The sequence below is a fragment of the Bradyrhizobium sp. AUGA SZCCT0177 genome, from assembly GCF_018130125.1.
GTDB lineage: Bacteria > Pseudomonadota > Alphaproteobacteria > Rhizobiales > Xanthobacteraceae > Bradyrhizobium.
The window spans coordinates 57,672-114,339 of sequence record NZ_JAFCMA010000026.1 but is presented as its reverse complement, the minus strand read 5'-3'; the positions used below and the strand labels follow the sequence as shown (position 1 = coordinate 114,339).

Below are 56,668 nucleotides of genomic sequence, written 5' to 3'. Positions count from 1 at the left end.
CGACGAGCCCGATCTCGAGGCTCTGGTGCTGCAGAAATTCCGTCGTCAGATCCGCGACGGCATCGTAGCCTTTGTGTTCGCCCATGACGGGATCGAAGCGTTGGCCTCGATCGAGCAGAACCCGCATGTCGACATGGTGGTATCCGACATCAACATGCCGCGCATGGACGGGCTGTCGCTGCTCGCCAGGCTGCAGGAGGCCGAAGACAAGAAATCCACCATCATCGTGTCCGCCTATGGCGACATGAGCAACATCCGCACCGCGATGAACCGCGGCGCGTTCGATTTCCTGACCAAGCCGATCGATTTCGGCGATCTGGAAATGACGATCGACAAGACCATCCGCCATGTCGAGATGATGCGCGAGGCGCGCCGCCGCCAGGCCGAGGCCGAGCGCGCGCACGCCTCACTGTCGCGCTATTTCTCGCCGCAGATTGCGAGCCGTCTTGCCGCCATCGGCGACAGCGACGGCATGGAGGTGCATTGGCGTGAGGTCGCGGCGATCTTCACCGACATCACCGGTTTCACCTCGCTGGTGGAAACCGCCGCACCCGACGTGCTGGGTACGCTGCTCGGCGACTATGTGGGCGGCATGACCGACGTGGTGTTCGCGCATGAGGGGACGGTCGCCAAGATCATCGGCGATGCGATCCACGTTCTGTTCAACGCGCCGGGGGATCAGCCTGATTACGCCAGGCGCGCGATCGCCTGCGCTCACGATCTCGATAGCTGGGCGCAGGAGTTTCGCCTGCGCTGGAAGGAAAAGGGCGTGAATTTCGGGGCCACGCGCGTCGGCGTCCACGCCGGTCCCGCGCTGGTCGGTAATTTCGGCGGCAGCCGGTTTTTCGATTACACCGCCTATGGCGACACCATCAACACGGCGGCGCGGCTGGAGGCCGCCAACAAGTTCCTGGGCACGCGGATTTGCGTCAGCGCCGTGGTCGCTGATGGCGCCGGGGATTTCCGCGGCCGGCCGGTCGGCGACCTCGTGCTGCGCGGACGCAGCGAGCCGCTGCGCGCCTATGAGCCGTTGACCGCGGCAGCGTTTGAGAGCCCCGCGACGGCGCAATATTCCGAAGCCTTCGCCAAGCTCGAGGCCGGCGACCCCGCGGCGATGCCGGCCTTTGCAGCGCTGGTCGGCGCCCATGCCGACGATGCGCTCGCCGGCTTTCATTTGAAGCGGCTGCTCAACGGCGCCAAGGGCGTGCGGATGCAACTGGAATAACGGGAAACGGAGAGTGGATATGACGACCGACTTTGTGGCAGGCAATTACCGGTTCATCCCGGCGGTGTTTCAGTATTCGGCTGGCGCAGCAGCCAACCCCGGTTTCGAGATCGAGCGGGTGCGGTTCGACAAACCGGTGGCGCTGGCGGAAGGCTTTGCCCAGATCGCGAAATATATCCAGGCCGCCGGCAGGCCGCTGACCTCGTTCTGCGCCTGCGAGCTGCGCTCGCCGGCCGCCTTCACCGACGAGGGTTTCCGGAACTTCAACCTGCACTACGTCAAGACGCTCGCCGCATGGGACATCTATGACGGCACCACCAACCCGGTGGCGCGCAGCAATGTCTGTCCCGAGATCGACCCGCCGGCCGAGCCGTCGTTCTATGCCTTCTCGTTCACGCGCCCGAGCGGGAATACGACGCCGAGCTTCGTGATCGCGGGCAGCGGCGAATCGCTGGAAGGCGGTGCGACCTATGCCGAGCGCACCGTGCGGTACCGCGACCTCAGCCCCGACGGCTTGAAGGAGAAAGTGAGCTACGTGGTCGGCGCCATGGAAAAGCGCATGGGCGAATTCGGCTTCGGCTGGAAGGATGCGACGGCGGCGCAGACCTACACGATCCACGACTTCCATCCGGTGTTTGCCGAAGAGCTGGTCCGCCGCGGCGCCGCGCGTTCGGGCCTGACCTGGCATTTTGCAAGGCCGCCGGTGATCGACCTCGAATACGAGATGGATTGCCGGCGGGTGTTGCGGGAGATCGTGATTTAAGGAAACCGGTAGCGCTTCTCCCTCGCCCCGCTCTTCGCGGGGAGAGGGGCGGGGTGAGGGGCACTTCTATCCGCGAGCGTTGAATTCGAGGTTGGACCGGTACCCCCTCACCCGGATCGCAAGTGCGATCCGACCTCTCCCCGCAAGCGGGGCGAGGTGAAGCAAGCGCCTACCGCTCCCTTGGATCGAGCGCGTCACGCAGGCCGTCACCGACCAGGTTGAACGACAGCACCACGAGGAAGATCGCCAGTCCCGGCCAGACCGCCATCCAGGGCGCGTTGGTCAGGAAACGCTGCGCGGCGTTGAGCATGCTGCCCCAGGACGGCGAGGGCGGCTGCTGGCCGAGGCCGAGGAACGACAATGCGGCCTCGGCAATGATGGCGGCCGCAATCGACAGCGTGGCCTGCACCAAAAGCGCCGGCATGATGTTCGGCAGGATATGGAACAGCGCGATGCGCCAGCGCGGATTGCCCATCGCGCGTGCCGCCTCGACATAATCCTCGACCTTGACGCTCATCACCTGGCCGCGAGTCAGCCGCACGAAGATCGGCGTCGCCGAGATGCCGATCGCGATCATGGCGTTGCCGAGGCTCGGGCCGAGAAACGCCGCCAGCGCAATGGCGAGGATCAGGAACGGGCAGGCCAGCATCGCATCGGTGATGCGGCTGATCAGGCCGTCGATGAAGCCGCCGCGATAGCCCGACAGCAAGCCGAGCGGCACGCCGATGCCGAGCGCAATCCCGACCGAGATCGCGCCGGCCATCAGCGAGGCCCGCGCGCCATAGACCACGCGGGCCAGGATATCGCGGCCGAGATCGTCGGTGCCGAACCAGTGCTGCCACGTCGGCGGCTTGCGCACCAGCGACCAGCTGGTTGCGATCGGATCATAGGGCACGATCAGCGGCGCGAACAGCGAGAGCACCACGAACAGCGCGATCACGACGAGGCCGACCACGGCGCCCTTGCGCTTGAACAGCCGCCGCAGCGCGCGCCGGGTCGGGCTCTCCAGTTCATCGGAGGCGACTTTTGGAAGGGTGCCGAGAGCGACGTCGGTCATGGGTTATGCCCTCAGCCGCGGGTTGACGAGGACATAGGCGATATCGGCGACAAGATTCAGCGTGATGTAGATCGTCGCCGTTGTCAGCACGACGCCTTGCACGACCGCGTAGTCACGGTTGAACACGGCGTCGACGATCAATTTTCCAAAACCCGGAATCGAAAAAATCTGCTCGGTCAGCACCGCGCCCGACAGCAGCGTGCCGAGTTCGAGCGCGCCGAGCGTGATCACCGGCGTCAGCGCGTTGCGCATCGCATGCTTGAGGATCACCGAGCGTTCGGAAAGGCCTTTTGCGCGCGCTGTCCGCACGTAATCGCTCTCCAGCACCTGCAGCATGGCGCTGCGGGTGTGCCGCATCAGGATCGCGGCGATGGCGTTGCCGAGCACGAAGGCGGGCATGATGGTGGAGGCGAGGCTGGCGCGCCAGTTTTCCGACAGCGGCACATAGCCGGAGGCCGGAAGCCAGCCGAGCTCGATCGAGAACAGGAAGATCAGCATGATGCCGAGCCAGAAATTCGGCGTCGAGATGCCCCACAGCGCGAACAGGTTGGCGCCGTAGTCCCACGCCGTGCCTTTCTTGACGGCCGATACGATGCCGGCGGGAATTCCGATCAGGAAGGCGATCACGATCGCCATCGAGCCGAGCTGGATCGTCACCGGCAGTTTCTGCGCGATCAGGCTCAGCACCGGCACCTTGATGCGCAGCGACTCGCCGAAATCCCCCGACAGCACGCCCTTGACCCAATAGACGTACTGGATCGGGATCGGCTGATCGAGCCGGTATTGCGCGCGGATTTGCGCGATCACTTCGGGATCGCGCTCCTCGCCGGCCATGACAAGCGCGGGATCGCCGGGCAACAGATGCTGCAGCGAAAAGATCAGGACCGACACGAAGAACAGCGTCGGGATCAGCTGCAGGATACGCTGGCCGAGGAAGTTCAGCATGGTTTTCCCCGTGTCCCGGGCGCGGCGCAACATGCAATGTTGCGCTGCTGAACCGGGACCCAGTCTGGCCGCACGGTAGATCCCGGCTCTGCGGAGCAGCGTAATAACGCTGCACCGCGTCCGGGACACGTGAGCATGGGTCGGCCTCTCACTTCAGCGTCAACCCGGTCACGCGCACCAGGCCGTCCGGCATCTGCTTGTAGCCTTCGAGTTTTGTACTATGCGCAATCAGGATCTTGCGGTGATAGATGTAGAGCAGCGGCTTTTCCTCCAGCACGAGCTTGGCCAGCTTCTCATAGATGGCCTTGCGCTGCGCCTGATCCGTCACAAGACGCCCGTCGTCGAGCGCCTTGTCGGCTTCGGGATTGGACCAGGCGCTGTAGTTCTGTGGCGCGTTGGATTTCTGGAACACGTAGGAATTGCCGTCGGGATCGATTCGTCCGCTCCAGGCCAGCATGAACGCCTGGTATTCGCCTGACTCGGCCAGTTTCAGCGAGGTTGCGAATTCGGTGACCCTGATCTTCATGTCGAAGCCGGCTTCGGAGGCCATCGACTGGATCACCTGCGCCACCGCTTCGGTTTCCGCGCCCTTCGGCACCATGAAATCGACGCTGACGGGCGCCGTGACGGCGGCTTCCTTCAACAGCGCCTTGGCCTTGGCGATATCACGGCCGCGGACCGGAAATGCCTTCTGGTAATAGGGATGGTCGGGATTGACCCATTGGTTGCCGGGCTTGAACTCGCCGTTGAACACCACCTGGTTGATGGCCTCGCGATCGAGCGACAGATCGAGCGCCTGGCGGACCTTTGCGGATTGGCTGAGCGGTCCCTTGGTCTTGTCCTTGCCGACGTTCAGCGTCACGCCCTGATAGCCGAGCTCGATGGCGCTGGATAATTTCAGCTTCGGGTCGCTCTGCACCGCCTTGATGTCGGTGGCGAGCAGGCGTTCGATCAGATCGAGACCGCCGGATTTCAGATTGGCGAGGCGCACGGTGGCATCGACCAGCGGCAGATAAACGATGCGGTCGATCTTGACCGCGTCCTTGTTCCAGTAATCGGCGAATTTCTCGAACACGATACGGTCCTGCTGCACGCGCTCGACGAACTTGTATGGCCCTGCACACACCGGCTTCAAGCCGAACTTGTCGCCTTCGGCCTTCGCGGCCTTTGGCGAAACCATCATGCCGGCGCGGTCGGTGAGCTGGGCGATCAGGGGCGAGAACGGCGTCTTCAACACCAGTTTGATGGTGAGGGGATCGACCACGTCGACACGGTCGAGCTGCGCCAGTTCCGGTTTGCGGAACGAGGTCGGCATGGTCAGATGGCGGTCGAGCGAGAATTTCGCGGCCTCGGCGTCCAGCGGCTCGCCGTCGTGGAATTTCACGCCCGGCCGCAGCTTGATGATGACCTCCTTGCCGTCGGCCGAGGTCTCATGCGACAGCGCGAGCTGCGGCACGATGTTGATCTTTTCGTCGATGTCGAACAGCTTGTCGCACAATGATGCGAACACGATGCGGCCGACATAGGTACGCCCGAGCGTCGGATCGAGAATGTCCGGGTCCTCGGCCAGGCCGATGCGCAGCGTGGTCTGGGCCTGAACACTCGCCTCGAACGACAGCAACAGAGCTGCCGCAGTTACCGCCAAACGCAAGATTTTCATCGCAACAATCCCCTTGATTACACTGCTGCCGGTCGTGTTCCTGATATATCAACCCCGTTACGGCCCGCACCTTCCGCCCGCCCAAAGGCGGCGACCAGTTTTTCCAGCACCGGTGAAAAGCCGCCATCACTGGGAACGATGCTATCAGGCGCCGGCAGTTCCGCCATCCGATGGCAAGCGGTGGCGTGCCCCGTGCTGTCGGCCAAGAGTTGCGGCACGTCGGTGCGGCAGCGCTCGACCACGTAAGGGCAGCGGGTATGAAAGCGGCAGCCGGACGGCGGATCGAGCGCGCTCGGCATCTCGCCCTGCAGCACGATGCGGCTGCGTTTGGCTTGTGGCCTGGGTACGGGAATAGCTGACAACAAAGCCCGGCTATAGGGATGGCGCGGGGCGGCGAACAGCGCCTGCGCATCCGCGGTCTCGACGATGACGCCGAGATTCATCACCGCGACGCGGTCGGCGATGTGTTTTACGACGGCAAGGTCGTGCGAAACAAAAATGTACGCAAGACCCAGCCGGTTCTGCAAATCACGCAGCAGGTTCAGGATTTGCGAGCGGATCGAGACGTCGAGCGCCGATACCGGCTCGTCGCAGATGATCAGTTTCGGTTCCACCGCCAGCGCCCGTGCGATGGCGATGCGCTGGCGCTGGCCGCCGGAAAATTCATGCGGATAGCGCCGCGCAAAGCGCGGCTCCAGCCCGACCAGCCGCAGCAATTCCTCGACCCGCTCGCGGCGGCGCGGCGCGGGCACCAGGTCGTGCAGCGCCAGCGGCTCGGTCAGGATCTGGCTGACGGTCATGCGCGGGTTGAGCGAAGCGTAAGGATCCTGGAAGATGATCTGCGCGTCACGGCGGAAGTTGCGCAATGCATTGGCATCGAGCGCCAGCAGATCGCGGCCCTCGAAGCGAACGCTGCCGGCGTCCGGTTCGATCAGCCGCAGCACCAGCCGGCTCACGGTGGATTTGCCGCAGCCGGATTCACCGACCAGCGCCAGCGTCTTGCCGGCCTCGACGCGGAAACTGACGCCGTCGACGGCCTTGACGAAGGCGGTGGCGCGGCCGAACACCGAACGTCCCGCGACGAAATGCTTTACGAGTCCTTCAACTTCGAGCAGCGCGGTCATGACACCAGCCGCTCCAGCGGCGCCCTGATGCAGCGCGAGGCGTGGCCGGGGCTGAGGGTCGCCAGCGGCGGCGGCGCCGCGACGCAGATGTCAGCGACAAAGGGACACCGCGCCGAGAAACGGCAGCCGGGCGGCGGATTGGCCATGTTCGGCACCATGCCCTCGATGGTCGCCAGATGCGACGCGCGGCGACCGAGCCGCGGGATCGAGCCGAGCAACCCGACCGTGTAGGGGTGCTGCGGATTGGCGAACAGCTCATCGACCGGGGCGCGCTCGACGATCTCGCCGGCATACATCACGGCGACCTCGTCGCAGACCTCGGCGACGACGCCGAGATCGTGCGTGATCAGGATGATCGCGGCGCCACTGGCGGCCTTCAGCTCGCGCATCAGATCGAGGATCTGCGCCTGCAGGGTGACGTCGAGCGCGGTGGTCGGCTCGTCCGCGATCAGCAAACGGGGATCGCAGGCCAGCGCCATCGCGATCATCACGCGCTGGCGCATGCCGCCGGAGAGCTTGTGCGGATATTCGTCGATGCGCTTGTCGGGCGAGGGGATGTGGACGCGGCGCAACAGCTCGATCGCGCGCTCGCGCGCCTGGCGCTTCGAGCCGCCGCGATGGCGCAGGATGGTCTCGATGATCTGGTCGCCGATGGTAAAACTCGGATTGAGCGAGGTCATCGGCTCCTGAAAAATCATCGCCAGCCGATTGCCGCGCAGGTCGCGCAGGGTCTCGTCGGGCACGTCGAGCAGATCAAAACCGTCGAAGCGGATCGAGCCTGACACTTCGGCCGAATGTTTCGACAAAAGTCCCATGATGGCGAGTGACGTCACGCTCTTGCCGCAACCGGATTCGCCGACCAGCCCCAGCGTCGCGCCGTTGGCGACACTGAGATCGACGGCATCGACGGCGTGCGTCGTGCGGCCGTCGTCGCCATGGAACACGACGCGAAGGCCCTCGATCTCGATCAGCGGACTGGATTCTGGATTTGACGCGTTTTCTTGACGCGAACCGGTTTCCACTTCGCTGGAAAACGCTCTTGAGGTCATGCCTTGCCTGCGGTCGCCGCTTTGATGCTGGCCTCGATGCCGGCGTCGATGGTCGCGCGATCGGTGATTCCGGCCGGGTTTTTGCGCGTCGGCATGAATGCGCGGAAATGCACCCAGCGCTCGCGGCTCACTTCTTCCAGCCGCTCGAGCTCGCGCAGCGGATCGGTATGGTCGTCGACACGCAAATTGAGCTCGGACCATTCCTCCTCGCCATGGATCAGCAGCGCCGCGGACTGCTTGCCACGCTTGTCGCCGCCCGCCGCTTCGCCCGCATGCATCGCGGCGATCAGCCGGCGGGGAAAGGGCAGGCCAGCATTGGCGACATAGGCTTTTGCGGTGTCGTCGAGCACGGCGGCGCCGGCCAGCATGTTGCCCGCGATCGAGAAGCCGTCGCCCTGAATGTGTCCGCACCAGTCGACGCAATCGCGGCCGGTATGCGCGGCGATGCGGCCTTTCGCGTCCATGATGTGCAATTGCCGGCTTTCGCGGCCGTCGTCGGTGGCAACAAGGGTCTTGAGGATGTCGTCCGGTTCACGTCCCTGGCTCAACAGTTTCACGCCGTCGATGCCGTAATAGGGATTAACCAGCGCCTGGGTCGCGATGCCGCCGATGCCGGCCACGACATGCGGTACGCGCGCGCCGACTGCGAAGAATTTGGTCGCGACCGCGATGCCGAACTGGCCGGTTGCGGGATCGCGCGCGATGATCGACCAAGTCATCTCAAACCTTACAAGTCATCTGAAGCTCTTATCGTCCGGCCGCGTAGCCTTGCATGCCCCGGGGATTGGCGGCCGCACGGCGGCGGCGGCCGACCTTGGAGGCGGCGGTGAGGCGGCCTTCCGACCAGTCGGGGCCGACCTCGACGACATGGCCGCGGCTCTTCAAGGTATCGATAGTCGCCTTCGGCACGCGGTTTTCAACGACCAGCACGCCGGGCCGGGCGGTGCGCGGCCAGAACGAGATCGGGAAATGTTCGGAGTGCCATGCCGGCGCGTCGATCGCTTCCTGCAGGTTCAGATTGGCGTGGACATGGCGCAGGAAGAATTGCGTGGTCCATTGATCCTGCTGGTCGCCGCCGGGCGAACCCCAGGCCATGTACGGCTCGCCGTCGCGTAGCGCCATGGTCGGCGAGAGCGTGGTGCGCGGGCGCTTGCCCGGCGCCAGTGCCGCGGGATGGTCTTCCTCGAGCCAGAACATCTGGGCGCGGCTGCCGAGGCAGAAGCCGAGTTCGGGAATCACCGGCGAGGATTGCAGCCAGCCGCCGGACGGCGTCGCCGAGATCATGTTGCCGGCCTGGTCGATGATGTCGAAATGCACGGTGTCGCCGCGCACCTCGCCGAAGCGGCCGACGGTCGGCTCGCCGGCGCCCATGGCGCCAACCGCCTCGCGATGGCCTTCGGCGCGGCGCAGTTTAACGACCGACCCGAAACCTTCCACGGAGCCGGGGAGGAAATCGAGCGAGGCCTTGTCCCTCGAGATCAGCTTGCGGCGCTCGTCGTTATAGGCGTCCGACAGCAAGGTCGCGATCGGGATGTCGGTAAACTTTGGATCGCCGTAGAATTTCTCGCGGTCGGCGAAAGCGAGCTTGGCGCATTCGGTCTGCAGATGGATGAATTCGGGCCCGGCGGGATCGAGCCCGTCGAGTTCGAAGCCCTTCAACAGCGCGAGTTGCTGCAGCATGACAGGGCCCTGGCTCCAGACACCAGGCTTGCACACGGTGTAGCGGCCGTAATCATAGGTCAGCGGCGCCTCGACGGTCGGCTGCCAGCGCGCCATGTCGTCGGCACGGAGCACGCCGCGATGCGGCGAGCCGCTGACGTCCATGATGTCCTGCGTGCGGCAGAACTTGTCGATCGCCTCCGCGACGAAGCCGTGCGACCAGGCTTTTCGCGCGGCTTCGATCTGCGCGACGCGATCGCCGCCGGCGCTCTCGGCTTCTTTCAGGATGCGGGCGTAGGTTTCCGAGAGCTGCTTGTTTGTGAAGAGCGTGCCGGGTTTTGGCACTTCATTGTTCGGCAGATAGACCGCAGCCGATGTCTTCCAGTGATTACGGAACAGTTTTTCGACGATCTGAATCGTCGCCGCCGCGCGCTCCACCAGGGGATAGCCGTCGCGGGCATAGGCGATCGCAGGTTCCAGCACGTCGCGCAGCCGCATCGTGCCGTAATCGCGCAAGAGCAACATCCAGGATTCGAACGTGCCGGGCACGCAGGCCGCGAGCAACCCGGTGCCGGGCACCATCTCCAGCCCCTCGCTGCGGTAATGCGCGATGGTGGCGCCCGCCGGCGCCGGGCCCTGGCCGCAGATCACTTCGGTGCGGCCGCGCTTGGTGTCATGCACGATGATGGGCACATCGCCGCCCGGGCCGTTCAGATGCGGCTCGACGATTTGCAGCGTGAAGGCGGTGGCAACGCCCGCATCGAACGCATTGCCGCCCTTTTCCAGGATGCCCATCCCGACTGCGGTGGCGATCCAGTGGGTCGAGGTCACGACGCCGAACGTGCCTTCGATTTCCGGCCTGGTCGTGAACGGATCGGGATTGATGTTGCTCATGGGAATCCGATGCTGCGCTGGTATTTGGTGCGCCACTTGACCACAGGCGAGGCCTGCTGCCAACCGTTTGGTTGACCCATCCCTGTGATCAGGCAGGCACGGCCTCGGCCGGCGAATTGACGGCGTGGCAGGCGACGCCGTTGATCAGTGCGGGCGCCTGCTGGCGGCAGAGATCGTAGACCAGCGGGCAGCGCGGGTTGAAGGCGCAGCCGGGCGGTGGGTTGATCGGATTGGGGATCTCGCCCTTGACCGGAATCCGCTGGCGGCCGGACATCGCGAGATCGGGAACCGCACCCAGCAGCATCTTGGTGTAGGGCATCCGTGGATTGCTGAAGAGTTCGCGCCCTTCCGCGATTTCGACGATGCGGCCGAGATACATCACGCCGATGCGGCTCGCCATATGCCGCACCACGGCAAGGTTATGGCTGATGAAGAGATAAGTCAGGCCGAACTTGTCCTGCAGGTCGCGCATCAGATTGAGGATCTGCGCCTGCACGGAGACATCAAGCGCCGAGGTCGGCTCGTCGCAGACGATGAATTCGGCTTCCGAGGCCAGCGCGCGGGCGATCGCGATGCGCTGGCGCTGCCCGCCGGAAAACTCATGCGGAAATTTCAGGCCGTCGTCGGCATGCAGGCCGACGAGACTCAGCAATTCACCGACGCGTGCGGCGATGTCGCGCTCGCCCGCGATCAGGTCGAAGGCGCGGATCGGCTCGGAGACGATGGCATCGACCCGGAAACGTGGATTGAGGCTCGCATAGGGATCCTGGAAAATCATCTGGATGCGGCGGCGCAGCTTCTGCCGTACCTGCGCCTGCCTTGCATCGGTCATCGAGACGCCGTCGATGACGACTTCGCCGGAGCTCGGCGGCAGCAATCCGACCACCATCCGTGCCACGGTGGTCTTGCCCGAACCGGATTCGCCGACGAGGGCAAAAGTCTCGCCCTTCTTGATGCCGAAGGTCACGCCGTCGACCGCCTTGAGGAATTCCAGGTGCCCGCCTTCAAGCACGCGGTTGAGCCACGGCTTTGAGACGTCGAACTCGCGGCGCAAATTCCTGACGTCGATGAAGGGTACCGCGCTCATGCCGCGGTCTCCTTGATCGCCGTCTTGGGCGCGGCATCATAGAGATGACAGGCCACGGCCTGCGTACCGTGCGCGATCGGCTCCGGACGCTCGACGCGGCAGCGGTCGAAGACGAAGCCGCAGCGCGGGTTGAACGAGCAGCCTTTCGGGATCGCCGACAGCCGCGGCATCGAACCGGGTATCTGCACCAGCCGCTTGTCTTCGCCCGCCAGCGTCGGGATCGCGCCCATCAAGCCCTTGGCGTAGGGATGCAGCGGGTTCTGCACGACGTCCTGAACCGGGCCGATCTCGGCAATCCTACCCGAATACATCACCGCGACGCGGTCGGAGGTTTCGGCGATCACGCCCATGTCGTGCGTCACCAGCATCACGGCGGTGCCATGGTCGCGGCCAAGGCGTTTGATCAGCGAGATGATCTGCGCCTGCACGGAGACGTCGAGGGCCGTGGTCGGCTCGTCGGCGATGATCAGATCCGGTTCGGCGCAGATCGCAAGCGCGATCACGACGCGCTGGCGCATGCCGCCGGAGAATTCATGCGGATAGGCATCGATGCGTTTTTCCGGCGCGGGAATTCCGACCTCCGCCAAAAGGTCGATGGCGCGCTTGCGCGCCGCGGTTTCCGAGAGATTGAGATGGGTCTGGATGGTTTCGACGATCTGGTCACCGATCTTGTAGAGCGGATTGAGGCTGGTCAGCGGATCCTGGAAGATCATCCCGATGCGTTTGCCGCGGATGCGGCGGATTTCTTCCGGCGGCAGATGATCGATCCGCATCCCCGACAGATAGATCTCGCCGCCCGAGATGCGTCCGGGCGGATCGATCAGGCCGATCACGGCAAGCCCCGTCACGGATTTTCCCGCGCCGGATTCGCCGACCACGCCGAGCACCTCGCCCTTGGCGATGTCGAAGGAGATACCGTTGATGGCGTGCAAGACGCTGCGGCGGGTGTGGAACTCCACCTCGAGGTTACGCACGGAAAGGACAGGGTTGGTCATCGGAGCTTCGGGTTGAGCGCGTCGCGCAGCCAGTCGCCGAGCAGATTGATGGACAGGATCAGTCCGGCCAGCGCAAAGCCGGGGAAGGCCACGATCCACCATTCGCCCGCAAACAGATAATTGTTGCCGATCCGGATCAACGTGCCCAGCGACGGCATGGTATCGGGCATCCCGGCGCCGAGGAATGACAGCGTGGCTTCCGTAATGACGGCGAGCGCCAGGTTGATGGTGGCGATCACCAGGATCGGACCCATCGTGTTCGGCAGCACGTGACGCAGCATGATGATGGGGGCGGGGAGCCCGATCAATTGGGCGGCGGCGACATAATCCTTGTTCTTCTCGACCATGACGGAGCCGCGCACGGTGCGGGCATACTGCACCCAGAAACTCAGTCCGATCGCGATCACCAGCACCACCAGCGTACTCATGGCGTCCAGCCGGTTGCCGAACACCGACTTGGCGACGCCGTTGACCAGGAGCGCGATCAGGATGGCCGGGAAGGTGAGCTGCACGTCGGCGATGCGCATGATCAGGCCATCGACCGCGCCGCCGACATAGCCAGCGATCAGCCCAAGCGTAATTCCGAGCGTGCCGGCGAAGACGACGCCGAGCACGCCGACGACGAGCGAGATCCGAAGCCCGTAGAGAATGGCCGAGAACACGTCGCGGCCCTGTTCGTCGGTACCGAGCAGGAACGGGCTTTGGCCGTCGGCGGTCCACAACGGCGAAATGCGCGAATTCATCAGCTGAAGCTGCGCCGGATCGAACGGGTTCTGAACCGAAAGGACCGAAGCGAAGATCGCCAGCAGGAAAAACAGGAGGGTAACGGTTGCCGCCACCATCGTCAGCTTGGAACGGCGGAACGAATAGAAGATGTCGCTGTCGAGCGCGCGTCTGAACCAGCCCGTGCCGGCGCGCGCAGGCGCTGCGCTCGGCTCGGCTCGGTGGGGAACGACGGCGTCGGACATTGATAATCCTTCTTTCAAGCCGGACGGCGGATGGTCGAGCGCAGCCGCGGATCGACGACGGTATAGAGGATGTCGACCACCAGGTTGATGGTGACGAAGATCAGCGACACCATCAAAAGGTAGGCCGCCATGATCGGGATATCGACGTTTTGCACTGCCTGCACGAACAGCAACCCCATGCCCGGCCACTGGAATACGGTCTCGGTGATGATGGCAAATGCAATAACCGAGCCAAATTGCAACCCGGCCACCGTGATGACGGGAACCAGCGTGTTCTTGAGCGCGTGGCCGAAATGGATCGCCCGCGTGGTCAGGCCGCGGGCACGCGCGAAGCGGATGTAATCGGTGCGCAGGACTTCCAGCATTTCAGCACGCACCAGCCGCATGATCAGGGTCAGCTGGAACAGGCCTAGCGTGATGGACGGCAGGATCAGCGCCTTGAGGCCGGAAAGAGTCAGGAGGCCCGTGGTCCACCAGCCCACCCGCACGACATCGCCGCGGCCGAACGAGGGCAGCCAGCCCAGCGTCACCGAGAACAGATAGATCAGCAAAATACCGATCAGGAAGGTCGGTAGCGAAATTCCGATCAGCGATACGGCCTGGAATATTTTGGCAAGCGCGCTGTCGCGTTTGAGCGCCGAATAAACCCCCATCAGGATGCCGAACACCATCGCGAAGATGGTGGCGCAGATCGCGAGTTCCAGCGTCGCCGGCATGCGCTCGGCGAGCAGGCTCGAGACCGGCTGCCGGAATTGATAGGACACGCCGAATTTGAACTGGGCGGCATTGCCGAAATAACGCGCGAACTGCATCACCACGGGATCGTCGAGACCGAGCGACTTGCGCACCGCTTCGCGTTCGGCCGCAGACGTATCCAGTGAGACGATCTGGTTGACGGGGTCGCCGGCGAACCGGAACATCGAAAACGAGATGATCCCGACCGCAAGCATGACGCCGATGGCCTGGATCGCCCGGCGAAGAGTGAAAGCGAGCATGTGATCCTTTCACTTCTCTCTTTACGCTGTGGCGGACGCCACTGTCCGCCGGAAACGAAAAGTCCCGGGGCGTGAAGCCACCGGGACCTGGGTCGTTGGGCCTGCCTACGGTTCTTTGACCATCCAGTAGGGCAGGACCTGGTTGTCGGCGCGCTGCACCACTTTGAGTTTTTTCGACACGCCCCAGGCCAGGGCCTGCTGATGCAGCGGGATGTAGGCGTAATCCTTCGCCGCGATCTCGAACGCTTCCTTGATCAGCTGATCGCGCTTGGCAGGATCAGGTTCGACCAGCACCTTGTCGGTGATCTCGTCCATCTTCTTGTTGCAGTAGCCGGAAACGTTGGCTTCGCCGCGTGAGGATTTCGGGTCGTCGCGGCAGCCCATGATGTCATAGAGCACATTGTGCGAGTCCGACGTGCCGGGCGTCCAGCCGAGCAGATAGAACGATGACTGGTAGCCGCCGGGTTTCAGGATCTTGGCGAAATACTGCGCCTTGGGCTGCGCCAGCAGATCGACCTTGACGCCAATGCGCGCCAGCATGCCGACCACCGCCTGGCAGATCGCGGCGTCGTTGACATAGCGGTCGTTGGGGCAATCCATCGTGACCTGGAAACCGTCGGGATAGCCCGCTTCCGTCAAGAGCTTCTTGGCGCCGTCGGGATCGAATTTCGGGCGGGTAAAGTCCTTGGAAAGCGGAAACAGTTGCGGCGCAATCATCAGGGCCGAGGGCGTCGAGAGCCCACGCATCACGCGGGTCTTGATCAGTTCGATATCGATCGCCTTGAAGAAGGCTTCGCGGACCTTGATGTCCTTGAATGGATTCTTGCCCTTGATGTTCGAATACAGCAATTCGTCGCGGGCCTGGTCCATGCCGAGGAAGATGGTGCGCAGCTCAGGCCCCTTCATCACCTGGGTGGTCGGGGTGGAATCGACGCGGCCGATGTCCTGGGTCGGAACCGGCTCCATGATGTCGACTTCGCCCGACAGCAGGGCAGCGACGCGCGTGGCGTCGGACCCGATCGGCGTGAAGACGATTTCCTTGAGATTGTGCTCGGGCTTGCGCCACCAGTTCGGGTTCGCCTTGAACACGGTCTTGACGCCGGGTTGATGGCTCTCGACGGTGAAGGCGCCGGTGCCGTTGGCATTGAGCGAGGCGAAGCTCGGCGTCGTCGCTGCGGCCGGCGTCGGCGCCGTGGCGTTGTTCGCCTCGGCCCACTTCTTGTCCATGATGTACCAGGTATCCCACTGGTAGTGCAGAATGGGATTGGGCGAGGTCAGGATGAAATCGACGGTGTTGTCGTCAACCTTGACGACCTTTACGTCGGCGGCCACGCGGGCCTGTACGTTCGAACCCTTGGCGCGAGCGCGGTCGGCCGAGAACACCACGTCGTCGGCGGTGAAGGGGTCGCCGTTCTGGAACTTGACACCCTTGCGCAAATGAAAGCGCCAGCGGGTCGGCTCCGGGGTTTCCCAGCGTTCGGCCAGCCCCGGAATGATCTTGAGGTCCTTGTCGCGCGCAATCAAGCCTTCATAGACCTGCCCTAGATGCGCATGCGTGGTGCTTTCGTTCAGCGTATACGGATCCAGCGATTTGAGGTCGCCCTGGTTGGCGTAGCGCAGGGTCTGGGCCGATGCCGGCGCAACCGCAAAGCCGAGCATTGTAACCGTAGCCGCTGCAAGCAAACTCTGACGTAACGACATTTGTTCGATTTCCCCGCTTTGATCAGCCCAATTCCGCAATAACGGCGGATATTGCCGATCCATGTTGCCAAAGTCCAGCCGCCGCGCAAGCGCGATCTCGTTCAGCGAACCGGTTTGCGCCGCGATGCGGCAACGACTAGCTTCACCTTAAGCTGAGCGCGAGACCGCGTTACATTAAACTTTCGGAGTGCCGGGTGGCGGAACTGAAGGCTGACGTTCTTGTGTTGGGGGCGGGCATGGTCGGCGTCGGCGCTGCCCTGCACCTGCAGAAAAAGGGCCGCGATACGGTCCTGATCGACCGGCACGAACTTGCCGGCGAGGAGACCAGCTATGGCAATGGCGGACTGATCGAATGCGCGTCGGTCTTTCCCTACATGTTTCCCCGCGATCTGCGCCAGATCCTGCAATATGCGACCAACCGTACGCCGCAGTTGCGTTATCATTTCGCCGATCTGCCGTCCTTCCTGCCCTGGCTGATGCGTTACTTCCTGGCGTCTTCGCCGGAGCGTGCGCTGCACAGTGCAATGGCCGAACTGCCGCTGATCCAGCGCAGCCTGGTCGAGCATGAGGCGTTGATCGCGGAAGCCGATGTGCCGGAGCTGTTGCGCCGGACCGGCTGGATCAAGCTCTATCGTTCCGATGCGACGCTGGCGAAAGCGGTGAAGGAACTCGAACGCGCCAAGCAATATGGCGTCGCGGGCGACATCCTCGACGCATCTGCTATCGCGGCGCGCGAGCCGAATTTGACCGGCGATTTCGCCGGCGCGGTGCATTTTCCCGATCCCGGTTTTGTCCCCGATCCCGGCGGCCTCACCAAGGCCTATGCGGCGCTGTTCGGCCGCAAGGGCGGCCGGTTCCTGGTCGGCGATGCGCGAACGCTCGAACAATCCGGTGCGCGCTGGCGCGTCGCAACCCAGAAAGGCTCAATCACCGCGCGCGAAGTGGTCGTCGCGATGGGGCCGTGGTCCGATCAGATCTTCGCCCCGCTCGGCTATTCGATCCCGCTCAACGTCAAGCGCGGCTATCACATCCATCTGGCGCCGCGCGGCAACGCCGTGCTCAATCATCCCGTGCTGGACACCGATCAGGGCTTTCTGCTGGCGCCGATGAACCGCGGCATTCGCCTGACCACCGGCGCCGAGATGGCCCGCCGCGATGCGCCGCCGACCCCGGTCCAGGTCGAACGGGCCATGCCAAAGGCGCATAAGTTGTTTCCCCTGGGGGAGCCGGTCGACGCCCAGCCATGGAAGGGGGCGCGGCCCTGTTTGCCGGATATGCTGCCGGTGATCGGGAAGGCGCCCCGCCATCCCGGTTTGTGGTTCGATTTCGGTCACCAGCACCACGGCTTGACGCTCGGACCCGCAACCGGCCGGCTGCTGGCGGAAATGATGACCGGCGGGACCCCGTTTGCCGATACTACCCCTTTTGCTGTCGAACGTTTTGGTTGACCATAGGGGGCGAATGGGGGCCCGGGAAGACGGTCTTGTCCTTGCGTGACTCAGCCAGTCACGGTGATACTGCGGCAAGCCATTAATGAAGGAGCGGCCATGAAGGTAAACGTCGAAATTGATTGCACGCCGCTCGAGGCCCGGCAGTTTTTTGGACTTCCGGACGTTCAGCCGATGCAGACCGCGGTCATGGACAAGTTGCAGCAGCAGATGATGGCCAACATCGACAAGGTCTCGCCGGAATCGCTGATGCAGTCCTGGTTCACCTTCGACCCCAAGATCGCTGAACGCTTTCAGGACATGTTCGTGACCATGGCCGGTCTCGGCGGCATGGCCAAGAAGGACAAGAAATAGTGGCCGTCGCGGAGGACTCGCCGGCGGCAGAACGCAAGCTTCGTCCGCCGAGCCTGTTCCTGATGCTCGCCGAAGCCAGAAGCGTGTTCGAACTGAATTCGAGTCTGCTGCTGTCGCCGCTGTTGATGCGCGCCCCGAAGGGCGACGGTCATCCGGTGCTGACGCTGCCGGGATTTCTCGCCAGCGACCTGTCGATGGCGCCGATGCGGCGCTACCTGAAAGAGCTCGGCTACGACACCTATGCCTGGAACATGGGCCGGAATTTCGGCGGCGTCGCCAGCAAGCGCGGTGCGTTACGCGACCTCGTCAGGCGAATCCACGAGACCGCGGGACGAAAGGTCAGCATCATTGGCTGGAGTCTCGGCGGCATCTACGCACGCGATCTCGCGCTGCAACTGCCGGACCTGGTGCGATCGGTGATCACGCTCGGCAGCCCGTTCGCCAACGACATCACCGCGACCAATGCGACGCGACTGTACGAAGCGCTGTCGGGGGAAGGCATCAACGACAATCCAGAGATCCGGGAAGCGATCGCCGGCGACCTGCCGGTGCCCGCGACCTCGATCTATTCCCGCACCGATGGCATCGTGAACTGGCGTACCAGCCTGCTGCGCCCCTCCAGCAAGGCCGAAAATATCGAGGTGCATCTCGCAAGCCATATCGGCCTTGGCGTCAACCCGGCCGCCTTGTGGGCGGTGGCCGACCGCCTGGCGCAGCCGGAAGGCGAATTTAAGCAATTTGACCGATCGGGGCCGTTTGCCATTGCATATGGGGCCCCGGAAAATGCACTATCCTGACCAATGTCGTTGAAGACCGGGGACACCCAACCCCCGTATTCAGGACCATCTGAACGCCAGAAGCGCCATCAAGGCGTCGCGTGATCTCTGCGGGAGGAAAACATGACTGACGCCAAGAAACTGTCCTCGATGGACGCGTCGTTTCTGTATCTGGAAACGCCGGAAATGCCGATGCATGTCGGAAGCATGGCGATCTTCCGCCTGCCCGAGAATTACAACGGCAACTTCTTCGAAGAGTTCAAGGCGATGATCGGCTCGCGGCTGCATCTTGCGCCGATCCTGAAAGCGCGCCTGGAAAAGGCGCCGCTCGACATCGATCATCCGTCCTGGGTCGAGGACGACCAGTTCGACATCGACCGCCACATTTTCCGCGGCAGCCTGCCGGCCCCCTACGACCGCGCGACGCTGGAGCGCATCGTCGGCTGGATGCATGCCAAGCTGCTCAACCGCGCCCGCCCACTCTGGGAGTTCTATGTCTTCGAGGGCATGAAGGACAACGAGATCGGGCTTTATTCCAAGATGCACCACGCCTGCATCGACGGCGGCGCCGGTGCGGCGCTGACCAACATGATCTACGATCTGACGCCGGTGCCGCGCCAGGTCGAGCCGCCGACCGCGCGCAGAGTCGCGCAGGAGCCGCGCGATATCGCCGCCAACCTGATCGATTCCTATCAGCAGCTCTGGCGCCAGCCGTTCGATTCCTCCACCGCGCCGAAGAGCCTGGAATTGCCGCGTTCGGGCAAGAGCGATCTCGGATCGATCCTGTTCGACAACGCCATGTTCCAGATCGAGAGCGCGGTGAAATTCGCCGCCAGCGTGCCGACGATGCTTAAGAGCGTTTCCGAAGTGGTCGGCAAGATTTCCGATCCGAAGTCGCGCGACAGCATCGCCAGCATGGTTTCGCCGCCGACCATCCTGAACAAGGCGATCTCGTCGGAGCGCAGCTTTGCCGGCACCTCGATCTCGCTGTCGCGGGCCAAGGCGGTGGCGAAAGCCTCCGGCGGCAAGCTCAACGACGTCGTGCTGGCGCTGTCCTCCGGCGTGGTGCGGCGCTATCTGCTGCAGCAGGGCGCGCTGCCGACCAAGTCGCTGACGGCGGCGGTGCCGATTTCGCTGCGCGAGGAAGGCAACACCGAGGCCAACAACCAGGTGTTCGGCATGATCTGCTCGATCGCCACCAACGTCGAAGATCCCAAGGGGCGGCTGGAGGCGATCATCGCGCAATCCACCAAGTCCAAGGAAATGTCGCACCCGCTGCGGGCCCTGATGCCGCAGGTGTCCAACATCTCGATGCTGGGCGCGCCGATCGTGGTGCAGATCCTGGCGCTGCTCTACAGCCGTTCCGACCTCTCGAACGTGCTGCCGCCGGCGGCGAACATCACCGTGTCCAACGTGCCGGGGCCGCGGCAGACGCTCTATGCGGCCGGCGCGGAGTTGCTGCACATCTTCCCGGTGTCGATCTCGACCCACGGGCTGGCGCTCAACATCACCGTGCAGAGCTATCGCGACCAGCTCGATTTCGGCTTCATCGCCGGCGCCAACATCATCCCGCATGTCCAGGTCTTGTGCGACATGCTTCCGCTGGAATTTGAAGCGCTGGAGGCGGCCTATGCGCCGCCGCCGTCCAAGATGACCAGCGCGGCTGAATAGGGTTTTGCAATGATTGAAATGCCGCCGCTGCAGTTCGCCGAGACGAACGGCATTCGCATGGGTTACTACGAGGCCGGGCCGAAGACCGACAAGCCGCCGGTCATACTGTGCCACGGCTGGCCGGAGATCGCGTTCTCCTGGCGTCACCAGATCAAGGCGCTAAGCGAGGCCGGGATCCGGGTGATCGCGCCGGATCAGCGCGGCTATGGTTCGACCGACCGGCCCGAGCCGGTCGAGGCCTATGACATCGAGCACCTGACCGGCGATCTCGTCGGCCTGATGGACCATCTCAAGATCGACAAGGCGATCTTCGTCGGCCACGACTGGGGCGGCTTCATCATCTGGCAGATGCCGCTCCGCCACATCGACCGCGTTGCCGGCGTGGTCGGCATCAACACGCCGCATCACGATCGCCCGCCGGCCGATCCGATCGAGCTGTTCCGCAAACGGTTCGGCGACAGCATGTACATCGTGCAGTTCCAGAATCCGGCCCGCGAGCCCGACAGGATCTTCGGCAGCCGGGTCGAGCAGACGTTTGACGCCTTCATGCGCAAGCCGGTGCCGCGGCCCGCCGACACGCCCGCCGATCAGGTAGTTGCCGGCGTCGGTGCTTCACCGCGACTCAATTTGGCGTTTCCGCAGATGATTGCGGGTTACGATGCCAAGCATGATCCGCGCACACCAATCCTGTCGCCGGAAGAGAAGAAGGTGTTCGTCGATACGTTCACGAAGTCAGGTTTCACGGGCGGCATCAACTGGTACCGCAACATGTCGCGCAACTGGCAGCGTTCGGCCGCGATCGATCACACGGTGAAAGTACCGGCGCTGATGATCATGGCCGAGAACGACCATGTGCTGCCGCCGTCGTCGGCTGACGGCATGGAAAAGATCGTTCCCGATCTCGAAAAATATCTGGTGCGCGACAGCGGCCATTGGACGCAACAGGAAAAGCCGGACGAGGTCAGCGCCAAACTGATCGAATGGCGCAGGAAGCGGTTTGGCTAGAGCATAAATTACCTTATCGTCATTGCATGCAACAAACGCGAAGCGTTTGTGCAAGGGAGCGAAGCGACGAAGCAATCCATTCTTTCTTTTCAAGGCGAGATGGATTGCTTCGCTTCGCTCGCAATGACGAGCTGATACAATGACGGGCTGATACAAAGAATCGGACCAAGGCAGGAGACAATTCGACAATGGCGTCACCGAACAAACTCAGTCCGATTCCGCATCCGCCGAAGAAACCCGTTGTCGGCAACATGCTGTCGCTGGATCCGAACGCGCCCGTTCAGCATCTGGTGCGGCTGACCAAGGAGCTCGGGCCGATCTTCTGGCTCGACATGATGGGTGCGCCGCTGGTGATCGTGTCGGGCCACGATCTCATCGATGAACTGTCCGACGAGAAGCGCTTCGACAAGGCGGTGCGCGGCTCGCTGCGCCGGGTGCGCGCGGTCGGCGGCGACGGTCTTTTCACCGCCGACACGTCAGAGCCGAACTGGAGCAAGGCGCACAACATCCTGCTGCAGCCGTTCGGCAACCGCGCGATGACGTCCTATCATCCGAGCATGGTCGACATCGCCGAGCAGCTGGTGAAAAAATGGGAGCGGCTGAACGGCGACGAGGAAATCGACGTCGTCCATGACATGACCGCGCTGACGCTCGACACCATCGGCCTCTGCGGCTTCGACTACCGTTTCAACTCGTTCTATCGCCGCGACTATCATCCGTTCGTGGAATCGCTGGTGCGCTCGCTCGAGACCATCATGATGACCCGCGGCATCCCGCTGGAAGGCCTGTGGCTGCAGAAGCGCCGCAAGGATCTGGCGCTGGACGTCGCCTTCATGAACAAGATGGTCGACGAGATCATCGCCGAGCGCCGCGGCAACGCGGAAGCTGCAGAGGGCAAGAAGGACATGCTCGGCGCCATGATGACCGGCGTCGACCGCGCCACCGGCGAGCAGCTCGACGACGTCAACATCCGCTACCAGATCAACACCTTCCTGATCGCGGGCCATGAGACCACCAGCGGCCTCTTGTCCTGCACGCTCTATGCGTTGCTCAAGCATCCCGACGTGCTGAAGAAGGCCTATGAGGAAGTCGACCGCGTGCTCGGTCCCGATGTCGACGCGCGGCCGACCTATCAGCAGGTCACGCAGCTGACCTACATCACGCAGATTCTGAAGGAGGCGCTGCGGCTGTGGCCGCCGGCGCCGGCCTATGGCATCGCCCCGCTCCAGGACGAGACCATCGGCGGCAAATACAAGCTGAAGAAAAACACCTTCGTCACCGTGCTCGTCATGGCGCTGCACCGCGATCCCAGCGTGTGGGGCCCGAACCCTGACGCGTTCGATCCGGAGAATTTCAGCCGCGAGGCCGAGGCCAAGCGCCCGGTCAACGCCTGGAAACCGTTCGGCAACGGCCAGCGCGCCTGTATCGGGCGCGGCTTTGCGATGCACGAGGCGGCGCTGGCGATCGGCATGATCCTGCAACGCTTCAAGCTGATCGACGTCAACCGCTACCAGATGCATTTGAAAGAGACGCTGACGATCAAGCCGGACGGCTTCAAGATCAAGGTGCGCCCGCGTGCCGACAAGGAGCGCGGCGCGTTCGCTGGTCGCGCCGCTGCAGCGGTGGCGGCCTCGAACACAGCCGCAGCACCAGCCCGCAACCGCCCCGGCCACAACACGCCGCTGCTCGTGCTCTACGGTTCCAACCTCGGCACCGCCGAAGAACTCGCCACCCGCGTTGCCGATCTCGCCGAGGTCAACGGATTTTCGACCAAACTCGGCGCCCTCGATGACTACGTCGGCAAGCTGCCCGAGCAGGGCGGCGTCCTGATCTTCTGCGCCTCCTATAATGGCGCCGCCCCCGACAACGCCACGCAATTCGTCAAATGGCTGGACAGCGGCTTGCCCAAGGATGCGCTGGCCAAAGTCCGCTACGCGGTGTTCGGCTGCGGCAACAGCGACTGGGCGGCGACCTATCAGTCGGTGCCTCGTGCCATCGACGAGCAATTGGCCGCGCACGGCGCGCGCAGCGTCCATGGGCGCGGCGAGGGCGATGCCCGCAGCGATCTCGACGGCCAGTTCGAAAAATGGTTTGCCGCCGCCGCAGCCGCAGCAACCAAGGAGTTCGGCCTCGCGTCGACCTTCACCCGCAGCGCGGACGACGCGCCGCTCTACACGATCGAGCCGGTGGCGCCGACCGCCGTCAACGTGATCGTGGCGCAGGGCGGCGTTTCCCCGATGAAAGTGCAGGTCAATTCCGAGCTGCAGAACAAGGCCGGCGCCAATCCGTCCGACCGCTCGACGCGGCATATCGAAGTGCAACTGCCACCGGGCGCTTCCTATCGCGTCGGCGATCACCTCAGCGTGGTGCCGCGCAACGATCCGGCGCTGGTCGATTCCGTCGCGCGCCGTTTCGGCTTCCTGCCCGCCGATCAGATCCGGCTCGCGGTCGCCGAAGGCCGCCGTGCGCAACTGCCGACCGGCGACGCCGTGTCGGTCGGGCGTTTGCTGACCGAGTTCGTCGAATTGCAGCAGATCGCGACCCGCAAGCAGATCCAGATCATGTCGGAAAACACGCGTTGTCCGATGACCAAGCCGAAGCTGCTGGCCTATGTCGGCGATGACGCCACCTCGACCGAGCTCTATCGCAATGATGTACTGGCGAAACGTAAATCGGTGTTCGACCTGCTGGAGGAATATCCGGCCTGCGAGCTGCCGTTCCATGCTTATCTCGAAATGCTGTCGCTGCTGGCGCCGCGCTATTATTCGATCTCGTCGTCACCGGCGGGCGATGCTTCGCGCTGCAGCGTCACCGTCGGCGTGGTCGAAGCGCCTGCGAGTTCGGGCCGCGGCGTCTACAAGGGCGTTTGCTCGAACTATCTCGCCGGCCGCCGCGCCGGCGACACCATCCATGCCACGGTGCGCGAAACCAAGGCGGGCTTCCGCCTGCCGGACGATGCGTCGGTGCCGATCATCATGATCGGACCCGGCACGGGGCTGGCGCCATTCCGCGGCTTCCTGCAGGAGCGCGCCGACCGCAAGGCCAAGGGCGCGAGCTTAGGCGCGGCGATGCTGTTCTTCGGCTGCCGCCATCCCGAGCAGGACTTTCTCTACGCCGAAGAACTGAAGGCGTTCTCCGCCAACGGCATCGCCGAACTGCACACCGCGTTCTCGCGCGCCGACGGGCCGAAGACTTATGTGCAGCATCTGGTCGCGGCGCAAAAGGATCAGGTGTGGAACCTGATCGAGAAGGGCGCGATCGTCTATGTCTGCGGCGACGGCGGCAAGATGGAGCCGGACGTCAAGGCCGCGCTGGTGTCGATCTATCGCGAACGCACCGGCGCGGACGAAGCAGCAGGCCTGCGCTGGATCGACGATCTCGGCGCCAGGAACCGCTACGTGCTGGATGTGTGGGCGGGCGGATAGTTTTTCATCCGTCGTCCCGGCGAACGCCGGGACCCATAACCACGAATGTGTGTTGCTGGAACTCGCTGTGGCTCCAGCCTAGCGCGACAATTGCCGCCTGTGGCTATGGGTCCCGGATCGCGCTTCGCTTGTCCGGGACGACAGCAATTTATAATCGTGTGCTAGAACCCCCACATGATTCCCTGGGAAAAAATCGATACCGCGCGTGTGCCCGGCACCGACGCGGAACTGCGCCTGATGAAGCGCGGCGCCGAGTTTTCCATCATGCTCGGCACCAACGAGCTGATGAACAGCCGCCTCAGTGGTTCCGAAGCCGCGCTCGCCACCCTTGCGGTCAAGAAGCTGGAAGCGAACAAGAAGCCGCATCTGCTGATCGGCGGATTGGGCATGGGCTTTACGTTGCGGGCTGCGCTTGCGGTGCTCGGCGCCGGGGCGCGGATCGTGGTGGCTGAACTGGTGCCGGCCGTCGTCGCCTGGGGGCGAGGTCCGATGGCGGAGGTTGTTGGCGGCAGCCTGAACGATACGCGCGTCAGCATTCAGGAAGTGGACGTCACCGAGATTATTCGATCCAGCCGATCGAAATTCGATGCGATTCTGCTCGACGTCGACAACGGCCCGGAAGGCCTGACCCGCAAGGCCAATGATGGGCTCTACAGTTCAGCCGGATTGGGCGCGGCACATACCGCGCTTCGTCCCGGCGGCGTCCTGGCCGTCTGGTCGTCCGGACCCAACGCGCCGTTCTCAAAGCGGCTGCGTGCCGCCGGTTTCGATGTGAATGAGGTTGCCGTGCGCGCCACCGGAAGAGGCGGCGGCGCGCGCCATGTCATCTGGATCGCAACACGCACGTAGTGCGTCACGCTGCTCCGCGTATCGGTCGATGATGCCCGGACGATGCCTCAGAACATCGTGTTGCTGTTCGCCGGATTCTCGGGGATCGGCTGGACGACGTCCCAATGCTCGACGATCTTGCCGTTCTCGAGCTTGAAGACGTCGATGATCGCGCTCCCCCTCGTGCCGGGCTCGCGAATGGCGTGGACATGCAGGATGACGTAATCGCCGTCCACGAACGAACGCTTGATCTCGCTGCGGGAGTTCGGGAATTTCTCGCGCAGGAATCCAATGAACTTGCGGAAGCCCTCGGGACCGTCAGCGGCATTCGGATTGTGCTGGACATAGCGATCGCCCATATAGGCGATCGCGCCGTCGGCATCTTTCTGGTTTAGCCCCTTCTCATAGAAGTCGAGCACCGCTTTTCTGTTGGCTTCCTGCTGCGCCGCGGAGGCGGCCCAGGCGCTCGGAGAGGCGAGGGCGAACAGGACGACGGTGGCCAGGGCGATGCGTGGCCGAAAAAAGAGATCCATGATCGGGCTCCATCTGACGATATCGGTGTGCCGTCTATAGTACTCGACCCCGCCGGCCGTAAGAGGGCACCCGATACTCACGAAGTCACCTCGAAGTAACCTGATCAAGCCGCCTTCGCCGCCGCACCATGGGCGTGCTTGTCGATGGCATCGATGATCTGCGGCCACATCGGGATCGGCAACGCGTGGCCCATGCCGTCGATCATCACAAGCTTCGCGCCTGGCACAGAGGCCGCGGTATCCTTGCCGCCCTCGGGCCGCACCAGGGGGTCGACGGTGCCGTGGATGACCAGCGTCGGCGCCTTCACGGCACTGAGCCGTTGCTTGCGGCTGCCGGAGGCGAGCACCGCGCGCAGCTGGCGGCCGACGCCGGCCGGGTTGAGGCCGCGTTCATAGGTGCGTTCGGCGCGCGAGCGGTCGAGCGCTTCGTCTTCCGGAAACGAGCCGACGCGCAAGATTTTCCAGGTTTTTGCAAAGCGTTCGAAATACTCTTCCTTGGTCGCGGGCGGCGGCGCCATCAGCATGGCGGCGGCTTCCCGTGTCGGCCCCGGCACCTTGGGATTGCCCGTCGTCGACATGATCGAGGTCAGCGAGCGCACCCGTGCCGGAAACGAGATCGCGACTTCCTGCGCGATCATGCCGCCCATCGATGCGCCGACCAGATGCGCCGACTTGATGCCGAGCACGTCCATCAGGCCGACCGTATCCTTGGCCATGTCGATCAGTCTGTAGGGCGCGGCGACCGGGATCTTCAGGAATTTCAGCTTGAGCAGTTCGAGCGCGGTCAGACGCTTGCCGCCGGTCATGCGGGAGGATTTGCCGATGTCGCGGTTGTCGAAACGGATGACGCGAAAACCGCGCGCGGCAAGCTGGCGGCAGAAATCATCGTCCCAATGGATCATCTGGGCGCCGAGACCCATGATCAGCAGCAGCGGTTCCGCGCCGGGATCGCCGAAGCTTTCGTAGCAAATGTCGATGCCATTGGCGTGGGCGATCTGCGGCGGCTGATGGGCAAGCGTCACGTTGGCGGTCCTTTGGATCAGTCCTGCGATGGTACCTTGATGGGGTCTTGTATGGCACGGTTTACCGCATCGCAGAAGGCTTTGCTGCTCACTGTTAACCAGTCCCTTGTTCTGACGCGTTTTCCAGACGCGAACCGCTACCCGCTTCGCTTGAAAACGCGACGTCGCCCGGTTGACCGCCACGCCGCAACGGTGTGGTATGGCGGAATAATATCCGAGGCGTGGCAAAGCGCTCGTAACCAAGGGAGGGCGCCAATGGCCGACAAAGGCAATGATCCTGCCGTGATCTGGCAGACGATGATCGGGGAGATGGAGAAGGGGTTCAACTCCTTTGCCAACCAGGCGATGGCTTCGCCCGAATTCTCAAAAGTGATGAATCAGGTCGGCGGCGTCTCGGCCGGCGCGCAGAAGCAGCTCGGCGAGCTGATGGAGAAGTATCTCGTCAGCATGAACCTGCCGAGCCGGGCGCAAATGGTCGGCATGGCCGAGCGCATCCAGGGAATCGAAGGCCAGCTCAACGAGATCAAGGCGATGCTGCACCAGATCCATCACAATTCGCTGGCGCCTGAAGGCGGCTATGGCGCGGCGCGGCCGCCGCGCACCAAGCGTCCCCCGTCGGAGGGAGAGCAAAAATGAACGCGCCCGCAGCAGCCCTCGATCTGGCGTCGATTCCCGAGCGGATCCAGTCCGAGGTGCAGCGCGCGATCCAGCGCAGCATCAAGGGCGTCGAATACATCTCCTCGTCGGGCCCCGCGCTGGGTTCGACGCCGAAGGACGTGCTGCTCAGCCGCGGCACGCTGAACCTCTATCACTACCGGCCCATCGCGGACGAAATCTACCGCGTGCCGATCCTGATCGTGATGGCGACCACCAACCGCGGCTACATCCTCGACATGGTGCCCGGCCAGAGTTTTATCGAATTCCTGCTCAAGCGCGGCTACGACGTCTACATGATGGACTGGACCGCGCCGAAACCGGAGGAAAAATCGCTGCGGATGGAGGATTACGTCCTCGACTTCATCCCGGATTGCGTCCGCCGCGTACAGCAGGATTCCGGTGAAACAGACGTCACCGTGATCGGCTATTGCTTCGGCGGCGTGCTGTCGCTGCTGTACGGCTCGATCTTCAACGACGGACCGATGAAGAATTTGATCTGCTTCACCACGCCGATCGATTTCCGCGAGATGAAGCTGTTCTCGAATTTCTCGGACCGGCGCTATTTCGATGTCGATCGCCTCGTCGACAGCATCGGCAATGTGCCGCCGGAAATGATCCTGTCTTCGTTCGAAATGCTGCGGCCGGCGTCGCGCGCGGTCAGCCAGGTGAATTTGTGGGAGAACATCTGGAACGACGAATACGTCAAGGCCTACCGGATGATGGATCGCTGGGGCACCGACACGTTGCCGCTGGCGGGCGAGTATTTCCGCGCCATCACCAAGGACCTGATGTGGGACAACAAGCTCTACAACGACACCATGACGGTCGGCGGGCGTGCGGCCAATATCGCTGACATCAAGGTGCCGATCCTGCACGCGGTCGCCGAGCACGATCACATCGTGCCCTATGACGCGGCCAAGCACCTGATCGCCAAGGTCGGTTCGTCCGACAAGGAAGAGGTGGTCCTGAAGGGCGGCCATGTCAGCGTCGTCGCCGGCGCCAATGCGATCAAGCGGCTATGGCCGAAACTGGACAACTGGTTAGGTAAGAGATCAACATGAGTGAAACACGTTCCTATCCGCGCCACGTCAAGACCGACGCCGGCGAGATCGAATTCCGCCTGATGTCCCGCGCCGACGAGGCCGCGGTGCTGGCCTTCGCGCAAAAACTGCCGACGCATGATCTGCTGTTCCTGCCGCGCAACATCAGCCAGCCCAAGGTGCTGTCGGCCTGGATCAACGAGATCGAGCGCGGGCAGATCACGAGCCTGCTGGCCGTGAAGGGCGACGCGGTGGTCGGTTGCGGCACGCTGGTGCGCGACCCGCATTCCTGGTCGCAGCATGTCGGCGAGATCCGGATGGTGGTGTCGCAGGACGTGCGCGGGCAGGGCGTCGGCCGGGCGCTGTCGCAGGAGACCTTTGCGCTGGCGCTGGGCGCCGGCCTGGAAAAGCTCTCGGTGCAGATGACGGTCGACCAGCAGGCAGCGATCGCGCTGTTCGAGAGCCTCGGTTTCAAGGCCGAGGCCCTGTTGCGGGACCACGTCCGGGACGTCGACGGCAAGAAGCATGACATTGTCGTGCTCGGGCACAATGTGGCGCAGGTGCGAGCCCAGCTGGAGGCCTACGGGCTTCCAGGCGCCGTCCAGCACTAGAGGGTGGCCGCCCGGCACTAAAGCGGGCCGTCCGGCACCAAAGCCGGCCGTTCGGCATTAGACGAAAGTGGAACTTTTGCTGGTTCCCTAGGCAAACCGCTCATCATTGAGGCTCATCACGCATTCGTGATGTCGCGATGCAACATCGATATTGCGCCGCAACATTAACTATGGCACAACGATCTCGCCCCGGGCCACTCCGGACGGGGTGAGCCCATAGCTCAAACCTGAGGATGGAGAGACCCCCATGACCACCGAAACCAATTCCGTGCTGAACACCGTCAAGGAAGCCTTCGCGCCCGTCACCGAGGCGTTCACCAAGCTCCAGAACCTGGAAGTTCCGGAAGCTGCCCGTGAGTTCGTGAAGAAGCAGGCCGAGACCGCGAAGGTTCGCGCCGCCGACATGCATGCCGGTTCCGAGAAGGTGACCGCTGCCATCGAGACCGCCGTTGCCGGTTCGGTTTCCGAGGCTGCCAAGATCAGCCGCAACATCCAGCAGGCGTTTTATCAGGACGCGGAAGCGTTTTTCGCCGGCATCGACAAGCTCGCTTCGGCCAAGTCGCTGAGCGAAGCCGCCCAGATCCAGTCGGACATGGTCCGTGCGCGTGGCGAAGTGTTCGTCTCGCGGGCAAAGGCCACGTCAGAATATCTCGGCAAGCTCGTCGCCGACAGCGCCAAGACCGCTCAGGACAACTTCTCCAAGGTCTACAGCAAGACCGCCTGATCGCGATCTGCCAACTGCCCTTTTGGAAGGCCCGCCTAGGCGGGCCTTCTTTTTGTCTGAAGCCTCCATAAATCAATGGTCTCTCCTCCGTCATTGCGAGGAGCGAAGCGACGAAGCAATCCATGCCGGGTTTTGCCGAGGCGTGGATTGCTTCGCTACGCTCGCAATGACGGAAGCTGCTATCCTCGATCCCGAGGAGTCTTCCGAAAGCCGCCATGACCGTCCCCCGCACATTCGTCGTAGACACGCCTGCCGACGCGCAGCGGGCTGCCGAACTGCGGCGGGTCAAACTGCTGGCGACGCTGGTGCTGGCGGCGACGTTTGCGATCTTCATTGCGGCGAGGGCGCTGCTGCCGATCCACCCGGCGTTCGGCTTCGTCGCGGCCTTTGCGGAGGCCGCCACCATCGGTGGCCTTGCCGACTGGTATGCGGTGGTTGCCTTGTTTCGTAGGCCTTTGGGTCTGCCGATCCCGCACACCGCAATCATCCAGAGCAACCAGCACCGCATCGCCGACAAGCTTGGCGAATTCATCGAGCAGCATTTTCTGGAAGCGGCCCCGGTCGAAGCAAAGTTGCGGCAGATCGATTTCGGCTCGTTCATCGCCGACTGGCTGCGCGACCGCAAGCGCAGCGAGGATCTGGCGCGCTTTGCACTGCGGCTGTTGCCGGAAGCGGTTGCGGCCACGGAGAATTCCGGCCTGATGACCTTTGTCAGCCGCCGCATCACCTCGCAATTGATGTCGATCGATCTGGCGCCGCTCGCGGCCGGCACGCTGCGCACCTTCGTGAAGGAAGGCCGGCACCAGGGCCTGCTCGACGACATCATGCGCGCGGTGCATCAATCGCTGACGCAGGCCGAGACCATGGCGATGATCCGCGAGAAGATCCGCGACGAATTGCCGACGCTGCTAAAACTCTATCGCGCCGACCGGTTCCTGGTGAACAAGATCGTGGCGTCGGCGACCGCGTTCTTCGAGGAAGTGCGCAACGATCCCAAGCATCCGTTCCGCGACGAGTTCGACCGCATGGTGCTGACCTTCGTCGACCGGCTCGGCAGCGATCCGGCCTATGCCGAGCGCATCCAGGGGCTGAAGCGCGATCTCCTGGCGCGCCCCGAACTGAACAGCCTCGCGCGCCACATCTGGGAGAATGCGCGATCGTTCTTCGAGCGCAGCGCGTCAGGCGAGACGCAGGTGCTGGAGCAATATCTCGTGCGCATGTTCGTAACGGCAGGCGAGGCGCTGGCCGCTGACGCCGAAATGCGGGCCGAGATCAACCAGGGTCTGGTCGCCGTGCTGCGCAGTGTGGTTGCCGAACAGAAGAGCGGCGTCTCCACCTTCATCTCCGATCAGGTCAAATCCTGGGACATGGGGCAATTGATCGCGCTGATCGAAATCAACATCGGCCGCGACCTGCAATACATCCGCTTCAACGGCTCGCTGATCGGCGGGCTTGCAGGATTGGTGCTTTACACCCTCGAGTACCTGCTGCGGCTCGTGTGACTAATTCATCACGTCCACGTTTTTAGTTGTCACAAGTGTGAAGTAGGCCGTTGAAAGAAGAATTCCGGTTCCTTAGCTTTTTACGAAATAATGTTGCGTTGCGGAACGATTCTACCAGGCTTTCGTCTTCCCACTGAACCAGTGGCCGGCTGCCGCAAATTAAGGGGCCGAGCCCGAGAGGAGATATGATGTCCGTTGCTGCGCAGACGCTTCGTCCGCCGTCCAGAACCCTGATGTTTCTGGAGGGGCGGGCGATTTCCGAACTGGGGGCTTTCCTTGGTGCCTTGCCGCTCCTGAGTCTGGCGCCGCGAGGCGACGGGCATCCGGTGCTGGTATTGCCCGGTCTTGTGGCTTCCGACACCTCGACGCGTCCGCTGCGCAGCTTCCTGAAGAGCCGCGGTTATGCCGTCAGCGGCTGGCGCCAGGGCCGCAATCTCGGTCTGCGCCAGGGCGTGCAGCACGCGATGGTCGATCTCGTCCACGAATTGAACGACACGCATGGCCAGAAGGTCAGCCTCGTCGGCTGGAGCCTTGGCGGCCTTTACGCGCGTCAGCTCGCCAAGATGATGCCGGAGCGCGTACGCTCGGTGATCACGCTCGGCAGCCCGTTCGCGGCCGGCCCGAAGGCGACGAATGCCTGGCGCGTCTATGAAATGGCGAGCGGCCGCCGCGCCGACGAAGAGGACACGCGTTTCGGCGGGGCGCTGGCGGGCACGCCGCCGGTGCCGACCACCGCGATCTTCAGCCGTACCGACGGCATCTGCGCCTGGCAGGGCTGCAGGGAGCAGACCAGCGCGACGTCGGAGAGCATTGAGGTCGAAAGCAGCCATTGCGGCATGGGTCATCACCCCGCCGTGGTCTATGCGGTCGCCGACCGTCTGGCGCAGCCGGAAGGCAAATGGGCCCCGTTCGACCGCAGCGGCTGGCGCAGCATGGTTTATCCGAACCCGGATAGGTAATCGGGTTACCGATAGCTAATTCAGAACGCCGGCCTCGCGCCGGCGTTTTCGTGAATCCGCAAAACGCGGTATGCCTTGACGCATGCCGCAGCCGCTTGCCCGCATCGTCGAACAGCTCAAGCGCGAACCGTCGCGCACCGGTTCGATCGTCATCACCGTATTCGGCGATGCCATCGTGCCGCGCGGCGGTTCGGTCTGGCTCGGCACGCTGCTGGAATTCTTTGCCGCGATCGACATCGACAGCGGCGTCGTCCGCACCGCGATGTCGCGGCTCGCGAGCGACGGCTGGCTCGAGCGCAACAAGGTCGGCCGCAACAGTTTTTACCGGCTCGACAAGAAGGGGCGGCAGACCTTCGATACCGCCACCAAGCACATCTACGATCCGCCGCCATCCGACTGGACCGGGCGGTTTGAGTTGCTCCTGATCGGCAATGGCGGGGACCGCGATGCATCGCGCGATGCGTTGAAGAATGCCGGCTTCGGCAGTCCGCTGCCGGGCGTCTGGGTCGCACCGTCAGGCGTACCGGTTCCGGAGGAAGCCGCGGGCGCGATCCGCCTGGAAGTCTCCGCCGAGGACGACAGCGGCCGGCGCCTGCTCAGCGAAAGCTGGCCGCTTCAGCGCACCGCCGACGCCTATCTGAAATTCATGAAAACCTTTGAGCCGCTCCGCGCCTCGATCGGCCGCGGCGAGATTCTTTCCGACACGGATGCCTTCACCGCGCGGATTCTGCTGATCCACCATTACCGCCGCGTCGTGCTGCGCGACCCGCTGCTGCCGGCACCGCTTTTGCCCCGCGACTGGCCGGGCAGGGCGGCGCGACGGCTCTGCGGCGAGATCTATCGCGGGCTGCTTGCTGCGTCGGAACAATGGCTTGACGACCACGCGACCAACGAAAACGGGCCGTTGCCGAAGCCGGGCGGGGCGCTGGCGCGCCGGTTCGACGGGACGTAAACATGTTACAAAAATAACTTGCATTCGTATTTTTATGTTATATGTTGGAGGAAAGAACATACGGGGAGGTCGGCCATGTACACGCAGGCGCTCAATACGTCCGATGGCGATAACAGCCACATCGAGGACGCCGCACGTTCCGCAAACTTCCAGGCGCGCATCGATGCCGACGAGCGCATCGAGCCGAACGACTGGATGCCGGCCGCTTACCGCAAGACGCTGACGCGCCAGATTTCCCAGCACGCCCATTCCGAAATCGTCGGCATGCTGCCCGAAGGCAACTGGATCACCCGCGCGCCGTCATTGCGTCGCAAGGCGGCGCTGCTCGCCAAAGTGCAGGACGAATGCGGCCACGGGCTTTATCTCTATGCCGCCGCCGAAACGCTCGGCACCTCGCGCGAAGAGCTGGTCGATTTGATGCTGGCGGGGAAGTCGAGGTACTCCTCGATCTTCAACTATCCGACGCTGACCTGGGCTGACATCGGCGCGATCGGCTGGTTGGTCGATGGCGCGGCGATCATGAACCAGATTCCGCTGTGTCGCTGTTCCTATGGCCCCTATGCGCGCGCGATGATCCGCGTCTGCAAGGAAGAATCCTTTCATCAGCGCCAGGGCTTTGAGATCATGGTGACGCTGTCGAAGGGCACCGAAGAGCAGAAGGCGATGGCGCAGAGCGCGCTCGATCGCTGGTGGTGGCCGGTGCTGATGATGTTCGGCCCGCCCGACAAGGCAAGCCAGCACTCGGACACCTCAACCAAGTGGAAGATCAAGCGCTTTTCGAACGACGAGCTGCGCCAGAAATTCGTCGATGCCACCGTGCCGCAGGCGCAATTCCTGGGCTTAACGATTCCCGATCCCGGCATGAAACAAAATGCCAACGGCAACTGGGAATACAGCGCGATCGACTGGGAAGAATTCAATCAGGTGCTCGCCGGCAACGGCCCCTGCAATCGCGACCGATTGGCGGCGCGGCGCAAGGCGCATGACGACGGCGCCTGGGTGCGCGAAGCGGCGACTGCCTATGCGGAGAAGCGCAAGCAGCGCCAGCACGCGCAAGCGGCGGAATAGGGAGATCATCATGGCCACGCCGAACATGCCGCTCTGGGAAGTCTTCATCCGCAGCCGCAATGGGCTCGCGCACAAGCATGTCGGCTCGCTGCACGCCGCCGACACCACGCTGGCGTTGCAGGCCGCGCGCGACATCTACACCCGCCGCGGCGAGGGCCTCTCGATCTGGGTGGTGCCGTCGAACGCGATCACGGCATCCGATCCCTCCGAGAAGGGCATGATGTTCGAGCCCGCGGAATCCAAGATCTACCGGCACCCGACGTTTTACGACGTGCCTGATGAAGTCGGGCATATGTGATGGCTGTCGCCTCGATCCAGGTCTCCGAAACCCCGCTGGTGCTCTACACGCTGCGCCGCGCCGACGATGCGCTGATTCTGGGCCATCGGCTGTCGGAATGGTGCGGCCACGCGCCGATGATGGAAGAGGACATGGCGCTCGCCAATATGGGCCTCGATCTGCTCGGGCAGGCGCGCGAGCTTTATGCTTACGCCGCCAAGGTCGAAGGCCGGGACAATGACGAGGACAAGTTCGCTTATCTGCGCGACGTCCGGCAGTACCGCAATCTGCTGCTGCTGGAACAGCCGAACGGCGATTTCGCGCGCACCATGGTGCGGCAGTTCTTCTATGCGGCCTTCGCGGATCTTTATTGGCGCGCGATGATGCAATCGAGCGATCCGACCCTGGCTGCGATCGCGGCGAAGTCCGAAAAGGAAAGCGCCTATCACGTCAGGCATTCATCGGAATGGATGGTGCGGCTCGGCGATGGCACCGAGGAGAGCCACCGGCGCGCGCAGAGCGCGATCGACGATCTCTGGGCCTATACCGGCGAGATGTTCCATCTCGACGACAGCGAGCGCGGCCTGATCGACGCCGGCATCGCGATCGATCCCGCCAAATTGCACGCGCCATGGCTCAAGACCGTGTCCGGCGTCGTTAATGAGGCAACACTGGCGTTGCCTGACAACAACTGGATGCAGCAGGGCGGCCGCGACGGGCGGCACAGCGAACATCTCGGCCATCTTCTCAGCGAATTGCAGTCGCTGCCGCGCACGTTTCCGGGGGCGACATGGTAACCGCCTCGCTCAGCGATGCTGATTTGCGCCGGCGCGCCTGGGATGCGGCCGCCCAAGTGGTTGATCCCGAGATTCCGGTGCTCACCATTGCCGATCTCGGCGTGCTGCGTGAGGTCGCCGTCAGTGACGGCCATGTCGAGGTCGCGATCACGCCGACCTATTCCGGCTGCCCGGCGATGAACATGATCGCGCTGGAAATCGAGCTGGCGCTGGAACGCGCCGGCATTGCGCGGCCCAAAATCCGCACCGTGCTGTCACCGGCCTGGACCACCGACTGGATGAGCGAGGACGGCCGCCGCAAGCTAAGGGAATACGGCATCGCACCGCCACAGGCTTCAAATTCGCGCCGCGCGCTGTTCGGTGAGCAGCAGGTTTCGTGTCCGCAATGCGGCTCGGGAAATACGGAAGTCCTCTCCGAGTTCGGTTCGACCTCCTGCAAGGCGCTGTGGCGCTGCAAGAGCTGCCGCGAACCGTTCGACTATTTCAAGTGTCATTGATCATGTCCCTGACACCCCGCTTCCACCGTCTTGCCGTCAACGACCTGCGCCGCGAAGCGCCGGATGCGGTATCGCTGAGCTTTGCGATACCCGCGGAGCTATCAGGCGACTACAGCTTTACACCCGGTCAATATCTGACCCTGCGCACGACCATGGACGGCGAGGAAGTGCGCCGTTCCTATTCGATCTGCTCCGGCCCCGACGACGGCGAATTGCGCATCGCGGTGAAGAAGGTCGATGGCGGTGCGTTTTCGAATTGGGCGGCGGATGAACTGAAAGCCGGCGACGAGCTCGACGTGATGACGCCGACGGGGCGCTTCGGCGTCGCGCATGCGCCCGATCAAGCACGGGTCTATGTCGGCTTTGCCGCGGGATCGGGCATCACGCCGATCCTGTCGATCGTCAAGGGCGTGCTGGCGCGCGAACCGAACAGCCGCTTCTTCCTGTTCTACGGCAACCGCTCGACATCGAGCATGCTGTTCCGCGAGGCTCTGGAGGAACTGAAAGACCGCTTCATGCAGCGGTTCTCCGTCTTTCACGTGATCTCCGGCGAGGAGCAGGACATCCCGATCCTGCACGGCCGGCTCGACGGCGAAAAGGTTCGCGTGTTGCTGCGTTCGCTGGTACCGGCGTCGAGTGTTGATCACGTCTTCGTTTGCGGCCCCCTGGGCATGAGCGAGGACATCGAAAACACCTGCCGCGAGATCGGCGTTGCCGAGGATCGCATTCACGTCGAGCGCTTCGTCTCCGAGTTTGGCGGCAAGCCGCGCGCCAAAAAGATCGTCGAGACATCGGCGCCGCCGAAGGCGCTGGCCTCGCTCGTGATCGACGGCAAGCGCCGCGAGGTGCCGGTCGCCGAGGACGAATCCATTCTGGACGCCGCGCTCCGCGCCGGCATGGACCTGCCGTTTGCCTGCAAGGGCGGCATGTGCTCGACCTGCCGCGCCAAGCTGGTCGAGGGCGACGCGCAGATGGAAGTGAATTATTCGCTGGAGCCGTGGGAACTGAAGGCGGGGTTCATCCTCACCTGCCAGGCGCGGCCGGTGTCGGACAGGGTCGTGGTGGATTACGACCACGTGTGAACAAAGCCGTCGCGTTTGACGGTGCGACGGCTAGACTACCCGAATGAAAGAGGCCGGTTGCAACAGGCCCGACGACAGGGAGACCGCAGTGAACGTCAATGCCGCGCTATCGCCCGACGGCCTCGCGCGCGCCTGTGCGGACGCGATGTGGAAGGAGGACGACGCCAGCAAGGGCCTCGGCATGCAGATCGTCGAGATCGGGCCGGGCCGGGCAACGCTTTCGATGACGGTCAGGCCGGAGATGGTCAACGGCCAGCGCATCGCCCATGGCGGCTTCATCTTTACGCTGGCGGATTCCACTTTTGCTTTTGCCTGCAACACCCACAACGAGCGCGCGGTCGCGGCGCAGTGCCATGTCACCTTCATCCGGCCCGGCAAGCTCGGCGATGTGCTGGTGGCGAGCGCGCGCGAGATCTCCCGCAGCGGCAGGTCGGGCATCTACGATGTGCAGGTCACCGCTGGTGACGTTGTGATCGCGGAATTCCGCGGTCATTCCCGAACCATCGGTGGTACGTGGCTGCCCGGTACCACGATAAAATAAAACAAAAACGATCTTTGAGGAAACGCGCGATGGCTTCGACCAGGCTTCAATCCAGTGCAGGCGGCTACCGCGCCGAGTTGGACTCGGTGGAGCGCGCCTCCCGCGACGAGATCGTGGCGCTGCAAACAAAGCGCCTCGCATGGTCGCTGGCGCATGCCTACGACAACGTCGCACACTACAAGAAGGCCTTCGACAAGGCCGGCGTGCACCCCGGCGATTTCAAGCAGCTTTCCGATCTCGCCAAATTTCCGTTCACGGTCAAAACCGACCTGCGCGACAACTACCCGTTCAACATGTTCGCGGTGCCGCGCGAGAAAATGGTCCGCGTCCATGCGTCTTCCGGCACGACGGGAAAGCCGATCGTGGTCGGCTACACCCAGGCCGATATCGACGTGTGGTCGGAGGTGATGGCGCGTTCGATCCGCGCCGCCGGCGGCCGCACCGGCATGATCATGCATAACGCCTATGGCTACGGCCTGTTCACCGGCGGGTTAGGCGCGCATTACGGCGCCGAGAAACTCGGCTGCACCGTGGTGCCGGTGTCCGGCGGCATGACCGAGCGGCAGGTGCAGCTGATCAATGACTTCAAGCCCGACATCATCACGGTGACGCCGAGCTACATGCTGGCGATCCTGGACGAGTTCAGGAAGCAGAAGCTCGACCCTCGCGCATCCTCGCTCAAGTTCGGCATCTTCGGCGCCGAGCCCTGGACCAACGCGATGCGCGTCGAGATCGAACAGGCTTTTGATATGGACGCGACCGATATTTACGGCCTGTCGGAAGTGATCGGCCCCGGCGTCGCGCAGGAATGCGTGGAGACCAAGGACGGCCTGCATATCTGGGAGGATCATTTCTACCCCGAAGTGATCGACCCCGAGACCGGCGCAGTGCTGCCGGACGGCGAAAAAGGCGAACTGGTGTTCACCTCGCTGACCAAGGAAGCATTCCCGATCATCCGCTACCGCACCCGCGACCTGACGCGGCTGCTGACGGGCACGGCGCGGCCGGGCATGCGGCGGATGGAAAAGGTCACCGGGCGTTCCGACGACATGATCATCCTGCGCGGGGTCAATGTGTTCCCGACCCAGATCGAGGAAGCTTTGCTCGCGACCGACTGGTGCAGCGGACATTTCATCATCGAACTGACGCGCGAAGGCCGCATGGACGAAATGACCGTGCTGGCGGAAGCCCGTCCCGAACATTGGGACGGCAGCGGTCTGCCCACGCACACGGAAAAAGTCGCAACCTTCATCAAGAACACCATCGGTATCACCGCCCGCATCAAAGCCGTCGCCCCCGAGACCCTGGAGCGATCGCTGGGAAAGGCCAAACGCGTGTTCGACAAGCGGCCGAAGGGATAGCATCAGATAGCTGAAAATGTGTTCATGCCCGATCCGTCTTGCCGTGATATCTGAAGTCGTCGGCCGGCTTTGCGGCTGGCGCTTCCTTCTCTCGGAGACGTGAGTTCCGCATGGCTGATTCCAACCCGACCACCGCCGCCGACATCGTTGCCGCTGTCAGGGACAAGAAGATCAGGGCCGTCGATGTGACCAAGGCCGCGATCGCGCGCGCCGAACAGGTCAAGGATCTGAATGCGCTGATTATTCTGAACAAGGATCCGGCCATCGCAGCGGCGGCGGAAATCGACGAGGGCTCAGGCGGCGCACTCCCGCTTGCCGGGCTCCCGATCGTCGTCAAGGACAACATCAACACGACAGACATGCCGACATCGGCTGGCACGCCGGCGCTGCGGAACGCGCGGACGAGCCGCAATGCGCCGTCGTGGGACCGGCTCTTGAAGGCCGGCGCCATCATGATCGGCAAGGCAAACATGCACGAGCTGGCGTTCGGCATCACCAGCACCAACCTCGCGTCATTTGCAGGGCCGGTGAAGAATCCCTATGACAAGACGCGGATCCCGGGCGGCTCCTCAGGTGGAACAGCCGCGGCGATTGCCGCCGGTATCGTCAGCTGCGGATTGGGATCCGATACCGGTGGTTCGACCCGCGTGCCGGCAGCGCTTTGTGGCATTGTCGGACTGCGACCGTCGGTCGGCAATGGCGGCGCACAGCGCCGCTACGACGACGCCAATCTGGTGGTTCCGATCAGCCACACCCGCGACACCGTGGGCCCGATGGGCCGTACGGTCGCGGATGTGGCGCTGCTCGATTCCGTCATCACCGCCACGCCGATGGCAAAGATCGAGCCGTTGCGCGGCAAGCGGTTCGGCATCCCGGCGGCGTTCTGGAGCGGGCTCGACCGTGACCTCGAAACCGTGACCAGGGCTGCGCGTGCAAAACTTGCCGACGCCGGCGTCGTTCTGGTTGATGTCGATATGCCTGGCCTGTTCGAGCTGGATGCAAAGGTGTCGTTCCCGGTGGCGCTGCACGAACCGATCGCAGACATCCCCGCTTATCTCGAGGCGAGCGGCATCACGGATGTCACGCTGGCCGACATCGTGGCCGGGATCGCCAGTCCCGATGTCAAGGGCGTGTTTGGCGCCATCACCACCGACGCCTTCGGTGCCGCCTATCAGGATGCCATCACGGTGCATCGGCCCGCGCTGCAGAAAATGTACGAGGCGTACTTCCGCGACAATAATCTGGACTGCATTCTGTTTCCGACCACCATCGCACCGGCGCCTTTGATCGATGCCGGGAAGGGGTCCGGCGAGATGTCGATCAATGGCGGCGCGCCGGTGCCGACATTCGACACCATGATCCGCAATACCGATCCCGGCAGCAATGCCGGCCTTCCCGGCCTGTCGCTCTATGCTGGAATGACGCCGGAGGGACTGCCGGTCGGACTCGAGATCGATGGTCCGGTCGGCAGCGATACAAAACTGCTTGGGCTCGCCTTGCGATCGAAGCCATTCTGGGTTCGGCGCCGCCGCCGAAGATCTAGCCGGCTTCCTTCAACAAGCCTCTTGAACTCAGCGGGCAGTCCGCTAGTCATGGGACGAAGCCGCGACGGTGTAACGATCCCTGCGGGCGTCAAATCGCGCTGGAAGCCCACATCACAGGGAATATCGATGAAGCCGGTCTCCACACCACCTGGTCAGACAGTTGAAGCGCGCTGCGTCCGGCTGGCGGCGAAGGCGGAGAACCCGGCTTCGCTTGCGCCCGTGGTCGAGACGCGGGCGCTGTCGCGTGCCGAAAACGAGCTGTTGATCGAGGTCAAGGCGGCGGCGGTCAATCCGTCCGACGTCAAGGCCGCGACCGGCCTGATGTCCTATGCGGTGTTTCCGCGCACGCCGGGCCGCGACTATGCGGGCGTCGTGATCGACGGCCCGGCGGGGTCGATCGGGCGCGAAGTGTTCGGCTCTTCCGGCGATCTCGGCATTCGCCGCGACGGCACCCATGCCACGCATCTCGTGGTCGAAGCCGATGCCGTGGTGGAGAAACCCAAAAGCATTTCGTGGGAGGAGGCCGCCGGCATCGGCGTTCCCTTCGTGACCGCGATGGAAGGGCTGCGCCGCGCCGGCATTCCAAAAGCCGGCGAGACTGTGCTTGTGATGGGCGTCAACGGAAAGGTCGGACAGGCGGCGGTGCAGATCGCAAGCTGGCACGGCGCGCGCGTGATCGGCGTCGTCCGCAAGGACGAACTTTATGAAGGCCACGCCAATTCGAAGGTCGAAATCATCAATGCTTCCGTGACTGACGTCGCGGCGCGTGTGCGCGAATTCACCGACGGCAAGGGTGCCGACATCGTCTTCAACACCGTCGGCGATCCCTATTTCCAGGCGGCGCACAAATCGCTGGCGCTGCGCGGGCGCCAGATCCTGATCGCCGCGGTCGATCGCATCGTGCAGTTCAACATTCTGGAGTTCTATCGCGGCCAGCACACCTATGTCGGCATCGATACGCTCGGCCTGTCGTCGGTCGCAACGGGCGCGGTGCTCAGGGAATTGGGCCCGGGCTTTGCGAGCGGCCACCTGAAGCCGTTCCCGATCAAGCCGGCCGCGATCTATCCGCTGGAACAGGCCAAGGCCGCTTTCATCGCGGTGGCGGGTTCGTCGCGTGACCGCGTGATCCTGCGCCCGGTGTAAATCCTCTCGGACAGAACTTTTTCCTCGTTGCAGCGGGAACGAAACCAGTCGCATTCCGGTTGGGGTCGATTGTTTTATTCTCTCGTTGTGCCGCTGCGCGGAAGCTTCATTCTTTGTTCGCCCCCGCCGTGGACGCCCCCATGCATGCGCCGCTATAGCAGGGTGAAATCTGTAGCATATTTATGCTGTCGCGGCTGATATCGCCGAACGCTCTAAGGAAAATGCCGTGGAAGGCCCTGCGAACATCATTGTGCTGAGCGGACTGCTGATCGGTCTCGTTTACGGCGCGGTCGGCCTGTTGAGCGGCTTTTGCATGCTCTCCAGCCTGCGCGGCTGGTGGGCGGAAGGCGATGGCCGTCTGGTCCGCACCTACGCGCTCGCGATCGGCGTCGCGGTGGCATCGACGCAATTGCTGGCGGCGGCCGGCCTCGTCGATCTCGGCAAGTCGATTTACCTGCAACCATCATTTTCGGTGCCGCTGATGTTCTTCGGTGGCTTGCTGTTCGGCTATGGCATGGTGATGTCGAACGGCTGCGGCTCGCGCGCGCTGGTGCTGCTCGGGCGCGGCAATCTTCGCTCCTTCGTGGTGGTGATCGTGCTCGGCATTTTTGCGATGATGACGCTGAAGGGCCTGATCGCGCCCGCGCGCATCGCGATGGTGCAGGCCTCGCAGACCACGACGACGGTCAATTCCGTCCCGGCACTGCTGTCGGCGTTCGGCCTCAGTGAAATCACGGCGCGCATGCTGGCGGCCTCCGCCGTCAGCGCCGCGCTGATCATCTTCGCCTTCGCGCATGCCCCGTTCCGGAAATCGCCGGGCCAGGTCGCCGCCGGTCTTGTGATCGGCCTTCTGGTGGCGGGGGGCTGGTTTGCGAGCGGCTATCTCGGCGCCGACGACTTCAATCCGACGCCGGTGGTGTCGCTGACCTTCATCGCGCCGATCGCGGATGCCCTGCAATATGTCATGCTGTCGACGGGATCGACGCTGAATTTCGGCATTGCCACCGTTGGCGGCGTGCTCGCCGGCAGCCTCATCACGGCGCTGGCGACCGGGCGTTTCCACCTGGAAGGTTATCAGTCGCCGCGCCACATGCTGCGCTCGGCCAGCGGCGCGGCGCTGATGGGCGCCGGCGGCGTGATGGCGTTCGGCTGCTCGATCGGGCAGGGCCTGTCAGGCTTTTCAACCCTGGCGCTCGCCTCGCTGATCGCGGTTGCTGGAATACTGATCGGCACGGCCCTGGGCCTGCGCGGCGCGCTGCGCGTGCGTCCGCTGGCAACGGCCTAGCTCCGTCACTCCGCAGCCTTCGTCACGATCCGGATTTCCGACGTCAGCGTCCGGTGCACCGGGCACTTGTCGGCAATCTCCATCAATCGTTTGCGCTGCTCGGCGTCGAGCGCGCCTTCGATCGAGATCACGCGGTCGATCTGGTCGAGCATGCCGACGCGGGTTTCGCATTCGGCGCAGTCTTCCGCATGGATCTTCTTGTGCTGCAGCGTCACCGTGACGCGATCGAGCGGCAGCGATTTGCGGTCGGCATACATCCGCATCGTCATTGAGGTGCAGGCGCCAAGGCCCGCCAGCACGAAGTCATACGGCCCGGGCCCTGAGTCCTGGCCGCCGGCGGCAACGGGTTCATCGGCCAGCATCTGGTGCGGCCCTGACGTGACGGTCTGCTGGAATTTGCTGGCGCGGGTCTCGCGCACCACGACATTGCGCGCTACCTCGCCGAGTTCGGCGGCCGCTTGGGCCGGAAGCGGTTCGACATAGCGTTCGGCCCAGGCGGCGATGACGTCGGCGACATAGACGGTGTCGCGCTTGTTGCTGAGCAGATGATCGGCGCCGGACAGCGACACAAAACTCTTCGGATGCTTTGCAGCGACAAAAATATTGGTCGCGTTGTCGATCCCGACAGTGTCGTCGGTCGGCGAATGCATGATCAACAGCGCCTTGTGCAATTTGGCGACATGCGCCATCAGGCCATGTTCGGCGATATCGTCGAGGAATTCACGTTTGATGTGAAAGGGGCGTCCTGCAAGCTGAACCTCGACCTTGCCTTGGGTGCGAATGTCCTCGATGCGATCCCTGAACAAATGCGTGACATGGGCGGGATCGGAGGGGGCGGCGATGGTGACGACCGCCCTGGCATCGGGGATTTGCCCGGCCGCGGCGAGGATCGCGGCACCGCCGAGGCTGTGGCCAATCAGGATCGTGGGTGCCTGCCGAGTGTCGCGCAGATGATCCGCGGCATGGACGAGGTCGGCGACATTCGACGTAAAGGTCGAGTTGGCGAAATCGCCTTCGCTGGAGCCTAAGCCCGTGAAGTCGAACCGCAGCACCGCGATGCCGCGAGCGGTTAGCGCGGTCGCGATGCGTTTGGCCGCCAGCACATCCTTGCCGCAGGTGAAACAATGGGCGAACAACGCATAGGCCTGGATTGCGCCGGCGGGCTTGTCCAGCGCCGCGGCAAGCTGATGGCCGCCTTCGCCGGTGAATTGAAAGCGTTCGGTCGGCACGGGCGTTCTCCCTTGGCTCAGTAAGGCGTCAGTCGCTGTAACGCTGTTCCGCCCACGGGTCGCCGCGGTTGTGATAGCCGCGGACTTCCCAATAGCCCGGCGCGTCCTTATCGAGGAATTCGATGCTCTGCAGCCATTTGGCGCTCTTCCAGAAATAGAGATGCGGCACCACCAGCCGCACCGGGCCGCCATGGTCCTGCTCCAGCGGCTGGCCGGACCAGCTGTGGGCGAGCAGGGCGTTTTCGGCGGCGAAATCCTCCAGCGCAAGGTTGGTGGTGTAGCCGTCATGCGAATGCAGCACCACGAACGCTGCCTCGTCACGCGGCCGGCAGGCCGTCAGCAGGTCGCGGGTCGAAAGACCCTCCCATTGATTGTCGTAGCGCGACCATGTGGTGACGCAATGGATGTCGGACAGGAATTGCGTCTGCGGTTGTGCGCTGAATTCAGCAAAATTCCAGAAGATCGGATTTTCGACCGCGCCGTAGACGTCGAGCCGCCAGCGCTCGCGCGAAATGCTCGGCGTCAGGCCGAGATCGAGCACCGGCCAGTCGCGCGTCAGATGTTGGCCCGGCGGCAAGCGCTGGTCATCGGGACGGGTAACTTTGCCGGTGAGGAATTTTCCCTCGCGCGCCCAGCGCTCCTTGCTGCGCGTCAGCTTGCTCTCCGGCGGCGGCTCCTGGTCTTCGGTCATATGGGAACCTCATTCGTGACGATGCATCGACGATTTGAGGGAAAGACGCGTTACCTCGGCGCGCGCGGCTCGATCGGCGTGGTGCCGCGCACGCCCAGAATGTCTTCCAGCAGCTTGGCGCCGGCGAGAAGTTTTGCCTCGCCGCGCGGCGGGGCGACCATCTGCAGTCCGACCGGCAGGCCCGAGGCCGTAAAACCGCATGGCAGCGACAACGCGGGGCAACACACCAGCGTGATCGCGTAGACGATGCCGAGCCACTCGACATAATTGTCGAACTTCTTGCCGGCGCACTCGGCGACGTAGCGGTTCTCGACCGGGAACGGCGCCACGATGGTGGCGGGCGCCAGCAGCAGATCGTACTTGTCGAAGAATTCCAGCGTGCGTGCGGTCATCGCGACGCGCTGCGCTTCGGCGCGCTCGAGCTGCTCGACGGTCAGCTTGAGGCCTTCCTCGATATTCCAGATCACTTCGGGCTTGAGCTGGTCGCGCTTGGTGCGCAGCAATTGCGCCTTGCTCAGCGCGAAGTCGAACGCGCGCAGCACGTGGAAACATTCATGGGCTTCGCGCAGATCCGGATGGGCTTCCTCGACGATAACCCCGAGCTCGGCGAAACGCTGCGCTGCCTTGCGGGTAATGGCAGCGACTTCAGGGTCCACAGGGGTGATACCGAGATCGGCCGAATAGGCGATACGCTTCGGCTTGTTGCCGGCGCGCACGGCGGACAGGAACGAGTTCGGCAGCACCGGCAGCGACAAGGGATCGCCGGGATGTTCACCGCTCATCGCGTCGAGCAGCAAGGCGACGTCTTCGACATTGCGTGCCATCGGGCCCTGGACGCCGAGGTTGCGGTCGATCGCGGCCGCGAGCGTGTGCGCGACGCGACCGATGCTCGGCCGCAGCCCGACGATGCCGCAGAAGCTTGCGGGGTTGCGCAGCGAGCCGCCCATGTCGGAGCCGTGGGCGAGCCAGGCTGTTCCGGTGGCGAGCGCCACCGCCGCACCGCCCGAGGAGCCGGCGGCGGAGCGGGAGGTGTCCCAGGGATTGCGCGTCGCGCCGAACACTTCGTTGAACGTGTTGGCGCCGGCGCCGAATTCCGGCGTGTTCGACTTGGCGTAGATCACGCCGCCACTGTTTTCGAGATGCTCGACCAGAATGTCCGATTTCGCCGGGATGTTATCCTTGTAGATCGGCGAGCCCTGCGTGGTCAGCACGCCCTCGACCGCTGTGAGGTCCTTGATCGGGATCGGCAGGCCTGCGAGCAGGCCGCGCTCGCCGACCGGCTTTTTCATCAGCGTTTTGGCGCGGTCGCGGGCGCGGTCGAAGCACAGCGTCGGCAGCGCGTTGACGGGGCCGTCGACTTCGGCGATCCGCTTTTCCAGCACGTCGAGCAGATCGAGTGGCGTGACTTCACCCGCTCTCAGTTTGCCAACGATGGCACACGCCGTCTCTCGCACCAGCCCCTGATCAGCCACTTTTCTCTCCGCAGTTTCTTGGTCGTGAATGGTGCTGTAGAACATTTTTTGGCAAAGTGGAAACGCGCCCACGTCGTGGCTGCACTGGAGATTTGGAATGCCGGCATTGTTTTCTGCGCTGGACTGGCGCGCGATGAGCCAGCAAGACCGCGATCTCGGCTTCAATAATGGCGTCGCCGTGCCCGGCGCCGTCGAGCTGGTCGCGGGCTGGGAGCAGCGTTCCGCCGACATGCGCAAGCGCTTCCCCGACCAACTCGACCTCCGCTACGGCCCGCGCGAGCGCAACCGGATCGACTTCCTGAAAGCCGCCGACAAGGCGCCGACGCTGCTGTTCATCCATGGCGGCTATTGGCAGACCCGCGCCAAGGAGGCCTTTACAGTGTTCGCCGAAGGCCCGATGGCGCACGGCATCAATGTAGCGCTGATTGGCTACACGCTTGCGCCGGATGCGACGCTCGACGAGATTGTCGCCGAAATCCATTCCGGCATCGATTATCTCACCGGACAATTGCCGGCGCTCGGTGCGGCCGGTGACGATATCGTGGTGTCAGGCTGGTCCGCCGGTGGCCATCTCACCTCGATGGCGTTGTCGCATCCCAAGGTGAGGGGCGGGATGGCGATATCAGGCATCTTTGACCTCGAGCCGATCAGGCACAGCTATCTCAACGAGAAACTGAAGGCCGATGAGGCGACGTCGCACCGTAACTCGCCGATGATGATGGCAGGTGGTCCGCTCAAGCCGCTGTCGCTGGTAGCCGGCAGCGCCGAGCTGCCGCTGCTGCGCAAGCAGACCGCCGACTTCGCTGGCCACCGCGCCAAGCATGGATTGCCGGTGACCTATGAGGAAATTCCCGGCGCCGACCATTTTTCGATCATGCACGAGATGATGGCGCCGACGGGCCGCATCACGACGCTGATAATGCAGTTGTTTGAAAGGACGGCGGGTTGATGTGCCCGTCATTCCGGGGCGATGCGAAGCATCGAACCCGGAATCTCGAGATTCCGGGTCTGGTGCTAGCGCACCATCCCGGAATGACGAACTTAACTTCACTCGCAATGACGGCGGTTGATCGCGCTACCCCCACCCCGCACTGATCCCGCCGTCGACTGTATAAATCACGCCCGACGTATATCCCGAACGGTCCGAGGCCAGGAACGCCATCAGGTCACCGATCTCGCGGGCATGGGCGGGGCGGCCGAGCGGCAGGCCCTTCTGGAATTCCTTGTAGCGGTTCTCGTCGCCGAACTGGTTTTTCGCGCGGGTCTTCAGCAGCGTGACGTGGCGGTCGGTGCCGACGGGGCCGGGATTGATGCCGACCACGCGGATGTTGTCGGCGAGGCTCTTGCCGCCTAATGCACGCGTGAACGCCATCAAGGCCGCATTGCCCGCGCTGCCGCAGATATAGTTCGCGTCGAATTTTTCACCGGCGGCACCGATGTCGTTGACGATGACGCCGTGGCCGCGCGCCTTCATCTGCGCGTAAACAGCGCGGGTGAGGTTGATGTAGCCGAACACTTTCAGTTCCCAGGCGTGACGCCAGGTCGCCTCGTCGATCTTGTCGATCGAGCCGCCCGGGATATCGCCGGCATTGTTGACGAGGATGTCGATGTCCGACGTATCCTTCACCAGTTTCTCGGTGTCGGCCGGCTTACGCAGATCAACGACATGCACCGAGGCGTCGATCTGGTGGTTCGAACGCAGGCGATCTGCCAGCGCCTTCAATTGCTCGCCGTTGCGGGCGGCCAGCCTGATGTCGCAGCCTTCCTCGGCGAAAGCTTCGGCCGCGGCGGCGCCAATGCCCTTGGAGGCGCCGGTGATCAGGACGCGCTTGCCGCGCAAATGCAGATCCATGGGAATTCTCGCTTCATGAGGGGTATCGGGGGAGTGGTCTGCGAAATTGGTAGGCGGTCGGCCCATCAGCGGTCAACATTGCACTGCAGCGTTGCACCCGCGCGCCGTTTGGTCCATTGCAAGGCCATCAACAGGCCGTGTCTGGTGCATGGCGCACGACCCAAAGAGCAAGCCACCCAAGGATTTCAAGGATGAGCAAAAAAACCTATCGGATCGCGGTTATTCCCGGCGACGGCATCGGCAAGGAAGTGGTGCCGGAGGGCTTGCGCGTTCTTGAGGCGGCCGCGAAAAAGCACGGCGTGGCCGTGCATTTCGATCATTTCGACTTCGCCTCCTGGGACTATTATGAAAAGCACGGCGAGATGATGCCGGAGGACTGGAAGGCCAAGATCGGCAAGCACGACGCGATCTACTTCGGCGCGGTGGGCTGGCCTGCCAAAATTCCCGATCACATTTCCTTGTGGGGCTCGCTGATCAAGTTCCGCAGGGAGTTCGACCAGTACGTCAATCTGCGCCCGGTGCGGCTGATGCCCGGCGTGCCGTCGCCGCTCGCCAACCGCAAGCCCGGCGATATCGATTTCTGGGTGGTGCGCGAAAATACCGAGGGCGAATATTCTTCCGTCGGCGGGCGCATGTTCCCGGATACCGACCGTGAATTCGTCACCCAGCAGACGGTGATGACGCGCGTCGGCGTCGATCGCATTCTCAAATTCGCATTCGATCTCGCAGCGTCACGCCCGAAGCAACATCTGACCTCGGCGACCAAGTCCAACGGCATCTCGATCACGATGCCCTATTGGGACGAGCGCGTGGAGGCGATGGCGAAGAACTATCCCAAGGTGAAGTGGGACAAGTATCACATCGACATCCTCACCGCGAATTTCGTGCTGCATCCGGACTGGTTCGACGTCGTGGTCGGCTCCAATCTGTTCGGGGACATCCTCTCCGATCTCGGCCCGGCCTGCACCGGCACCATCGGCATCGCGCCGTCGGGCAACATCAACCCGGAAGGCAATTTCCCGTCGGTGTTCGAGCCGGTGCACGGCTCGGCGCCTGACATTGCCGGGCAGGGCATCGCCAACCCGATCGGCATGATCTGGTCGGGCGCGATGATGCTGGAGCATCTCGGCGAGAAGGAAGCGGCGGCCTCGATCGTCGGCGCCATCGAGCGCACGCTCGGCGAACGCACGCTGCGCACCCGCGATCTCGGCGGCAACGCCGACACGACCGCCTGCGGCAAGGCGGTCGCGGATATGGTGGATTGATTTCTACGTCGTCCCGGCCTTGAGCCGGGACCCATACGCCGCGGCGGTTGTGATTGTGGCAGGTGTCGGCCACCTTACTTTTGCCGACAGCACAACGCGGTATGGGTCCCGGCGTTCGCCGGGACGACAGAAATCCTACTTCCCCTTCGCGATCCGCCGGCAGTGCTCCAGCGCCGCCCCGATCAGATTTTCGCTTGCCTCCGGCGTGCGGAACGCAGAATGCGCCGACAGCGTGACGTTGGGCAGCTTGGTCAAGGGATGATCCGCCGGCAGCGGCTCGATGTTGAAGACGTCGAGGCCGGCATGGCGGATCTGGCCTGATTTCAGGGCCTCGATCATCGCTTCCTCGTCGACGATGGCGCCGCGCGCGGTGTTGACGAGGATGACGCCGAGCTTCATCGCCTCGATACAGGCACGCGAAACCATCCCGCGCGTCTCGTCGTTGAGCAGCAGGTGGATCGAGATGACGTCGCTCTCGCTCAGCAGCTCATCGAGTTCGACGAACTCGACCTTCGGGTGCTTCTTGGGTGACCGGTTCCAGGCGATCACGCGCATGCCGCTGCCGAGCGCGATCCGCGCGACTTCGGCGGCGATGCCGCCGTAGCCGATCAGCCCCAGCGTCTTGCCGGTCAGTTGCATGGCGTCATCGCGCAGCCAGTTGCCGGCGCGGATCCCGCGATCCATGCTGGCGAGGCCGCGCGCGCCTTCCCACATCAGCGCGATGGCGCATTCGGCCACGGCCGTGTCGCCATAGCCCTTGATCAGGTGCACCTCGATGCCGAGTTCGGCGAGCTCTTCCGGATTCATGTAGCTGCGCGCGCCGGTGCCGAGGAACACCACGTGCTTCAGCCCGGTGCACTTTTTCGCAATCTCGGTCGGCAGCGCGGTGTGATCGACGACGGCGATTTCAGCGCCGTCGAGCAAGGCCGGATACTGATCCGAGGTGATGTCGGGATCCCTGTTGATACGGACCTTGGGGTCACCGGGTTGTTCCAGCCGCTCGAAGATCACGGCCAGCGAATCATTGGCATCGACAAAAACACCGCGCACGGCAGTCCCTCCGGTTTTGATTATTTTATGACGCCACGCCGGCAAGCGCCAGCACGGTATGCATCAGGACGTTGGCGCCGGCGGTGCAATCGGCCTGCGTGGCGTCTTCCAGTTCGTTGTGGCTGATGCCGTCCTTGCAGGGCACGAACACCATCGCCGCCGGCATTACCGTATTGAGGTTGCAGGCATCGTGGCCGGCGCCGGAGGTGATGCGGCGATGCGAATAGCCCAGCGCGGTGGCGGCGTTCTCGACGGCGTCGACGAGTTTCGGATCGAAATGGGTCGGCGGCTTGCGCCAGACCAAGTCGAGCTTGACGTCGACCTTGCGCCGGACCGCGATCTCGGTGATCGCCGCGCGCAAATCCCTGTCCAGCGCGTCCATGATCGCGGCGTCCGCGCTGCGGCAATCCATCGTAAAGGCGATTTCGCCGGGAATGACGTTGCGCGAGGGATTGGCGATCACGGCCTCGCCGATGGTACCGACCGCCTTCGGGCCGTGTTTCCTGGCGGTTGCTTCCATCGCCAGCACGATTTCCGACAGCGTCGCCAGTGCGTCGCGCCGCAACGGCATCGGCGTCGAGCCGGCATGGCTTTCGAACCCGGTGATCTTGCCGTCGTACCACAGCACGCCCTGGCCGGAGTCGACCACGCCGATGGTCTTGTTCTCGGCTTCGAGGATCGGGCCTTGCTCGATATGCAGTTCGACGAAGCTGGAGAATTTCTGCCGGCCGACCGGGCTCTCGCCGCGATAGCCGATGCTGTCGAGCGCCTCCGCCACCGTCACGCCCTCGGCATCCTTGCGCGACAGAATGTCGTCGGTGGTGAAATCACCGACATAGGCGGCCGACGCCATCATCGCCGGCGCAAAACGCGAGCCTTCCTCATTGGTCCAGTTGCAGATGCAAATCGGCGTCTCGGTCTCGATACCGGCATCGTTGAGGGTGCGAACCACTTCAAGCGCGGCGAGCGTGCCGAGTATACCGTCGAACTTGCCGCCGGTCGGCTGGGTGTCGAGGTGGGAACCGACGCCGATCGGCGCCTTCGACATGTCGCGCCCCTTGCGCAGGCCGAACATCGAGCCGAGCGCGTCGACGTGACACTCGAGGCCGGCGGCTTCGCAGGCTTTCCGGAACCAGTCGCGGACCTGCTTGTCCTCAGGTCCGAGTGTCAGCCGCCGCACGCCGCCTTTCGGCGTTGCGCCGAATTTGGCGGTTTCGTGAATGGTGTCCCACAGCCGGGCGGAATCGATTTGCAGGTTGGATGCGATCTTGGTCATTCAGCCATTCCGGTCTTGATTGATGCTCACCCGATCCGCTTCAATGACGCGCCTGCAGCGGCGCGTCAACAACGACGCCACCTTGCGCGAGCGAGGCCGCCAATTCAGCCACCCGTTCGACCGCGATGGTGTCCGGAGAAGCCAGCCAGCTCGCCGAAAACGTCAACAATGGCATCTGCAGGTTGGTCGACAGCAATTGCAGCCTGCCATCCGCGATTTCGCTTTCGACGATCGCCGTTGGAATCACCGCAATGCCGAGGCCTTCGATCGCCATGTGTTTGACCGTTCCGAGCGAGGCGCTGGCGTGCAGGCGCATCGGTGGCAGGTCGGGTCGGTTGAACAGCGACCGGACGATTTCGTAAGGCGGCGTCTTGCGCGGAAAGGTGATGATGGGAAATTTGGCGAGGTCATGCACCGACAGCCGTTCCTTGCCGAGTCCGAGCGAAGGACTGGCAAGGAATCCAACCGAATAATCGCACAGCACCCGGTTGCTGATGGTCGGCCCCGTCACCGGCCCGAGCAGGAACGCCAGTTCGATCTCCTGCGCCAGCAGCCGGTTGCGCAAATTCGAGGTGATGTCGACTTCGATCTCGAGCGAGAGGTTGGGATAGGTGTGATTGACGCTCTTGATCAGCTGCGTCAGGAAGGTGTGGACGATGGTCTCGGCGACGCCGAGCCGCAGCACGCCGCGCATCGCCGAGTGGTCGCCGACCACAGCCAGCATTTCCGAACGCAGCCCGATCAGTTTCTCGGCATAGACCAGCAATTGCCGGCCGCTCGGTGTCGGCATCACCATGCGGCGCTCGCGCTGTAACAATCTCACGCCCACCTCGCGTTCGAGCTGGGCGATCCGCTGCGAGATGGCGGGCTGGGTGGTGTTGAGCTTCTGCGCAGCACCGCGAAAGCTGCCGAGCGTCACCACCCACATGAAGGTCTCGATTGCCTTGAAATCGACCATGCACCCTCTGCCCGCATATCGATAAATTAATTTTATCGATCTTGATTAAAAATGACGATTAGACATTATAATAGCCATATGCGGGAGTAGATGTCGACCTGATTGGAGCTGTTGCAACGATGACCAGCTTGGCAAAGACGGAACGACCCGGCCTCGATACGGCGAATTTATCGCCCAGCGTCGCCGCCCGGCACGCCTGCCGGACCGGCATGGCCACCACCACGGCCGGTGTCGCCAACGGCTTCGTGCAGGGCAATCTGGTGATCCTGCCGGAAAAGCTCGCGGCGTCGTTTCACCGGTTCTGCCAGCTCAACCCCAAACCGTGCCCGATCATCGGCATGTCCGATGTCGGTGATTTCAGAATTCCCTCGCTCGGCCTCGACCTCGACATCCGCACCGACCTGCCGCGCTATCGCGTCTGGCGCGACGGCGAAGTGGTGGAAGAGCCGACCGACATTACCGCGCACTGGCGCGACGACCTGGTGGCGTTCGTGATCGGATGCTCCTATTCATTCGAGGAAGCGCTGCTGGCGGACAGCCTGCCGATCCGCCACATCGAGCGCAATGTGCGCGTGCCGATGTACCGCACCAACATCGCCTGCGGCGCGGCGGGCCCGTTTGCGGGTCCAATGGTGGTGTCGATGCGGCCGTTCAAACCGGCGGATGCGATCCGCGCCGTGCAGATCACCTCGCGCTTTCCTTCGGTGCACGGTGCGCCCGTTCATCTCGGTCATCCGCATTCGATCGGGATCGCCGATGTCAACAAGCCCGACTACGGCGACGCGGTGCCGGTCGGGGACGACGAGATTCCGGTGTTCTGGGCCTGCGGTGTGACGCCGCAATCGGTGATCGCGGCGGCCAAATTGCCGTTTGCGATCACGCATGCGCCTGGATTGATGCTGGTGACCGATTTGCAGAACAAGGCGCTTGCCGTGCTTTGATGCAGCTCGTGCCGATCATTGAGGCTTTACCGTAACCGCCAACCGCTTCATCGATGTCAGCCGTTCAAAAGGGGATTTGCAATGACGATCACGCGCCGCAATGTATTGCTTGGAGCCACCGCTGCCGCCGCTCTCGCGCCGATCGCGGCCCGCGCGCAAACGCCCGAAGTGGTGATCGGCGTCACCTATCCGATGTCCGGCGCCAATGCGCAGATCGGCGTCGACGCGCAGCACGCCTATGTCACCGCCACCGACATCATCAACAACAAGCATGATTTCGAGCTGCCGCTGGCAAAGGATGCCGGATTGCCTGGCCTCGGCGGCGCCAAGATTCGCCTCGTGTTCGCCGACCATCAGGGCGATCCCCAGAAGGGCCGTGCCGAAGCCGAGCGCCTGATCACGCAGGAGAAAGTCTGCGCCATCATCGGCAGCTACCAGAGCTCGGTGGCGGTCACCATCAGCCAGATCTGCGAGCGCTATCAGACCCCGTTTGTCTCGGCTGACAACTCGTCGCCGAGCCTGCATACCCGTGGCCTGAAATTCTTCTTCCGCGCCGCGCCCCACGACGAAATGTTCACCAAGGCGATGTTCGACTTCTACGACGCCTTGAAGAAGAAGGGCACCAAGATCGAGACGCTGGCCCTGTTCCACGAGGACACCATCTTCGGAACCGACTCCGCGAACGCGCAGATCAAGCTTGCGAATGAGCGCGGATACAAGATCGTTGCCGACATCAAGTACCGTTCCAATTCGCCGTCGCTGTCGGCAGAGGTCCAGCAGCTCAAGTCGGCGAACGCCGACGTGCTGATGCCCTCGAGCTACACCACCGACGGCATCATGCTGGTCAAGACCATGGCCGAGCTTGGCTACAAGCCGAAGGCCATCGTGGCGCAGGCCGCGGGCTTTTCCGAAAAGGCGCTGTACGACGCGGTCGGCGACAAGCTCGAGGGCGTCATCACCCGCGGCAGCTTCTCGCTCGATCTCGCCGCCAAGCGGCCGATGGTCGGCAAGATCAACGATTTGTTCAAGGCGAAGTCGGGCAAGGACCTGAACGACAACACCTCGCGCGAGTTCATGGGCCTGATCGTGCTGGCGGACGCCATCAACCGCGCCAAGGCGACCGACGGTGAAAAGATCCGCGCGGCGCTGGCCGCGACCGAAATCCCGGGCGAGCAGACCATCATGCCCTGGAAGCGCGTGAAGTTCGACGAGCTCGGCCAGAACAACGACGCCGATCCGGTGCTGCTGCAGTATATCGGCGGCAAGTTCGTCACCATCTCCCCGCCGCAAGGCGCGGTCGCCGAGGCCGTCTGGCCGATGAAGTAACGGCCGGACACGGGGGCGGGGGACATGACAGCCGAGACCATTATCCAAAGCCTGGCGAGCGGCCTCCTGATGGGGCTGCTCTACGGGCTGATTGCGGTCGGCCTCGCGCTGATCTTCGGCCTGATGGACGTCGTGAATTTCGCCCATGGCGAATTCCTGATGATCGCGATGTACGCGTCGTTCTTCCTGTTCGCGTTCTTCGCGATCGATCCATTGTTGGCGGCGCCGCTGGTCGCTGCGGCGTTGTTCGTCTTTGGCGCCGTGGTCTATCTCCTGATCGTACGCTTCGCGGTCAGGGCAAAGGCCAATGCCGGCATGGTGCAGATCTTCTCCACCTTCGGGCTTGCGATCGTGATGCGCGGCGTGGCGCAGTTCTTCTTCACGCCGGATTACCGCAGCGTCACCCATTCATGGCTTGGCGGCAAAACCATCTCGATCGGCGGCATCTTCCTGCCCCAGCCGCAACTGATCGGCGCGGCGGTGGCGATGGCGGCCTTCGGCGGGCTCTACTTCTTCATCAACCGCACCGATTTCGGCCGCGCGCTCGAAGCCACCCGCGAGGATGCCGGCGCCGTGGCGCTGGTCGGTATCGACAAGAACCGCGTGTTCGCGCTCGGCTGGGGCCTCGGTGCAGCGCTGGTGGGTCTCGCCGGCGCCATCATGTCGATCTTCTTTTATATTTATCCCGACGTCGGTGCGTCGTTTGCGCTGATTGCCTACGTCACGGTGGCGCTCGGCGGTTTCGGCAGCGTGTTCGGGGCCTTTGCCGGCGGCATCATCGTCGGCCTGGTCGAAGCCACCACCGCATTGATCCTGCCGCCTTCGCTGAAGTCGGTCGGCATCTATGCGGTTTATCTCCTGGTCGTGTTCGTGCGGCCGCGCGGTCTGTTCGGGTCGATGTGATGGATACGGATTTCGCAAAACGCCGTCGCCGCGACCTGATCGTCGCATTCTGCCTCGCCGCCATCGCTGCCGTGGTGCCGCTGTTCGTCAAGGACTCCTACGTCCAGAACATCATGGTGCTAACGCTGATGTGGGCGGCGCTGTCGCAGAGCTGGAATATCCTCTCCGGCTATTGCGGACAGATCTCGCTCGGTCACGCGCTCTATTTCGGAATTGGCGCCTATACCACGACGCTGCTGTTCACCAAGTTCGGCGTCCTGCCGTGGTTCGGCATGCTCGGCGGCGGCCTGATATCGGCTGTCATTGCGATGGGGCTGGGCTATCCCTGCTTCCGCCTGCGCGGACATTATTTCGCGATCGCCACCATCGTCATTGCCGAGATCGGGCTCTTGCTGTTCCACAACTGGGATTGGGCGGGCGCGGCACTGGGCATCGAGATTCCCGTGCGCGGCGACAGCTGGCTCAAATTCCAGTTCGCGCG

General features: G+C 63.5%; 52 protein-coding genes and 1 pseudogene (2 of these 53 only partly in view). 32 read left to right on the top strand and 21 right to left on the bottom strand.

Going from position 1 to position 56,668, the window contains the following annotated elements; translation table 11 throughout:
* Together JQ597_RS27155 and cnbZ are read left to right on the top strand one after the other, a co-directional pair.
* Nucleotides 1–1,225: the 3' portion of an adenylate/guanylate cyclase domain-containing protein gene (locus JQ597_RS27155; protein WP_212268457.1), read on the top strand. 26 nt of this gene lie to the left of the window's left edge; only the last 1,225 of its 1,251 coding nucleotides appear in the window; the start codon falls outside the window, past its left edge; its stop codon occupies nucleotides 1,223–1,225.
* A gap of 19 nt (nucleotides 1,226–1,244) precedes the next feature.
* On the top strand, nucleotides 1,245–1,988 hold the full coding sequence (gene cnbZ / locus JQ597_RS27150) for a 2-amino-5-chloromuconate deaminase CnbZ (RefSeq protein ID WP_212268455.1): 744 nt from the start codon (nucleotides 1,245–1,247) through the stop codon (nucleotides 1,986–1,988).
* A 169-nt stretch (nucleotides 1,989–2,157) separates the two neighbouring features.
* On the opposite strand, the gene JQ597_RS27145 is transcribed toward cnbZ, so the two are convergent.
* From JQ597_RS27145 to JQ597_RS27090, 12 genes are all read right to left on the bottom strand, one after another.
* Nucleotides 2,158–3,045, bottom strand: a complete 888-nt coding sequence (locus tag JQ597_RS27145; RefSeq protein WP_212268453.1) for an ABC transporter permease — start codon at nucleotides 3,043–3,045, stop codon at nucleotides 2,158–2,160.
* 3 nt (nucleotides 3,046–3,048) lie between these two features.
* Entirely contained in the window at nucleotides 3,049–3,990 is a 942-nt protein-coding gene (locus JQ597_RS27140) for an ABC transporter permease (RefSeq protein ID WP_192737237.1), read from the bottom strand.
* Between the two features lie 148 nt (nucleotides 3,991–4,138).
* On the bottom strand, nucleotides 4,139–5,650 hold the full coding sequence (locus JQ597_RS27135; protein WP_212268451.1) for an ABC transporter substrate-binding protein: 1,512 nt from the start codon (nucleotides 5,648–5,650) through the stop codon (nucleotides 4,139–4,141).
* Between the two features lie 17 nt (nucleotides 5,651–5,667).
* Nucleotides 5,668–6,774: an ABC transporter ATP-binding protein gene (locus tag JQ597_RS27130; protein WP_212268449.1), complete on the bottom strand. Its 1,107-nt coding sequence runs from the start codon at nucleotides 6,772–6,774 to the stop codon at nucleotides 5,668–5,670.
* A complete protein-coding gene (locus JQ597_RS27125; protein ID WP_249148229.1) occupies nucleotides 6,771–7,823 on the bottom strand; it encodes an ABC transporter ATP-binding protein in 1,053 nt (350 codons plus the stop codon). Before JQ597_RS27125 ends, JQ597_RS27130 begins: the two co-directional genes overlap by 4 nt.
* Nucleotides 7,820–8,542 (bottom strand): DUF1028 domain-containing protein, encoded by a 723-nt coding sequence (locus JQ597_RS27120; protein WP_212268448.1) that lies wholly within the window; start codon nucleotides 8,540–8,542, stop codon nucleotides 7,820–7,822. Before JQ597_RS27120 ends, JQ597_RS27125 begins: the two co-directional genes overlap by 4 nt.
* Before the next feature lie 28 nt (nucleotides 8,543–8,570).
* Entirely contained in the window at nucleotides 8,571–10,376 is a 1,806-nt protein-coding gene (locus JQ597_RS27115) for a gamma-glutamyltransferase family protein (RefSeq protein ID WP_212268447.1), read from the bottom strand.
* An 88-nt stretch (nucleotides 10,377–10,464) separates the two neighbouring features.
* Entirely contained in the window at nucleotides 10,465–11,463 is a 999-nt protein-coding gene (locus tag JQ597_RS27110; RefSeq protein ID WP_212268446.1) for an ABC transporter ATP-binding protein, read from the bottom strand.
* A complete protein-coding gene (locus JQ597_RS27105) occupies nucleotides 11,460–12,458 on the bottom strand; it encodes an ABC transporter ATP-binding protein (protein WP_212268445.1) in 999 nt (332 codons plus the stop codon). The genes JQ597_RS27110 and JQ597_RS27105 overlap by 4 nt, the downstream gene beginning before the upstream one ends.
* Nucleotides 12,455–13,426 carry an ABC transporter permease gene (locus JQ597_RS27100; RefSeq protein WP_212268444.1) on the bottom strand — a complete coding sequence of 324 codons (972 nt, stop codon included), beginning with the start codon at nucleotides 13,424–13,426 and terminating at the stop codon, nucleotides 12,455–12,457. Before JQ597_RS27100 ends, JQ597_RS27105 begins: the two co-directional genes overlap by 4 nt.
* 14 nt (nucleotides 13,427–13,440) lie before the next feature.
* Nucleotides 13,441–14,421 (bottom strand): ABC transporter permease, encoded by a 981-nt coding sequence (locus JQ597_RS27095; RefSeq protein WP_212268443.1) that lies wholly within the window; start codon nucleotides 14,419–14,421, stop codon nucleotides 13,441–13,443.
* A 105-nt stretch (nucleotides 14,422–14,526) separates the two neighbouring features.
* Complete coding sequence (locus tag JQ597_RS27090; protein WP_212268442.1) at nucleotides 14,527–16,122, bottom strand: ABC transporter substrate-binding protein; 1,596 nt, start codon at nucleotides 16,120–16,122, stop codon at nucleotides 14,527–14,529.
* Nucleotides 16,123–16,316: 194 nt separating this feature from the next.
* Between JQ597_RS27090 and JQ597_RS27085 the strand changes: the two genes are divergently transcribed.
* The 7 genes from JQ597_RS27085 to JQ597_RS27055 all read left to right on the top strand — a co-directional run bounded on the left by JQ597_RS27085 (nucleotide 16,317) and on the right by JQ597_RS27055 (nucleotide 25,650).
* Nucleotides 16,317–17,570, top strand: coding sequence for an NAD(P)/FAD-dependent oxidoreductase (locus tag JQ597_RS27085; RefSeq protein ID WP_212268441.1), 1,254 nt, complete (start codon nucleotides 16,317–16,319; stop codon nucleotides 17,568–17,570).
* A gap of 99 nt (nucleotides 17,571–17,669) precedes the next feature.
* Complete coding sequence (locus JQ597_RS27080) at nucleotides 17,670–17,924, top strand: DUF6489 family protein (RefSeq protein ID WP_209843454.1); 255 nt, start codon at nucleotides 17,670–17,672, stop codon at nucleotides 17,922–17,924.
* The gene (locus JQ597_RS27075; protein ID WP_212268439.1) at nucleotides 17,924–18,721 is read left to right on the top strand and encodes an esterase/lipase family protein; all 798 of its coding nucleotides are present in this window, start codon (nucleotides 17,924–17,926) and stop codon (nucleotides 18,719–18,721) included. The genes JQ597_RS27080 and JQ597_RS27075 overlap by 1 nt, the downstream gene beginning before the upstream one ends.
* Nucleotides 18,722–18,823: 102 nt before the next feature.
* Complete coding sequence (locus JQ597_RS27070; protein ID WP_212268437.1) at nucleotides 18,824–20,371, top strand: WS/DGAT/MGAT family O-acyltransferase; 1,548 nt, start codon at nucleotides 18,824–18,826, stop codon at nucleotides 20,369–20,371.
* Between the two features lie 9 nt (nucleotides 20,372–20,380).
* Nucleotides 20,381–21,376: an alpha/beta fold hydrolase gene (locus JQ597_RS27065; protein ID WP_212268435.1), complete on the top strand. Its 996-nt coding sequence runs from the start codon at nucleotides 20,381–20,383 to the stop codon at nucleotides 21,374–21,376.
* A gap of 188 nt (nucleotides 21,377–21,564) precedes the next feature.
* Entirely contained in the window at nucleotides 21,565–24,801 is a 3,237-nt protein-coding gene (locus tag JQ597_RS27060; RefSeq protein WP_212268433.1) for a bifunctional cytochrome P450/NADPH--P450 reductase, read from the top strand.
* 174 nt (nucleotides 24,802–24,975) lie between these two features.
* Complete coding sequence (locus JQ597_RS27055; RefSeq protein ID WP_212268431.1) at nucleotides 24,976–25,650, top strand: spermidine synthase family protein; 675 nt, start codon at nucleotides 24,976–24,978, stop codon at nucleotides 25,648–25,650.
* 47 nt (nucleotides 25,651–25,697) lie between these two features.
* On the opposite strand, the gene JQ597_RS27050 is transcribed toward JQ597_RS27055, so the two are convergent.
* Both JQ597_RS27050 and JQ597_RS27045 read right to left on the bottom strand, forming a co-directional pair.
* On the bottom strand, nucleotides 25,698–26,162 hold the full coding sequence (locus tag JQ597_RS27050; protein WP_212268429.1) for a nuclear transport factor 2 family protein: 465 nt from the start codon (nucleotides 26,160–26,162) through the stop codon (nucleotides 25,698–25,700).
* 104 nt (nucleotides 26,163–26,266) lie between these two features.
* A complete protein-coding gene (locus JQ597_RS27045) occupies nucleotides 26,267–27,184 on the bottom strand; it encodes an alpha/beta fold hydrolase (RefSeq protein WP_212268427.1) in 918 nt (305 codons plus the stop codon).
* A 255-nt stretch (nucleotides 27,185–27,439) separates the two neighbouring features.
* On the opposite strand from JQ597_RS27045, the gene JQ597_RS27040 reads away from it, so the two are divergent.
* From JQ597_RS27040 to JQ597_RS26965, 17 genes and pseudogenes are all read left to right on the top strand, one after another.
* Nucleotides 27,440–27,820: a hypothetical protein gene (locus JQ597_RS27040; protein WP_212268517.1), complete on the top strand. Its 381-nt coding sequence runs from the start codon at nucleotides 27,440–27,442 to the stop codon at nucleotides 27,818–27,820.
* Nucleotides 27,817–28,902 (top strand): alpha/beta fold hydrolase, encoded by a 1,086-nt coding sequence (locus JQ597_RS27035; RefSeq protein WP_212268425.1) that lies wholly within the window; start codon nucleotides 27,817–27,819, stop codon nucleotides 28,900–28,902. Before JQ597_RS27040 ends, JQ597_RS27035 begins: the two co-directional genes overlap by 4 nt.
* On the top strand, nucleotides 28,899–29,492 hold the full coding sequence (locus JQ597_RS27030) for a GNAT family N-acetyltransferase (protein WP_212268423.1): 594 nt from the start codon (nucleotides 28,899–28,901) through the stop codon (nucleotides 29,490–29,492). The genes JQ597_RS27035 and JQ597_RS27030 overlap by 4 nt, the downstream gene beginning before the upstream one ends.
* A 247-nt stretch (nucleotides 29,493–29,739) precedes the next feature.
* Nucleotides 29,740–30,216, top strand: coding sequence for a phasin (locus JQ597_RS27025; protein WP_212268421.1), 477 nt, complete (start codon nucleotides 29,740–29,742; stop codon nucleotides 30,214–30,216).
* 215 nt (nucleotides 30,217–30,431) lie between these two features.
* Nucleotides 30,432–31,718 (top strand): DUF445 domain-containing protein, encoded by a 1,287-nt coding sequence (locus JQ597_RS27020; RefSeq protein ID WP_212268419.1) that lies wholly within the window; start codon nucleotides 30,432–30,434, stop codon nucleotides 31,716–31,718.
* A 188-nt stretch (nucleotides 31,719–31,906) separates the two neighbouring features.
* Complete coding sequence (locus tag JQ597_RS27015; RefSeq protein ID WP_212268417.1) at nucleotides 31,907–32,677, top strand: esterase/lipase family protein; 771 nt, start codon at nucleotides 31,907–31,909, stop codon at nucleotides 32,675–32,677.
* Between the two features lie 82 nt (nucleotides 32,678–32,759).
* Nucleotides 32,760–33,629: a phenylacetic acid degradation operon negative regulatory protein PaaX gene (paaX, locus tag JQ597_RS27010; protein WP_212268415.1), complete on the top strand. Its 870-nt coding sequence runs from the start codon at nucleotides 32,760–32,762 to the stop codon at nucleotides 33,627–33,629.
* A 75-nt stretch (nucleotides 33,630–33,704) separates the two neighbouring features.
* On the top strand, nucleotides 33,705–34,697 hold the full coding sequence (paaA, locus tag JQ597_RS27005) for a 1,2-phenylacetyl-CoA epoxidase subunit PaaA (protein WP_212268413.1): 993 nt from the start codon (nucleotides 33,705–33,707) through the stop codon (nucleotides 34,695–34,697).
* Nucleotides 34,698–34,707: 10 nt separating this feature from the next.
* Nucleotides 34,708–34,995, top strand: a complete 288-nt coding sequence (gene paaB / locus JQ597_RS27000) for a 1,2-phenylacetyl-CoA epoxidase subunit PaaB (RefSeq protein WP_192737264.1) — start codon at nucleotides 34,708–34,710, stop codon at nucleotides 34,993–34,995.
* Complete coding sequence (paaC, locus tag JQ597_RS26995; RefSeq protein WP_212268411.1) at nucleotides 34,995–35,771, top strand: 1,2-phenylacetyl-CoA epoxidase subunit PaaC; 777 nt, start codon at nucleotides 34,995–34,997, stop codon at nucleotides 35,769–35,771. The genes paaB and paaC overlap by 1 nt, the downstream gene beginning before the upstream one ends.
* Nucleotides 35,765–36,268, top strand: coding sequence for a 1,2-phenylacetyl-CoA epoxidase subunit PaaD (paaD, locus tag JQ597_RS26990; RefSeq protein ID WP_212268409.1), 504 nt, complete (start codon nucleotides 35,765–35,767; stop codon nucleotides 36,266–36,268). The genes paaC and paaD overlap by 7 nt, the downstream gene beginning before the upstream one ends.
* A 2-nt stretch (nucleotides 36,269–36,270) precedes the next feature.
* The gene (paaE, locus tag JQ597_RS26985; protein ID WP_212268407.1) at nucleotides 36,271–37,350 is read left to right on the top strand and encodes a 1,2-phenylacetyl-CoA epoxidase subunit PaaE; all 1,080 of its coding nucleotides are present in this window, start codon (nucleotides 36,271–36,273) and stop codon (nucleotides 37,348–37,350) included.
* A gap of 88 nt (nucleotides 37,351–37,438) precedes the next feature.
* Nucleotides 37,439–37,891, top strand: a complete 453-nt coding sequence (gene paaI / locus JQ597_RS26980; protein WP_212268405.1) for a hydroxyphenylacetyl-CoA thioesterase PaaI — start codon at nucleotides 37,439–37,441, stop codon at nucleotides 37,889–37,891.
* 29 nt (nucleotides 37,892–37,920) lie between these two features.
* Nucleotides 37,921–39,252, top strand: a complete 1,332-nt coding sequence (gene paaK, locus JQ597_RS26975) for a phenylacetate--CoA ligase PaaK (RefSeq protein ID WP_212268403.1) — start codon at nucleotides 37,921–37,923, stop codon at nucleotides 39,250–39,252.
* A gap of 110 nt (nucleotides 39,253–39,362) precedes the next feature.
* Nucleotides 39,363–40,739 (top strand): annotated as a pseudogene (gene iaaH, locus JQ597_RS37815) (indoleacetamide hydrolase); the annotation flags it as partial.
* 183 nt (nucleotides 40,740–40,922) lie between these two features.
* Nucleotides 40,923–41,939: a quinone oxidoreductase family protein gene (locus JQ597_RS37810; protein WP_249148235.1), complete on the top strand. Its 1,017-nt coding sequence runs from the start codon at nucleotides 40,923–40,925 to the stop codon at nucleotides 41,937–41,939.
* A 313-nt stretch (nucleotides 41,940–42,252) separates the two neighbouring features.
* A complete protein-coding gene (locus JQ597_RS26965) occupies nucleotides 42,253–43,224 on the top strand; it encodes a YeeE/YedE family protein (protein ID WP_502754655.1) in 972 nt (323 codons plus the stop codon).
* Nucleotides 43,225–43,229: 5 nt separating this feature from the next.
* On the opposite strand, the gene JQ597_RS26960 is transcribed toward JQ597_RS26965, so the two are convergent.
* From JQ597_RS26960 to JQ597_RS26950, 3 genes are read right to left on the bottom strand one after another with little or no spacing between them, the layout of a single operon-like run.
* Complete coding sequence (locus tag JQ597_RS26960) at nucleotides 43,230–44,453, bottom strand: bifunctional alpha/beta hydrolase/OsmC family protein (RefSeq protein WP_212268398.1); 1,224 nt, start codon at nucleotides 44,451–44,453, stop codon at nucleotides 43,230–43,232.
* Nucleotides 44,454–44,481: 28 nt separating this feature from the next.
* Nucleotides 44,482–45,144, bottom strand: a complete 663-nt coding sequence (locus JQ597_RS26955; RefSeq protein WP_212268396.1) for a sulfite oxidase-like oxidoreductase — start codon at nucleotides 45,142–45,144, stop codon at nucleotides 44,482–44,484.
* Nucleotides 45,145–45,194: 50 nt separating this feature from the next.
* Complete coding sequence (locus JQ597_RS26950) at nucleotides 45,195–46,661, bottom strand: amidase (RefSeq protein WP_212268394.1); 1,467 nt, start codon at nucleotides 46,659–46,661, stop codon at nucleotides 45,195–45,197.
* Nucleotides 46,662–46,713: 52 nt separating this feature from the next.
* Between JQ597_RS26950 and JQ597_RS26945 the strand changes: the two genes are divergently transcribed.
* Nucleotides 46,714–47,565, top strand: a complete 852-nt coding sequence (locus JQ597_RS26945) for an alpha/beta hydrolase (RefSeq protein ID WP_212268392.1) — start codon at nucleotides 46,714–46,716, stop codon at nucleotides 47,563–47,565.
* A 126-nt stretch (nucleotides 47,566–47,691) separates the two neighbouring features.
* On the opposite strand, the gene JQ597_RS26940 is transcribed toward JQ597_RS26945, so the two are convergent.
* Complete coding sequence (locus JQ597_RS26940; RefSeq protein WP_212268390.1) at nucleotides 47,692–48,468, bottom strand: SDR family oxidoreductase; 777 nt, start codon at nucleotides 48,466–48,468, stop codon at nucleotides 47,692–47,694.
* Nucleotides 48,469–48,659: 191 nt separating this feature from the next.
* Here JQ597_RS26940 and JQ597_RS26935 point away from each other — a divergent pair, with 191 nt between their 5' ends.
* Nucleotides 48,660–49,733: a tartrate dehydrogenase gene (locus JQ597_RS26935; RefSeq protein WP_212268388.1), complete on the top strand. Its 1,074-nt coding sequence runs from the start codon at nucleotides 48,660–48,662 to the stop codon at nucleotides 49,731–49,733.
* Nucleotides 49,734–49,868: 135 nt separating this feature from the next.
* On the opposite strand, the gene JQ597_RS26930 is transcribed toward JQ597_RS26935, so the two are convergent.
* From JQ597_RS26930 to JQ597_RS26920, 3 genes are read right to left on the bottom strand one after another with little or no spacing between them, the layout of a single operon-like run.
* On the bottom strand, nucleotides 49,869–50,783 hold the full coding sequence (locus tag JQ597_RS26930; protein WP_212268386.1) for an NAD(P)-dependent oxidoreductase: 915 nt from the start codon (nucleotides 50,781–50,783) through the stop codon (nucleotides 49,869–49,871).
* 25 nt (nucleotides 50,784–50,808) lie between these two features.
* Nucleotides 50,809–52,059 carry a Zn-dependent hydrolase gene (locus JQ597_RS26925; RefSeq protein WP_212268385.1) on the bottom strand — a complete coding sequence of 417 codons (1,251 nt, stop codon included), beginning with the start codon at nucleotides 52,057–52,059 and terminating at the stop codon, nucleotides 50,809–50,811.
* 40 nt (nucleotides 52,060–52,099) lie between these two features.
* Nucleotides 52,100–53,017, bottom strand: a complete 918-nt coding sequence (locus JQ597_RS26920; RefSeq protein ID WP_212268383.1) for a LysR family transcriptional regulator — start codon at nucleotides 53,015–53,017, stop codon at nucleotides 52,100–52,102.
* Between the two features lie 119 nt (nucleotides 53,018–53,136).
* Between JQ597_RS26920 and JQ597_RS26915 the strand changes: the two genes are divergently transcribed.
* From JQ597_RS26915 to JQ597_RS26900, 4 genes are all read left to right on the top strand, one after another.
* Nucleotides 53,137–53,958 carry a putative hydro-lyase gene (locus tag JQ597_RS26915; protein ID WP_212268381.1) on the top strand — a complete coding sequence of 274 codons (822 nt, stop codon included), beginning with the start codon at nucleotides 53,137–53,139 and terminating at the stop codon, nucleotides 53,956–53,958.
* A gap of 81 nt (nucleotides 53,959–54,039) precedes the next feature.
* The gene (locus JQ597_RS26910) at nucleotides 54,040–55,284 is read left to right on the top strand and encodes an ABC transporter substrate-binding protein (RefSeq protein WP_212268379.1); all 1,245 of its coding nucleotides are present in this window, start codon (nucleotides 54,040–54,042) and stop codon (nucleotides 55,282–55,284) included.
* 24 nt (nucleotides 55,285–55,308) lie between these two features.
* Complete coding sequence (locus tag JQ597_RS26905) at nucleotides 55,309–56,187, top strand: branched-chain amino acid ABC transporter permease (protein WP_212268377.1); 879 nt, start codon at nucleotides 55,309–55,311, stop codon at nucleotides 56,185–56,187.
* A protein-coding gene (locus JQ597_RS26900; RefSeq protein ID WP_212268375.1) for a branched-chain amino acid ABC transporter permease crosses the window boundary here: on the top strand, nucleotides 56,187–56,668 show its 5' end (the start). 499 nt of this gene lie beyond the right edge of the window; the window shows 482 of its 981 coding nt (coding positions 1–482); it begins with the start codon at nucleotides 56,187–56,189; its stop codon lies beyond the right edge, outside the window. The genes JQ597_RS26905 and JQ597_RS26900 overlap by 1 nt, the downstream gene beginning before the upstream one ends.

What these genes read in the sequence shown, in the direction of transcription:
- cnbZ (WP_212268455.1), top strand. Translation starts at nt 1,245, where the DNA reads ATGACGACCGACTTTGTGGCAGGCAATTACCGGTTCATCCCGGCGGTG.
- JQ597_RS27145 (WP_212268453.1), bottom strand. Translation starts at nt 3,045, where the DNA reads ATGACCGACGTCGCTCTCGGCACCCTTCCAAAAGTCGCCTCCGATGAA.
- JQ597_RS27140 (WP_192737237.1), bottom strand. Translation starts at nt 3,990, where the DNA reads ATGCTGAACTTCCTCGGCCAGCGTATCCTGCAGCTGATCCCGACGCTG.
- JQ597_RS27135 (WP_212268451.1), bottom strand. Translation starts at nt 5,650, where the DNA reads ATGAAAATCTTGCGTTTGGCGGTAACTGCGGCAGCTCTGTTGCTGTCG.
- JQ597_RS27130 (WP_212268449.1), bottom strand. Translation starts at nt 6,774, where the DNA reads ATGACCGCGCTGCTCGAAGTTGAAGGACTCGTAAAGCATTTCGTCGCG.
- JQ597_RS27125 (WP_249148229.1), bottom strand. Translation starts at nt 7,823, where the DNA reads ATGACCTCAAGAGCGTTTTCCAGCGAAGTGGAAACCGGTTCGCGTCAA.
- JQ597_RS27120 (WP_212268448.1), bottom strand. Translation starts at nt 8,542, where the DNA reads ATGACTTGGTCGATCATCGCGCGCGATCCCGCAACCGGCCAGTTCGGC.
- JQ597_RS27115 (WP_212268447.1), bottom strand. Translation starts at nt 10,376, where the DNA reads ATGAGCAACATCAATCCCGATCCGTTCACGACCAGGCCGGAAATCGAA.
- JQ597_RS27110 (WP_212268446.1), bottom strand. Translation starts at nt 11,463, where the DNA reads ATGAGCGCGGTACCCTTCATCGACGTCAGGAATTTGCGCCGCGAGTTC.
- JQ597_RS27105 (WP_212268445.1), bottom strand. Translation starts at nt 12,458, where the DNA reads ATGACCAACCCTGTCCTTTCCGTGCGTAACCTCGAGGTGGAGTTCCAC.
- JQ597_RS27100 (WP_212268444.1), bottom strand. Translation starts at nt 13,426, where the DNA reads ATGTCCGACGCCGTCGTTCCCCACCGAGCCGAGCCGAGCGCAGCGCCT.
- JQ597_RS27095 (WP_212268443.1), bottom strand. Translation starts at nt 14,421, where the DNA reads ATGCTCGCTTTCACTCTTCGCCGGGCGATCCAGGCCATCGGCGTCATG.
- JQ597_RS27090 (WP_212268442.1), bottom strand. Translation starts at nt 16,122, where the DNA reads ATGTCGTTACGTCAGAGTTTGCTTGCAGCGGCTACGGTTACAATGCTC.
- JQ597_RS27080 (WP_209843454.1), top strand. Translation starts at nt 17,670, where the DNA reads ATGAAGGTAAACGTCGAAATTGATTGCACGCCGCTCGAGGCCCGGCAG.
- JQ597_RS27070 (WP_212268437.1), top strand. Translation starts at nt 18,824, where the DNA reads ATGACTGACGCCAAGAAACTGTCCTCGATGGACGCGTCGTTTCTGTAT.
- JQ597_RS27065 (WP_212268435.1), top strand. Translation starts at nt 20,381, where the DNA reads ATGATTGAAATGCCGCCGCTGCAGTTCGCCGAGACGAACGGCATTCGC.
- JQ597_RS27060 (WP_212268433.1), top strand. Translation starts at nt 21,565, where the DNA reads ATGGCGTCACCGAACAAACTCAGTCCGATTCCGCATCCGCCGAAGAAA.
- JQ597_RS27055 (WP_212268431.1), top strand. Translation starts at nt 24,976, where the DNA reads ATGATTCCCTGGGAAAAAATCGATACCGCGCGTGTGCCCGGCACCGAC.
- JQ597_RS27050 (WP_212268429.1), bottom strand. Translation starts at nt 26,162, where the DNA reads ATGGATCTCTTTTTTCGGCCACGCATCGCCCTGGCCACCGTCGTCCTG.
- JQ597_RS27040 (WP_212268517.1), top strand. Translation starts at nt 27,440, where the DNA reads ATGGCCGACAAAGGCAATGATCCTGCCGTGATCTGGCAGACGATGATC.
- JQ597_RS27035 (WP_212268425.1), top strand. Translation starts at nt 27,817, where the DNA reads ATGAACGCGCCCGCAGCAGCCCTCGATCTGGCGTCGATTCCCGAGCGG.
- JQ597_RS27030 (WP_212268423.1), top strand. Translation starts at nt 28,899, where the DNA reads ATGAGTGAAACACGTTCCTATCCGCGCCACGTCAAGACCGACGCCGGC.
- JQ597_RS27025 (WP_212268421.1), top strand. Translation starts at nt 29,740, where the DNA reads ATGACCACCGAAACCAATTCCGTGCTGAACACCGTCAAGGAAGCCTTC.
- JQ597_RS27020 (WP_212268419.1), top strand. Translation starts at nt 30,432, where the DNA reads ATGACCGTCCCCCGCACATTCGTCGTAGACACGCCTGCCGACGCGCAG.
- JQ597_RS27015 (WP_212268417.1), top strand. Translation starts at nt 31,907, where the DNA reads ATGTCCGTTGCTGCGCAGACGCTTCGTCCGCCGTCCAGAACCCTGATG.
- paaX (WP_212268415.1), top strand. Translation starts at nt 32,760, where the DNA reads ATGCCGCAGCCGCTTGCCCGCATCGTCGAACAGCTCAAGCGCGAACCG.
- paaA (WP_212268413.1), top strand. Translation starts at nt 33,705, where the DNA reads ATGTACACGCAGGCGCTCAATACGTCCGATGGCGATAACAGCCACATC.
- paaB (WP_192737264.1), top strand. Translation starts at nt 34,708, where the DNA reads ATGGCCACGCCGAACATGCCGCTCTGGGAAGTCTTCATCCGCAGCCGC.
- paaC (WP_212268411.1), top strand. Translation starts at nt 34,995, where the DNA reads ATGGCTGTCGCCTCGATCCAGGTCTCCGAAACCCCGCTGGTGCTCTAC.
- paaD (WP_212268409.1), top strand. Translation starts at nt 35,765, where the DNA reads ATGGTAACCGCCTCGCTCAGCGATGCTGATTTGCGCCGGCGCGCCTGG.
- paaE (WP_212268407.1), top strand. Translation starts at nt 36,271, where the DNA reads ATGTCCCTGACACCCCGCTTCCACCGTCTTGCCGTCAACGACCTGCGC.
- paaK (WP_212268403.1), top strand. Translation starts at nt 37,921, where the DNA reads ATGGCTTCGACCAGGCTTCAATCCAGTGCAGGCGGCTACCGCGCCGAG.
- JQ597_RS37810 (WP_249148235.1), top strand. Translation starts at nt 40,923, where the DNA reads ATGAAGCCGGTCTCCACACCACCTGGTCAGACAGTTGAAGCGCGCTGC.
- JQ597_RS26965 (WP_502754655.1), top strand. Translation starts at nt 42,253, where the DNA reads ATGCTCTCCAGCCTGCGCGGCTGGTGGGCGGAAGGCGATGGCCGTCTG.
- JQ597_RS26955 (WP_212268396.1), bottom strand. Translation starts at nt 45,144, where the DNA reads ATGACCGAAGACCAGGAGCCGCCGCCGGAGAGCAAGCTGACGCGCAGC.
- JQ597_RS26950 (WP_212268394.1), bottom strand. Translation starts at nt 46,661, where the DNA reads ATGTTCTACAGCACCATTCACGACCAAGAAACTGCGGAGAGAAAAGTG.
- JQ597_RS26945 (WP_212268392.1), top strand. Translation starts at nt 46,714, where the DNA reads ATGCCGGCATTGTTTTCTGCGCTGGACTGGCGCGCGATGAGCCAGCAA.
- JQ597_RS26940 (WP_212268390.1), bottom strand. Translation starts at nt 48,468, where the DNA reads ATGGATCTGCATTTGCGCGGCAAGCGCGTCCTGATCACCGGCGCCTCC.
- JQ597_RS26935 (WP_212268388.1), top strand. Translation starts at nt 48,660, where the DNA reads ATGAGCAAAAAAACCTATCGGATCGCGGTTATTCCCGGCGACGGCATC.
- JQ597_RS26925 (WP_212268385.1), bottom strand. Translation starts at nt 52,059, where the DNA reads ATGACCAAGATCGCATCCAACCTGCAAATCGATTCCGCCCGGCTGTGG.
- JQ597_RS26920 (WP_212268383.1), bottom strand. Translation starts at nt 53,017, where the DNA reads ATGGTCGATTTCAAGGCAATCGAGACCTTCATGTGGGTGGTGACGCTC.
- JQ597_RS26915 (WP_212268381.1), top strand. Translation starts at nt 53,137, where the DNA reads ATGACCAGCTTGGCAAAGACGGAACGACCCGGCCTCGATACGGCGAAT.
- JQ597_RS26910 (WP_212268379.1), top strand. Translation starts at nt 54,040, where the DNA reads ATGACGATCACGCGCCGCAATGTATTGCTTGGAGCCACCGCTGCCGCC.
- JQ597_RS26905 (WP_212268377.1), top strand. Translation starts at nt 55,309, where the DNA reads ATGACAGCCGAGACCATTATCCAAAGCCTGGCGAGCGGCCTCCTGATG.